This is a genomic window from Mesorhizobium australicum, assembly GCF_900177325.1.
Lineage (GTDB): Bacteria > Pseudomonadota > Alphaproteobacteria > Rhizobiales > Rhizobiaceae > Mesorhizobium_A > Mesorhizobium_A australicum_A.
In genome coordinates, this window is the sequence record NZ_FXBL01000004.1 from 2,176,620 (window position 1) to 2,227,992 (window position 51,373).

Genomic DNA, 51,373 nt, shown 5'->3' on the forward strand with positions numbered 1-51,373 from the left:
TACATGGTGGGGTAGGGGCCGCGCAGATAGGGCGCGGTGCCGGGCACGTTGTCGAGAAAGGGCAGGCCGGCGAGATCCGCCTCGCCGTAATGCCGCTTGACGGCGATGCCTTCGGGCGTGTCCCAGACTGAGGCTGCGGCGGCCGGCGCCCGCGTCTTCGGGGCGCTCCAGGCGATGGTCGAGAAATCCGGGATCATCGGGCGGGCTCCGCGAACTGGTCGAGGCGATGCGGCGGCAGGGGCTCGCAGCTCAAGGGGCCGTCCTTGGCGACGATCCGCCGTTCGGCCGCGAGCACCGTCACCGGCCGCTCCTTCGCCATCGGATAGAGGGTGGTGCCGACGATCGGGCGCTTGCCCTCGCCCACCGCCGCGCGGCGCTTCGCTGCCTCCGCGCCGATGCGCGCCTGGAGCTTGCCGGCGGCGAGGCTTTCCATGATGCCGCCGTCGGCCTCGATCACCTGGAATTCGCGCCAGGCAGCTTCACAGAGCGCATCCGTGAGCGCCTCGACGCTGCCGGAGCCGGCCATCGGGTCGGCGACGAAGCCGACATGGCTCTCGTCGGCGAGGATGAGCTGCGTGTTGCGCGCGATGCGGCGGGCGAACGCATCGGGCAGGCCGTGCGCGATGGTATAGGGCAGGATCGAGACGGAATCGGCCCCGCCCGCGACCGCTGCGAAACAGGCGATGGTGGTGCGCAGGATGTTGGTCTCGGGGTCCTTGTGCGTCATCATCCGGTAGGAGGTCTCGGCGTGGATGACGGCCGGCGACGGGTCGATGCGGCAGACCTCCTGCAGGCGCAACCAAAGCTTGCGCAGGGCGCGGAATTTTGCGGTGACGAGAAGCTGGTCCTGGTCGGCAGAGAGCACGAAGCCGACATGCGGGGCGGCATAGACGAGCGGCTGGCGCGCATCCTCGAACATGCGCAGATGCGCGGCCGCCGTGGCGAGCGCAGCGCCCAGCTCCTGCGCCTCGGTGGCGCCGGCATTGTGGTAGACGCGGCCGTCGGCCTCGACGAGCACGCCCGGCACGCCGAGCGCGAAGAAATGCGCCAGCGACTGCGGCAGCGACGCGCGCATCGCCTCGATCGACATGCGCAGCCGCCCCGTGCCGGCGAACAGCGCGGCGGGATCGATGCCGAAGGCGAGCTTGAGCCGCGACATGTCCCGGCGCTTGGAAACGATGGCGTGGACAAGCCAGTCGACCGCGGCGCGGCTGGCCGGGTGGACGTCGATGCGGACATGCGTGTCGGCGAAGGAGATGCCGTCGAGCGCCTGCGACAAGGCCTCGCCGGTGGCAGGAAGACCGTAGCCGAACGCGTTCGGCGCGCCTTCGAAGACGAGGGAGAGCCCGGTCGCGCCGCCGGCAAGATCCTCGCGCACCTGCGCATTGGCGCGGGCGGGGTCGGGATCGTCGACGCGCTGGATCACCTGCCAGGGACGCTCGACCTGGGCGCGCACGACATGCGCTGCCCCGGCGCGGCGTTCCGACAGCGGCTCGATGCGGATCCCGTCGTCGGTGGACGAGACCAGCGCATCGTCGAAGTCGGCCTCGCCGATCGCCTTGCGGGCGAGCTTCAGCCACTCCTCGCGGCCGGCCTTCGGGAACGTCGTGGTCGTCAGAAGCGATTCGTCCATGAACTCTCCGGCGATCTTCCTGCATCCCCTCCCCGGCGAAGGGTAGGGGCAGGGGAAAGCCGCCGCAATGTAAAAGTCACGATCGCGCTCCCCCGCTGATGCGCCAGCAGATATGCGGAACAGCCGGCCTTATGCAACCATCCTTTCGGCAAATTCGCCGCACAGCCATTGTGGGGCGGACAGGCGGTAATTATACCGGGCGGTTGTGGCGATGCCGCCGCGCCGAGACCAGAATTCGCACTGCGGAGAAAAGACCCGATGTGGGAAAAGCAGGATCAGACGATCTTCCTGGGCGCGAGCCGCACGCCTGCCAACGACTACCAGAAGGCGGAAGACCTGCTGCTGAAATATGGCAACCGGCACGGCATCGTCACCGGCGCGACGGGCACGGGCAAGACGGTGACGCTGCAGATCCTCGCCGAGGGCTTCTCCAATGCCGGCGTTCCGGTATTCGCCGCCGACGTCAAGGGCGACCTCTCCGGCGTCGCGGCGATGGGCGAGGCGAAGGACTTCCTCGTCAAGCGCGCCGCCGACGTGAAGCTCGATCCGTATGATTTCCAGGAGTTCCCGGTGATCTTCTGGGACCTGTTCGGCGAACAGGGCCACCCGATCCGCGCCACCGTGTCGGAGATGGGACCGCTGCTTCTGTCGCGGCTGATGAACCTGACGGATGCGCAGGAAGGCGTCGTCAACATCGCCTTCAAGCTTGCCGACGAGGAAGGCATGCTTTTGCTCGACCTCAAGGACCTGCAGGCGATGCTGGCCAACATGGCGGAGCGGGCGGCCGAGATCGGCGCGCGCTACGGCAATGTCACCCGCCAGTCGGTCGGCGCCATCCAGCGCAACCTTCTGGTGCTGGAACAGCAGGGCGCGGCGAACTTCTTCGGCGAGCCGGCGCTGAAGATCGCGGACCTGATGCGCAAGACACCCGATGGACGCGGCGCGATCAATGTGCTGGCGGCCGACAAGCTGATGAACAATCCGCGCCTCTACGCCACCTTCCTGCTGTGGCTGATGTCGGAGCTGTTCGAGGAGTTGCCCGAGGTGGGCGACCCGGACAAGCCCAAGCTCGTCTTCTTCTTCGACGAGGCGCATCTTCTGTTCAACGACGCGCCTAGGGCACTGGTCGAGCGCGTCGAGCAGGTGGTGCGCCTGATCCGCTCGAAAGGCGTCGGCGTCTATTTCGTGACGCAGAACCCGCTCGACGTGCCGGAGACGGTGCTGGCGCAGCTGGGCAACCGCATTCAGCACGCTCTGCGCGCCTATACGCCGCGCGAGCAGAAGGCGGTGAAGACGGCCGCCGACACGTTCCGGCCGAACCCGGACTTCGACTGCGCCCAGGCGATTACCCAGCTCGGCACCGGCGAGGCGCTGGTCTCGACGCTGGAGGAGAAGGGCATTCCGTCCATGGTGCAGCGGACGCTGATCCGCCCGCCGGCTTCGCGGCTTGGGCCCATCTCGCCCGAGGAACGCAAGAAGGTGATCGCCGACAGCCCGGTCGCCGGGCAGTACGACGAGACGATCGACCGCGAGTCCGCCTTCGAGATCCTGCAGAAGCGCGCCAGCCAAGCACAGGAGGCCGAGGCGAAGGCGCGCGAGCAGGAGGAATTGGCCGAGCCGCAGGGAAGGTCGCGCTGGACACTGCCGGATTTCGGCGGCGGCGACAGCGGCGGTTCTCCTCAGCCACGCGGCCGCACCCCCTCCGCCCCGCGCCCGCGCACGTCGAACCGCCAGTCGGTAACGGAAGCCGCGATCAAATCGGTCGTCCGCTCGGTAGGGTCGTCGGTCGGGCGGGCGATCGTCCGTGGGGTGCTGGGGAGTTTGAAGAAGGGATTCTGAGGAGGCGAGGGGCGGAGAGCCGCGTCTGGGGACCGTCTCGCGGGCTGCCTCGACGTGACGAAGCGCACACAACGCTGTCTGACGGAGTCCACTCATTTTTTCAACGCGGCTCACCTAGAGAAGCCACGGCACTTCCAGATCGTCCTTTGCTATCTTTGCAAACTACGGAGTGGTTATTCTCGAACCACCCCGCAGTTGTTCCGGCGCCGCCAAGATCCTCACATCGTCTGATCTCATGCGCGCAACAGGCCTATTGCAACAGGAACAGCACCGCGCTTGTCACCAGACTGCTGACCAGGAAATAGGGCGCGTTTACCATCGTGTAGGTGAACGGTCTGGGGAAGTTGGGATTGATCGCGATGGTCATGCACATCGCCAGGAGATAACCGACACCAATCACCAGCCCGAGCGCGAGGGCATCGGTGAGCGAGACAATGCCGATCATGCGCATGATCGCGGCCGTCGTGACGATCATAACGACATTGCACACGAAGGGGCCAAGGATGGTCAGCATGTCCAGCTTGGCGGCCGGCATGGCCTCTCGTCCCAGCGCTATCGCATAATATTTGGGTACCAGAGCGCCGAAATAGACGCCTCCGAACACGAAGCCGAACGCGGCCGCCGCAAGAACGCCCCAGAGACTGATCTGGGCAAATGCACTGAAAACCATGGTTCACTCTCTCGCTAAAGTCTCATCGGGGGACGCTCAGTGGGCGTTGGCGCTTTGCACGTCGACGATCCAGGTGATGCCGAACCTGTTCTTGAGCATGCCGTAGAGCGGGAACCAGCCGGCGGGCGCAAGCTCTCGCAGAATCTCGCCGTCAACCTTGAGCTTGTCCCCTCTTCGCCCTCTGGCTTGGTAAAATCGATGAAACGGGTATAGATGCGTCCAACTGACACTTCACGGCAGTTGGACGATGAGCGGACCCGATCGATTGCTGCGCCTGCTGCAGCTGATGCGCGTCATGGCGCCACCGATCACGGCGAACCGCCTGGCGGTCGAGCGCGGCGTGTCCGTCCGATCGATCTACCGCGATATCGAGCTGTTGCGGCTGTCGGGTGCCCAGATTGAGGGAGAACGCGGCTATGGCTATCGTCTGATCGAGGACTATGCCCTGCCGCCGCAAACCTTCGATCGTCTGGAAATAGAGGCGATTGCGGTGGGGCTGGGGGAAGTGCGCCAGATGGGCGACCCGGACCTGGCACGTGCCGCCGAGGCTGTACTCGCCAAGGTTGCCGCGACCTTGCCGGACGATCGCGAGCAGCAATTGCTGCATTCAATATCCCATGTTTATCGGCCAAGTGGTCGCTACGGCTCGCTTCCGCATCTGAACGCGATACGGCAGGCGTGCTGGGGAGAACAGGAGATCGAGATCGGCTATCGCGATCAAGCGGGCACCGCCAGCCGGCGCATCATTCGCCCCCTTGCCATCGTGTATAACGACCACGTCTTGACTGTTCTGGCCTGGTGCCGCCTGCGTGATGATTTCCGGATGTTCAGGATCGACCGGGTCGACGGCGTTTCAAGCAAAGGAACCAGTTTTCGTCCACGGCGGGCGAGTTTGTTGCGCGAATATCTGGCAAAACTCAGCGCAAAGGCGAACGAAAAGTAGGCAGCTTTCGGGACAGTCTCCGCCACTGCTCTTTGACCGCAATGGCGTCGGAAGTTGCCGTCGATCGCGATCGTGCGGGGATATTGGGGAGTTTGAAGAAGGGGTTTTGAGGGGGGGAGACTATATTTCTAGACCACCTCGCCACCTCAGGAACAGGAGCCAATATGGCTCGACGCGCGATAGCCAAATGGCTATCGCGCATTTGCCAGCCCCTCGCTTATTTCATCAAAGGGCACGCGCTCTGGCTTGCCGGCCGCCAGAGGTCTTCAGCTGGAATCACGCTGCCAACCGTGTAGTAATCGTAGGGCTCCTTAACATCGTTGGGCGCCTTGACGGTTACTGAGTACATCGGGCGCATCACCTGCCCATCCGCACGAATCTTGACATTGCTCATCTCGAAGTCGTTGACCGGCATCTCGTGCATCTTGGCCACCACGGCTTCGCCTTCGTCCGTGCCCGCTTCCTTGACTGCCTTCAGGTAGTGGGTAATTGCGCTGTAAAAGCCGGCCATCGTTTCATTGGGGACGCGATCACGGAAGCGCTTCTTGAACCGCTCCGCGAAGGCGCGTGTCTGATCGTTCATTCCCCAGTAGAACGGTGTAACCAAGCTCATCCCTTGAGCAGCCTCGATTCCGATGCCGTGGGTCTGGTTGATCTGAAGGCCGAGCGCGACGACTTTCTGCCCACCGGCCTGTATCCCGAATTCCTGAGACTGCTTCATGGCATTCGCGAAGTCCGAGCCGGCATTTGCGAGAACGATGACTTTCGCGCCGCTCGCCTGCGCCTGCAGCAGGTATGATGAGAGATCGTTGGTGTTCAGCGGATGCAAAACCGATCCGACGACCTTTCCGCCAGCCTCTTCGATGAACTTCGTGGCATCGGCCTGGGACTGTTTGCCGAAAGTATAATCGACGGTGACGAAGTAGTAGGTATCGTTCCCGTCGGCCACCATGGACCTAATGATGCCCCTGGCCAGCGCATAGGTGTCCAGCACCCATTGGGTCGACATCGCCGTGCAGTTTTCATTCGTGAGGCCAGAGGATGCGGGACCGGCGATCAGATATGGCTTCTTGTTATCCGTCGTGATCTTCTGGATCGCGATTGCGATCGACGACAACGATCCGCCCGCGATCACATCCACGCCGTCCTTGTCGATCCATCGCTGAACAATGGAAGCACCGATGTCGGGTTTGCTTTGATCGTCGGCCACCACCAACTCGATTTTCTTGCCGTCTATCTCGCCTCCGAAATCCTCGATCGCCATCCGCGCCGCTTCCACGGAACCCGGCCCTCCGGTGTCGGAATAGATGCCCGACTGGTCGTTTATGAGGCCGATCCTGATGACGTTGTCGGAGAACGGGTCAGCGGCCCGCGTCGGTATCGTGACGGTGAGCGACGCCGCCAGGATAGGCAGGCCGTAGAGTAGTGATTGGGTCTTGCGTGACATAAATTCCTCCCGACGGGGCATGCCCCCTATAGTATTCCGCCGACATACCCATGCATCGGCACGAGATCATTCGGCCGAACAAGGCTACGACCGGGAGTCTTGACGAAGAAGGGGTGGGGACCGTTTCACGGATATGAAACACGCGGTAGCCAGCGGGTTTCCGGATTTACGGCGATAGCGAAATTCCGGCCTCGCCGCGCTGGAGCCAGCGTTCCACATATACATGAATATGGTATGCCCTCAGAGCGGCTCGCCGCTTGACGTTGCAGTCTCGGCCAGCCGAACGGATTCGAACAGAGCCTCGAGATACGCATCGTAATTGGCGCGCATGCGCTCAAGGGCGCCCCCGAGCGAAAGCGCGACCGGCTGGTTATGGACAGAAATCTTGAGGAGCGCTGCCAAGGTGGCACCGCCGAGAAACGGAACGTTCTCGACGTAGCAGAATCCGTTGCGCCGGATTTCGCTCACGCGTTTCAGGATGAAGTCGACATCCACGCGCATGCTTTTCTCCGCGACCAAGTTTGCTCGCCGAACATAATTGTCCACCTGCTTGTCGGGCATGGTGGAGAGGAGCGTCCAGCCGATGCCCGAGTGGGTGAGGAGGCGCTGGCTTCCGGTGTCTATCACGAAGCGCAGTGCATGGACTGAGTGCAAATTCATGATGTACTGAACGTACAAATCGTTCTTCATGTTGATGCCGACGCCTTCGCCGGTGCGTGAATGAAGAAACTTCATCGCCTCGACAGCCGAATTGGATGGGAAGAACGCGTCGGGTATCCATTCCGTGATCGAGAAGAACCGGGGGGTCGGGAAATAGGTCCGTGAATGCCTGTCGAAGTTGAGATACCCCATGTTGACCAGCGTCTTCAGCAGGACCGTGGTGCTTGAATGAGGGTAGCCCAGTTCAAGAGCTATCTCCGTCATCGCCAGGTTTTTCCGATGCCGATCGAACAGTTCGAAAATCTGAATGACACGAGTAGCCGATTTGACCTGGATCTGGGACAGTCGTGCCTCCTGCATGTGCGGCGCGTGTCGGAGATCGCCCGACGGCGCGGTCATACCTGCCACCACACAGAGCAACTGGTCAACGCATAGGCGGATTGGGGAGCTGATTTGAGGGCGCGGAGACTTCGCCCCTTCAGTCAGGGGCGCACCAAACTGGTTCGACATGGTTGCCGAAGGTCGCACGCTGCGATGGCAGTCCGAAGGCAGGCGGCGCGGCCGCCTATCGAAAGACGCTGCCAGCCGCGATGCAGATTTGGGCAGCCTGGCCGAAAAGCGCGGCCAGACTGTAGAAGCCCATCGTCTCACGCCACCCGCGGCATCTCGGTCGTCACCAGCACCGGCGCCTTTTCCGGAACACGGTCGTAGAGGTCGATGACGTCCTGATTGATCAGGCGCACGCAGCCGGACGAGACCGACTTGCCGATCGAGTCCCACTCGGGCGAACCGTGCAGGCGGAAGAGCGTGTCCTTGCCGTCCTGGAACAGATACATGGCACGTGCGCCCAGCGGGTTGTCGATGCCGCCGGGCTGGCCGCCTTCCCATTCATTCTTTCCGGGAATCTGAATGGCCTTGTATTTTGCCAGTTCGGGCCGGCGCGCGATCATCTCCTCAGGCGGGAACCAACGCGGCCAGTGCTGTTTCCACTCGACAATGGCTCGGCCAGACCATGCAAAGCCTTCCTTACCGAGACCGACGCCGTAGCGAACGGCCTGACGATCGGGCCTGACGAAATACAAGAAGTGGTTGGCGATATCGACCACAACGGTGTCGGCCGGTTCGCCGGTCGGGTCGGGGACGATCTGGCGGCGGAAGCGCGGGTCCAGGCGTTCGTAGGGAATTGCGGGCAGGACAAAGCCATCGTCGACGCGCGATGCATACATTTCAGCATCCGTGCCAAGTGGCGGCTCGGGTGGAAACTCTCTCAGCCGAGGGTCCTCCCGCATCGTGGTATCTTCCCTCGTCGCGCACCCGGCGAGCGCCAGCGCCGCGAAGGCGCCGGTGCCCAACAGGCGGCGGCGGGTAAGGGGGCGTTGAAGCTTGATCATGAAGTCAGTACGCCGGCTGATCGGGTTCGATTCCCGAATATGGTCTAACTTCGCGTGTGCGCCGTTTCAATCAGACGCTCGCCAGCCCGCTCGTCACCAGAATTGGGGACTTGTTCGGGACGCGGTCGAAGAGGTCGATGATGTCCTGGTTGAGCAGGCGCACGCAGCCGGAGGAAACCGACTTGCCGATCGACCACCATTCGGGCGAGCCGTGCAGGCGGTAGAGCGTGTCCTCGCCGTTCTGGAAGATGTAGAGCGCGCGCGCGCCGAGCGGGTTGTCGAGGCCGGGCGGCATGCCGCCATTGGCGGCGCTCCACTTGGCGAGTTCCGGCTGGCGGCCGATCATCTCGTCCGGCGGGGTCCATTTCGGCCATGCCTTCTTCCACTGGATGACAGCGCGCCCCGACCATTCGAAGCCGGCGCGGCCAAGGCCGACGCCGTAGCGGATCGCCTCGCCACCACCGCGCACCAGATAGAGGAAGTGGGCGGACGTATCGACGACGATCGTCCCCGCCGGCTCGCCGGTCGGGTCGGCAACCACCTGGCGCAGGAACTGCCGGTCCATCTTCTCGATCGGGATGGCGGGTAGGGCGAACCCGCCGTCCTCGCGCGCCGCATACATGGTCGCATAGCTGCCGAAGGACGGGTCGACGCCGAACTGCGGCCGCTGCGCGATTTCAGGCGGCGTCGTGCCGACGGTCGTGCAGCCCGACACCGCAAGTGCGGCGCCGCCGGCGATGAAGGCCCGGCGGCTGAGATTGGGGGAGGAGGCGAATGTCATGATATCCCGAAGCCCTTGTTTGTCTTGGCGCAACGCCGGCCCTCCCCTCCGGTTGCAGCGCGAAAGCTTTAGGCTTGGTAAATCCGGCGTGAAGGTGAGCAAACCTTGACGAAGATGTGACCGGGCAGACGCTGTTGCGTGAACGTCACAGCGAGCGGGCGGCGAGGCCTTCGAGCGAGGTCAGGATCAGGTCGGGCGCGAAGTCGGGATATTCGTCCGGCTGGCCGGTGCGGTTGACCCAGACGGTGCGGAAACCGAATTTCTTCGCACCCGCCGCGTCCCACCGGTTTGACGACTGGAACGAGATCTTGTCCGGATAGAGCCGCCAGGCGGTGGTGACGAGATCGTAGACCGAGGGATCCGTCTTGAAGCGCCGCACCTGGTCGACAGAGAAGATGTCGTCGATGACGAGATCCAGACCCGCCGATCTGACGGCCGCCTCCAGCATGGACGGCGAGCCGTTGGACAGGATGGCGACACGGCCGCCATGCGCCTTCAGCTCCTTCAGCACGGCAGGAATCTCGGGATAGCAGTCGAGGTTCCAGTAGGCATCGAGCAGCGAGGCACGGAACGCGGGATCGACGCTCGGCACCTTGAGGAGCGCGAAGTCGAGCGCCTGCTCGGTGAGCTGCCAGAAATCGAGATAGGCCCCCATCAGCGTGCGGGTCCAGGAGTATTCGAGCTGCTTGGCGCGCCAGATCTCGGAGAGGAGCTGGCCGTCGGGACCGATCTTCGCCGCATGTCGCCTGACCGCGGCATGGACGTCGAACAAGGTGCCATAGGCGTCGAAGACGAAGGCGGAATAGGAGGAGGGGCGCGGCTGCATCGACGCAGAGTCTGAATCCATGCAGCCCGGCGGGTCAAGCCTTGGATGATCCGAAGACCCGCGGTTTGGACCAAGAATGCCTGCCGACAGGCATTTGACGTTGGCATTTCGCGGGAATTGACTAGAAAGACCGCAGTCGATGATGATCCGCAGGCTTTCCCGATGACCCTCGCCACTCCCGCCCCGTCGCTCACCTGGACCTATGTCGATGGCGACTGGCACGAAGGCAATGTCGCGCTGCTCGGTCCGCGCAGCCATGCGATGTGGCTTGCCTCTTCCGTATTCGACGGCGCGCGCTGGTTTGAGAATGTGTCGCCGGACCTCGATCTGCATTGCCAGCGCGTGAACAGGTCGGCGACGGCGCTCGGGCTCGCCCCGCTCATGTCGGCCGAGGAGATCGAAGGCCTGACCTACGATGGATTGAAGAAGTTCGACGGCAAGACGGCCGTCTACATCCGCCCGATGTATTGGGCCGAAGACGGCGGCTACATGGGTGTGTCGGCCGATCCCGCGACGACAAGGTTCTGCCTGTGCCTCTACGAATCGCCGATGATTCCGTCGTCGGGCTTCTCGGTGACCGTCTCTCCGTTCCGCCGCCCGAGCCTCGAAACGATGCCGACCAATGCCAAGGCGGGCTGCCTCTATCCGAACAACGGCCGGGCGATCCTGGAAGCGAAGTCGCGCGGCTTCGACAATGCGCTGGTGCTGGACATGCTGGGCAACGTTGCCGAGACGGCGTCGTCGAACGTGTTCATGGTGAAGGACGGCGTGGCGTTCACGCCCGTTGCCAACGGATCCTTCCTGTCGGGCATCACCCGCTTCCGCACCATTTCGCTTCTGGCCGAGGCCGGCATCCAGACCGTGGAGAAGGTGCTGACCGTGCGCGATTTCATGGATGCGGACGAGGTCTTCTCGACTGGCAACCACTCGAAGGTCGTGCCCGTGACGCGTATCGAAGATCGCCACCTGCAGGCCGGGCCGGTCGCCAAGAAGGCCCGCGAGCTCTACTGGGACTTCGCGCATTCCGCCTGAACCGGGGGAAGCTATTCCACCCACAAACGTGAATCTGGTGACGGCCGCCGTTCCCTTCCGCCACCTGACGTCCTAGATAGGGAACGAAGCCGCCGGAGCGGGATTGCCATAGGGATCCCGCGTCGCGCGCAGTTTCATTTCAAACAGGAGATTGAGCCATGGCTTTCGAATTGCCCCCGCTGCCCTACGACTACGAGGCGCTGCAGCCCTTCATGTCGAAGGAGACGCTCGAATATCATCACGACAAGCACCACAAGGCCTATGTCGACAACGGCAACAAGCTGGCCGCCGAGGCCGGCATGGAAGGCAAGTCGGTCGAGGAAGTGGTGAAGGCGTCGTTCGGCAAGAATGCCGGCCTCTTCAACAATGCCGCCCAGCACTACAACCACATCCACTTCTGGAAGTGGATGAAGAAAGGCGGCGGCGGCAACAAGCTGCCGGCCAAGCTGCAGAAGGCGGTCGACAGCGACCTCGGTGGCTACGACAAGTTCAAGGCCGACTTCATCGCCGCCGGCACGACGCAGTTCGGCTCCGGCTGGGCCTGGGTATCGGTGAAGGACGGCAAGCTCGAGATCTCCAAGACCCCGAACGGCGAGAACCCGCTGGTCCATGGCGCTTCGCCGATCCTCGGCGTCGATGTGTGGGAGCATTCGTACTACATCGACTACCGCAACGCCCGTCCGAAATATCTCGAGGCGTTCGTCGATAGCCTGATCAACTGGGACTACGTCCTGGAGATGTACGAGAAGGCCTGATCCGGGCCGGTTCCGGAAGGGACACCGATTGGAAAGCCCCCGGCCTCGCCGGGGGCTTTTTTGTTCGCATGTGCAGCATCACGCAAGCGTGAAGCGGACCGCTCCGCCGGCTGGAAATATGCGGACTGTTGCAGCGTTGAAGGTTCGGGGACACAATCTCCGATCATAGCCAGCCTGGAGCCAGCCATATGAGATCTCTTGCACTGTCGTTTGCCATCGTCGCCGCCGCACTGACGGCGGCCCATGCCGACCCGATCGCGGACCGCAAGGCGCTGATGAAGGAGCGCGGCGGCCTCGTCGGCCAGATCGCGCCGATCGCCAAGGGCGAGCAGCCCTTCGACGCAGCCAACGTGGCGGAGGTGTTCAACGCGCTGCAGGCCAATGCCGAGAAATACGATGTCGATGCATTGTTCCCGGCCGACAGCAAGACCGGCGACACGAAGGCCTCGCCGAAGATCTGGGAGGACATGGCCGGCTTCAAGGCGCAGGCCGAGAAATACAAGGCCGACATTACGGCGGCCGCCGCCGCCAAGCCGCAGGATCTCGACGCCTTCCGCGCCGAGTTCGGCAAGGTGACGGCGAATTGCGGCGGGTGCCACCAGGCTTGGCGCCTGTAAGCCAAGGTTCTAGAAGGCACGTTCGGTCGATCGCCGCGTCGTCGCGCGGCGATCACAAAAGCTTGACTCGACGTGACGCGACAGCAGGAAAAATCCGGGCGATTTGAGGATGTTAGAGGGATTCTCCTCGATCTTCATCCAGCCCGGAGCCAGACTTAATGAAGTTCATCGTCCTGTCCGCGTCCATCCTTGCCCTCAGCGCCTCTGTCGCGCTGGCGGATCCAATCGCCGACCGCAAGGCCCAGATGAAGGCGCGCGGCGCGCTGGTGGGCGAACTGGCTCCGATCGCGCGCGGGCAGCAGCCCTACGACGCAGCCAAGGTGCTGGCGACACTGGAGGAGATGTCGAAGAATGCCGAGACGGACGTCTCCGTGTTGTGGCCGGCCGGCAGCGAAGCAGGCGACCACACCTCGTCGCTGAAGGTGTGGGAGGACCCCTCCGCCTTCGAGGCAGCGGTGGACAAATACAAGTCGGATGTCGACGCCGCGGTGGCTGCCAATCCGCAGGACATCGATGCTTTCCGGCCGCTGTTCGGTGCGATAACCTCGAACTGCGGCGCATGCCATGAGGATTTCCGGGTCAAGCGCGGCTGATCGAAGGGGAGAAGTCGATGGCGGGAACGGTTCGCAAGTTTGCCATCGGCGCAGCACTCCTCGCCGTGGCCGGCGGCGCTGCATTCTGGTTCCTGACGGTGCCAGAACGGATTCCCGAGGCGGAGATCGCAGCGCTTGCGCCCGGCGACGCCGCGCGCGGCGAACGCATCTTCTATGCAGGCGGCTGTGCGTCGTGCCATGCGGCGGCGCAGTCTGACCCCGTCCAGCCGCCCCGGCTTTCTGGCGGCTTGAGGCTCGTGACCGATTTTGGCACCTTCGTCGCGCCCAACATTTCGCAGCATCCGACCGACGGCATCGGCAACTGGTCGCTCGCGGACCTGGCGAACGCGATGCAGAAGGGTGTGTCGCCGGACGGCCGGCACTACTATCCGGCCTTCCCCTACGCCTCCTATGCCCGCATGAAGCTGGCGGACATCGCTGACCTTCATGCCTTCATGAAGACGCTGCCGGCGGTCGAGGGCAAGGCGCCGGGCAACGAACTCGGCTTCCCGTTCAACATCTCGCGCGGCATCGGCCTGTGGAAGCTGGTGAACCTGTCGCCGGCGCCGGTGCTCTCGCTGCCCGGCGCGTCGGAACAGGTGCTGGCAGGACAGTATCTGGTCGAGGGGCCGGGGCATTGCGGCGAATGCCACACGCCGCGCGACGTCACCGGCGGGATCGACAAGACGCAGTGGCTGGCGGGCGCCGCGGCGGCCGAGGGCGACGGCGTCGTGCCCAACATCACGCCGCAGAGCGCGGCCATCGGCGAGTGGTCGCCGAGCGACATCGCCGAATATCTGAAGAGCGGCTTCACGCCGGATTTCGATTCGGCGGGCGGTGCGATGGCGGCGGTGGTGAAGAACATCGGCCATCTCTCCGACGACGACCGGGCCGCGATCGCCGCCTATCTCAAGGCCGTGCCAGGCCGGGCGAACGGCTATCCGGCGCCGCGTTGATCCTCAGGCCTCGACCGGCACCGGCTGCGCGGCCTGCGGGCCGGCGGCAAGACGCACCGGCCGCTTGAGGAAGAGCACCAGCAGCGCGACAGCGAGGAAGCTGCAGAGGCTGTAGACCAACGCGGCCGAGAGCGCCCCGATGAAGGCCGGGTGCGGCCCGGCACCGGAGGCAAAGCCGCCGGTCAGGCTGGAGAAGAAGATCTGCCCGGCGATGGCGATGCCGAAGGCGCTGCCGAGCTGCTGGAACGACTGGAGCGACCCCGCGCCGGAGCCCGCATCGCGTGGCTCGACGCTCGCCAGCGCGGTCTGCATCAGCGGCGCGATAGCGGTGCCCATGCCGAGACCCGAGAGAAGCAGCGGCGCGAGGAACTGCCAGTGGTCCACCGCATCGCCCACGCTCTGCACGACGGAGCGCAGCCAGGCCATGCCGCAGAGCAGGATGAGCGCGCCGGTCGCGATGCGCTGACGGTGCCAGCGCGAGCCGATGCGGCCGTTGAGGATCGAGGCGACCAGCACGCCGACAGGGAAGGGCATGGTGGTGAGGCCGGCCATCAGCGGGGTGAAGCCAAAACCCTGCTGCAGGAAGATCGCCAGGAACAGGAATACAGCCATCGAGCCGGAGAAGAAGATCAGTACCATGCCGCCGCCGAGGACGAAATTGCCGTTGGCGAGCAGCGACGCCGGCAACAACTGGCTGAGCCCGCGGTCCGCCCGCGAACGTTCATAGAGCACGAACAGCGCCGCTCCGATAATGCCGGCCGCCAGCATGGCGAAGGTCCAGAGCGGCCAGCCGAGCGTGTGGCCCTCGATGAGCGGGAAGATGACAAGCAGGATGGAGACGACGGCGATGGCGATGCCGCCCCAGTCGTTGGTGAGGTTCGGATGCCTTTCAGTCGCTGGCACGATCGCACGGGCGGCGAGCAGCACGGCAATGCCGATCGGGATGTTGACCAGGAAGATCGGTCGCCAGTCGAGGCCGAAAAAGTCGCCGCCGATCAGCAGGCCGCCGAGCAGAGGCCCGGTGACCGAGCCGAGGCCGGCGGTGAGGCCGAAGAAGGAGAACGCGTGTGCCCTTTCCTCCGGCGGAAACATGGATTGGGCGATGGCAAGCACCTGCGGCATCATCATCGCGCCGGTGAGACCCTGCAGGATGCGCGCGCCGATCAGCACCTCGGTGGTGGGCGCGAGGCCGCAGAGCGCGGAGAAGAAGGTGAAACCGGCCACGCCGGTCATGAACATGCGCTTGCGGCCGATCTGGTCGCCGAGCCGGCCAAAGGGCAGCAGTGCGAGGGCGAAGGCCAGCACATAGGCGGCAACCACCCATTCGATCTCGGAGGAGGAAGCGCCGAGGCTCGCCTGGAGCCGGGGCAGGGCGACGTTGACGATCGAGACGTCGACCATGTTCATGAAGGCTGCGGCCAGCAAGGTGAAAAGGGCGGCCCAGCGGCGGGGATAGGCGGGAACACTCATGGGAGAACCTGTCAGAGTTCGGAGGACGGACGGCGGAAGCAGCGCTCGAGCTCGGAAAAGACCCTGTCGAGCGCTTCCGCGGATGGATTGGGCTGCTTGGTGGTCGCGATCATGCCGCCGATGATGATGGAGGCGGCGGCGGACGGGTCGAGGTCGGCGCGAAAGGAGCCGTTGGCGCGCCCGGCTTCCAGGATGGCGCGCCACTGCTGATGCCAGTAGCCGCGCATCGGCAACATGGCCGCAGCCACCGCAGGATCTCGCCGCGAGCGTTCCTGCATCTCGCCCATGACCAGATAGCGATCGGGCGTGTTGAGGAAGGTGTCGCGGAAGTCGGCGAATTCCAGCCGCATGCATTCGAGAGGCGTGAGGCCGTCGCGCGGGCGGGCCCTGTGCTGGGCGATGAAGTCGTCGCGCAGCGACTGCGCGACGAGCGTGATCAGCGCCTCCTTGGAGGGGATGTGGTAGTGCAGCGTCGCGATGTTGATACCGACCCGCTCGGCGATGTCGCGCATCCGGAGCCCCTCGAAGCCGCGCTCGGCGATCAGCCCACGCACGGCCAACGCGATTTCGGCGCGGCGGGAATCGGTGTCTCGGCGAGGAGAATCGACGTGTGCTGACATGACCATCAATCAGTTGATTGAGACGGCAATCAATCAGTTGATGGAGTAGATGTCAAGCCGGATACTTTGCGTTGCGGTTTTGTTCCCGCGATTCAGGCGATCACGATCCTGCCGCGAGTGGCCAGGACCACGCGGGACGCCCGCCAGATTCTTGAGCCGACCGGCAGGCCTGGGGGACGCGCGAACAGACAGAAAGGGAGGAAGTTTCGTGCCCCCTCCCGCCATGTTACGGACAGTTCCGGACGATCTGCGAATGTCAGATCAGCCGCACCGACATGCCGCCATCGGCGATCATCGGGCTGCCGGTGACGAAGCTCGAGCGGTCGGAGAGGAGGAAGAGAGCTACCTGCGCGATCTCCCTGGCGTCCGCCATCCGCTTTATCGGATGGAGATTCGCGATGAAATCAAGCGCATCGGGATTGCCTTCTCCGGCGATTGGCGTGATCGTACCTCCCGGCAACAGGGCGTTGATGCGGATGCCTTCCGCGGCGTGTTCCGATGCCAGTGATTGCACCAGTCCAATCAGCCCCGCCTTGGACGCCGCATAGGCCCCCATCCCCGGCAGGCCGCCGTTGCTGTAGCCGACAAAGGACGACGTGAAGACGATCGAGCCTCGTCCGCTGATCCTCATGGCGGGTATCTGCGCTTTGGCCGCGAGGAAAGCGGCCGTCAGATTGACCGACATGACGTGGTTCCAGTTGGCCAATCCCATGTCCGGGACGGGACCCATCTCCCCCATGATGCCGGCATTGTTGAATGCACCGTCCAGGTTCCCGAACTCCTTCACGGCGAGATCGACCAAGGCCTCGGCGTAGCCTTCATCCTTGACGTCGCCGGCGAGGAAGACCGCCCTGCCATTGCCCGGGTTGATTGTGCCGGCAAGGGCTTCGAGTTCGGCCGACCGGCGCGCTCCGAGGATTACATTCGCGCCTTCGTCGGCAAACAGCAGTGCCGCCGCCGCGCCAATGCCGCTGCTCGCCCCTGTGATGATGATCGATTTGTCTTTCAGTTCCATGTCGTGTCTCTCCTGAGGTTCACGTCATGGGAATACCGGCGTCACAGATACCCTCGCCACCCGTTTCCCGCCCGCGCCCTCAAGACGCGGCGATCGCTCGGAATGGCGTACGGCCATGGGGCTTCTATTGGACCCGCCGCGCAATCGGGGCGAAGGCGCTGAGGCCGAGCCACTGCGGCATCGAACGCGCCAGATGCGGGTCGCCTTCGATCTTGATCTGGCCGCTCTCGGTCTCGTTCTTGATGGTCGTCAGCCCCATCCAGACCGCGGTCATCGCGCGCAGGGAGCTCTTGACGAGAAGGTCGAGCTCATGGCCCGGGTCGAAATTGCACAGATCGACTGTGCCGCTCTCGACGACCAGCCACCATCTCTTCTGTGCCTGCGGAAGTTCCGAATACAGAAACTGTATCGTGCAACGCCTTTCCGGCAGGAGGCCGGCGTTGAGGCTGCGGCGCATGTCCCACATCAGGAGCGAAGGGTCGAGGTTCTTCAGGGTGAGGCGCGATTCCATCCAGCGCTGGGCCCAGTTGCCCAGGCCCATGATCACGGGACGCAACTCCTCGCCGGCTTCGGAAAGCCGATATTCGACCGTGCCATTGGGCTTGCGGGAGGCGACGATCACGCCCGCCTGCTGCAGCTCCTTCAGCCTTTTCGACAGCAGCGCCGGCGACATTTTCGGCACGCCGCGGCGCAGATCGGTGAAGCGGGTGCTGCCGCAGAGGAGCTCCCGGACCACCAGTGTGGTCCAGCGGCTACACAGGATCTCGGACGCCATCGAGACCGGGCAGAACTGACCGTAACTACCGCGTTCCTGCATCGACGGGCCTCCGTTGAGCCGAGACAGAATACTCCAGAAGCAAGGCGCCGGAAACAGCGAGGTTCACTTTCTGAACTGGATCGGCTGCCGGGCCGCGAGAGATCATGGAGCATCAGATCAATGGAGGTTTCCATGTCAGCTACACTCAACTTGAAGGAATACTCGGCGACGGCGATCGACGATCCCCGCGACGTGGTCGCGGTCGCCCACCGGATCGCGCCGATGCTCGCGGCGCGCGCCGACGAGGTCGATGAAACCGGCCGGTTCGTGGCCGAAAACTACGACCTCCTGAAGCAGGAAGGCCTCGTCGAGGCAGGCGTGCCGATCGAGTTGGGAGGCGGCGGCGCAGAGGTGGCTGACCTCGCAGAGATGCTCAGGGTCATGGCGCGCTCCTGCGGATCAACCGCGCTTGCCTTTGCCATGCACACCCATCAGGTCGCGATCCCCGCCTGGCGCTGGCGGCACCAGAAGGTGGCTGCGGTTGAACCGCTGCTGCGCCGGGTGGCGGCCGAGCGGCTGGTGCTTCTGTCGTCGGGCGGTTCCGACTGGATCGGCGGCTCCGGCAAGGCCGAGAAGGTGGAAGGCGGCTATCGCGTCAACGCGCGCAAGGCGTTCACCTCCGGCGCCGAGGCGGGCAGCATCCTGATGACGGGAGCCATCGTTGAGGATGAGGGCGGCAATTGCTCGGTCATCCATTTCGGCGCGCCGATGACGTCGAGCAGTGTGCGGATAGAGCAGACGTGGCGCACGCTCGGCATGCGAGGAACCGCCTCGAACGACGTTGTCATCGAGGACCTTTTCGTGCCGGACGCCAGCGTTTCGTTTTCCCGCAAGGCGGGGGAATGGCATCCGGTGTTCCAGACCATCGTCACGATCGCTTTTCCGCTGATCTATGCCGTCTATCTCGGCATTGCCGAGAGTGCGCGGGATATCGCAGTCGAGATCGCCAAGACGAAGACCGGTGCCGATGCGGCGATCGCCGGGCGTATGGATACGGAGCTTCGCGCCGCCCAGCTCGCACATCGCTGGATGCTTGACGCGGTGGCGCGCGATGCCCCGTCCGCTGATACCGTCAACGAGGTGATGATCGGCCGTACGCTCGTGGCGCGCCATGGGATCGAAGCTGTCGAACTCGCGATGGAGCTGGCAGGCGGCACCTCGTTCTACCGCAAGGCAGGCCTGGAGAGGCGGTTCCGCGACATCCAGGGCGCCCGCTTCCATCCGCTCCAGAGCGGGCCGCAGGCGCGCTATGCTGGGGCCGTGGCGCTCGGTCGCCCGACGGCGTCGATCTTCTGACGAGCAGCGGCAGGCCGCCGTTCGTCAGGCGGCGGCCTGCCTTGGCTCGCTCGGCGCGAGGCCGGCTGCGCGTTCGCAGTGCTCGACGTGTTTTTCGAGCGCGTCTTTGGACAGAACCGCGCTGATGGTGCAGATGTCGCGGTTCTGGAACTTCGGCATGCGCTGAAGCTCCTGGAGCCGCACGAGCAGGGCGCCACGGGTCATGTTCGTCTCCTTCGTTAGAGCAATGTCCGGCCGGACTGGTCTGATCCGGTCGGGCCTCCAGGCGTCGTCCCCCGCCAGTTCGAAGATCAGGCGGCTTTCTTCTCCACCTTCTTCTCGGCATGGAGAGGAATCTCGATGTCGACTTCGAGGGTAGAGACGTTGTCGCCGCGCTCCATCGTGACGCTCACCTTCTCGGGATCGATCGTCACGTGCTTGGCGACGACGGCGAGGATCTCCTCGCGCAGGATCGTCACGAGGTCGGACTGGCCGCCGATATGGACCCGCTCATGCGCCAGCAGGATCTGCAGGCGCTCGCGCGCTGCCGGCGCAGAGCCCTTGCGGTTGAAGAACGTGAACAGGCTCATGCCGCCCTCCTTCCGAACATCTTTGCGAGGATGCTGCGCTTCTCGCCCGGGATGGTGACCGGGATCGTCTCGCCGGCGAGGCGGCGGGCCGCCTGCGCATAGGCCATGGCAGGGGCGCTGCGGGCATCGGCCAACGTGACCGGCGTGCCGAGGTTGGAGGCGCGCAGCACGTCCATGCTCTCCGGGATGATGCCGATTAGCGGGATCGAGAGGATCTCGAGCACGTCGTCGACCTTCAGCATGTCGCCGCGGGCGGCCCGGGCGGGGTCGTAGCGGGTGAGAAGAAGGTGCTTCTCCATCCGCTCGCCATTCTCGGCCTTGAGCGTCTTGGAATCGAGCAAGCCGATGATGCGGTCGGAATCGCGCACCGACGAGACTTCCGGATTGGTGACGATGACGGCGGCATCCGCGTGGCGCATGGCGAGCGTCGCGCCGCGCTCGATGCCGGCCGGACTGTCGCAGATGATCCAGTCGAAGTGCTTCTTCAGCGTCTCCATGACGGTGGCGACGCCCTCGGCGGTGAGCGCGTCCTTGTCGCGGGTCTGGGAGGCGGGCAGCAGGAACAGCGTCTCGACCCGCTTGTCGCGGATCAGCGCCTGGGGAAGTTTGGCGTCACCCTGGACGACGTTGACGAGGTCGTAGACCACGCGGCGCTCGGCGCCCATCACCAAGTCGAGATTGCGCAGGCCGACGTCGAAGTCGATGACGACCGTCTTGTCGCCGCGCTGCGCGAGCGCGGCTCCCAGCGCCGCCGTCGACGTCGTCTTGCCGACGCCGCCTTTACCCGATGTGACCACGATAACCTTTGCCATACGTCTCTCCTGTCCCCCTGGTCCTGCCGTCTCAGTTCAGTGTTTCCGCCATGATGGCGTCGCCTTCGAGCCAGAACTGCACGGCCTGGCCGCGCAGCTTCCTGTCCATGTCCTCGGCCGTCTTGTAGAGGCCGTCGATCGCCAGAAGCTCGGCCTCGAGCTTGCGGCAGAAGATGCGCGCCGAGACGTTGCCGACCGTGCCGGCGAGCGCGCGTCCGCGCAGCGTGCCGTAGACGTGGATCGAACCGCCGGCGACGACCTCGGCGCCCGAGGCGACCGAGCCGATGATGGTGACGTCGCCCTCAGGGAAGACGACCGATTGGCCGGAGCGCACCGGCTCGCGGATGATGATGGAAGGCACGGAGCGGGCGGGCCGTATGTCGATCTGGGGCGAGGGCGCTGCGGCCGGCTCTTCGGCCTGCGCCTCACTGGCGGCTTCCTCGGAGGGGGCCTCGAAGTCGGGGCCCGGGCGGCCGCCCTTCATGGCGGGTGGCATGCCGGGGCCGATGAGCGACGGGCGCGCGCCCTCGATGCCCATGATCCAGACATTGCGCTTGCCGAGCTCGGCGATCAGCTCGGCGAGGCCGGCCTTGGTGATGTCGACGTTCTCCAGGTCGAGTACGACGGGCCGGTTGAGGAAGAAGCCGGCGGAGCGCGATGCAAGATCGTCGAGCCGCGCAAGCCAGTCTTCTATCGGGAGTTCCGGGGAGAGCGTGAGAGCCAGGAAGGACCGGCCCTTGAGGCGGATTGGACGGTTGTCTGTTAGCGATTCGGTCATCTTGGTTAACGCTCTGTTGCGTCGACCAAGTATGGGGCTGATGGTTAATCAAAAGTTAACGGCGGATGCCAGCGCGCGGCCTCTCGCCGAGCGGTGGAATCCCATAAACGATTGAAGTGAAAGGAAAATCTTGACGCACCGCCGTTTTGCGGCGCGTCGGCCAATCGTTAAAATTTCCTGGTCGGCCAGACGAGCGCCGGAATGACGCGGAAGCGTCTCCGGGCGCCCAACGGAAGGGTCAAGATGAGGGCGGCACGTGGTCTTTGCCGGTCACCTTCAGCGCGAAGGCATAGGTGTAGGCGATCTCCTCCAGGCGACTGAAACGGCCCGACGCGCCGGCATGCCCGGCGTCCATGTTGATGCGGAAGAGGGCGGGATTCTTCGACGTCGAGCGCTCGCGCAGCCGGGCCACCCACTTCGCCGGCTCCCAATAGGTGACGCGCGGGTCGGTGAGGCCGGCGACCGCCAGGATCGGCGGATAGGGCAGGGCGGCGACATTGTCATACGGGCTGTAGGCGGCGATGGTGCGGTAGTTCGCCTCCGAGACGATCGGATTGCCCCATTCGGGCCATTCAGGCGGCGTCAGCGGCAGCGTGTCGTCGAGCATCGTCGTCAGCACGTCGACGAAGGGCACTTCGGCGACGATGGCACCGAAGGCGTCGGGCGCCATGTTGGAGACCGCGCCCATCAGCATGCCGCCGGCCGAGCCGCCCTGCGCGACGATGCGGTCGTGCGAGGTGAATTTCTCTGCCACGAGATGGCGAGCGGCGGCGATGAAGTCGGTGAAGGTGTTGAGCTTCTTCTCGCGCTTGCCGTCCTCGTACCAGCCATAGCCCTTGTCCTTGCCGCCGCGGATATGGGCGATGGCGTAGACGAAGCCGCGGTCGACCAGAGACAGGCAGTTGGTGTTGAAGCCGGCCGGGATGGTGATGCCGTAGGAGCCGTAGCCGTAGAGCAAGAGCGGCGCGGTGCCGTCGAGCTTGGTGTCGCGGTGGTAGAGCAGCGAAACAGGCACCGTCTCGCCGTCGGCCGCAGGCGCCATGACGCGGCGGGTGACGTAGTGGTCCGGATCGTGGCCGGAGGGCACTTCCTGTGTCTTGAGCAGGACACGCTCGCGCGAGCGCATGTCATAGTCGAACACCTGCGTCGGCGTGGTCATCGAGGAATAGGAGAAGCGGATCACGGTCGTGTCGTATTCGGCGGAGCCGCCGAGGCCAAGCGAATAGGCCTCCTCGTCGAAGGCGATCATGTGCTCCGCGCCGGAGGCGCGCTCGCGCACGACGATGCGGGGCAGCCCGTCCTTGCGCTCCAGCCGCACCAGGAAGTGTTGGAAGCCCATGACGGAGAGGATCAGGCGGCCGGGCTCGTGCGGGACGACCTCGCGCCAGTTCGTGCGCGACGGGTCGGTGGCGGGCGCCGACATGATCTTGAAGTCCTTGGCGCCGTCGGCATTGGTGAGGATGAAGAACTCCTCGCCGCCTTCCTCGACCTCGTATTGCAGGCCGGGTTCGCGCGGGGCGACGATCTTCGGCCCGGCGGACGGGTCGTTCGCCGGCAGGATGCGGTATTCGGTCGTCTCGTGATCGTTGATGACGACGAAGATCCAGTCGTTGTTGCGCGCGCCGCCGACATTCATGAACATGCCGGAATCGGTTTCCTCATAGACCAGCCGGTCGGCTGCCGCATCGGTGCCGAGGCGGTGGTAGAACAGCTTCGAGGGGCGGTGGCTGGCGTCGAGCCGGGCGTAGAAGAAGCCGTCGCCCGACGCATCCCACACGCCGCCGCCGCCGGTGTCGGCGACCGTGTCGGCAAGGTCGGCGCGCGTATCGAGGTCGCGGACGCGCAGCGTGTAGAACTCGGAGCCCTTGTCGTCGACGCCCCACAGAAGCTTGCGGTGGTCGAAGGAATGGTCGACGCCGCCGATGCGGAAGTAGGCCTTGGACCCGGCTTCGAGGTCGCCATCGAGATAGATGTCCTCCGGCCCGCCGTCGCGAGGCGTGCGGAAGAAGCGCGGCTGCTCGCCGCCCTTCTTGTAGGACGAGCCGTAGGCATAGGGACCGTCCTTCATCGGCACGGAGGAATCGTCCTCCTTGATGCGGCCCTTCATCTCGGCAAACAGGACCTTCCGCAGTTCCGCCGTGTCGGCCATCAGCGCGGTCTGGTAGGCGTTCTCATCCTCCAGGTGCCTGCGGATCGCGGGATCGAGCACGGCCGGGTCCTTGAACACCTCCTGCCAGTTGTCGGCGCGCAGCCAGGCGAATTCGTCGACCCGGGTGATGCCGTGGCGGGTGTCCTCGACGGGGCGGCGCTCGGTGGCCGGGGCGGGCAGGTCCGGAAAGGGGCTCTTCGTCATCAGGCGGTCTTTCGCTGTTGAATGCGGAATGAACGGAGGGATCAGGAGGGGTTCAAGTAACAGAAATTAGTTCTGACGGCATGGGCGCGAAACAACCGGCACCGATACAGCCCGAAACATGGAGGACAACATCATGAAGCGCACTCTGCTCGCCGCATCTCTCTTCTTTGCCGTCGCCGCAGCCGCAGGCGATGGCCGCGCCGCCGCCTTCTCGGCCTGGCAGGTGACCGACGTCTCCTGGGGCGATACCCTCAACGTCCGCAAGTATCCAGCCAGCTATTCGCAGAAGCAGTCGGCCTATCCCAACGGAACCGTGCTGCAGATGACCGGCCGCTGCACCGACGGACTGAACCTGTTCGACATTTCCGGCAAGTCGGAATGGGCGCAGAAGCAGGCCGTGCGCTACCGCTGGTGCGAGGTCTGGCACGACCCGAAAAACGATGGCGACTTCACCACCGGCTGGGTCTACGGCAAATACATCCGCCCGTACTGACGGCCGAAACGCGCTCTCGCGCTGAAACGCAAAGCGCCCGGAAGGCCAGCACCTTCCGGGCGTTTTTCGCATACATAACCCAAGAATCTGGTGTAGATTCGGGGCAGTTTCACCAACTACCCGCCATGATTCCGAATGAAACCACAGGTTTGCATTTTGTTAACGAATGTTTCCAGCTGACTTGCACGACTTGTTCATTCTGGCGGTCTCAACGCGTGGAAGTTGTGAAAGCGACTTCACAGATCAATCTGATCTGGACTGACCTGGAAGACTCTCGTGAGAAATTCGATTTCGTAATTGACTTATACTGTCGCTCACTCCATTTGTTGCGCGGGGATTGCGAATCGAAGGGCAATCTGTTCCGCGTCGCTGCAATCCCGGCGGATACAGACCAAGCCCAAAATCATCCTGACGTACTAGCCAAGGGGCACTGCAATGGACATCAACGAAAGCAGCCTAAGGAGCGGCGATACGCTGATCGAACTCACGGCGGACGTTGTCGCCGCCTATGTGAGCAACAATCCTGTTCCCGTTTCCGAGCTTGCGAATCTGATTGCGGACGTTCACGCCGCGCTCGGGCGCGTCGGCGGGACCGTCGAAGCGCCGCCGGCCGAGAAGCAGAAGCCGGCCGTCAACCCGAAGAAGTCGATCCACGACGAGTATCTGGTCTGCCTGGAAGACGGCAAGAAGTTCAAGTCGCTGAAGCGTCACCTGATGACCCACTACGGCCTGACGCCGGACGCCTATCGCGAGAAGTGGGGTCTCGATCCGAGCTACCCGATGGTTGCGCCGAACTACGCCGCCGCGCGCTCGCAGCTGGCGAAGAAGATGGGGCTCGGCCGCAAGCGTAAATAAGAGACTGCTTGGAGATTTTACTCTGGCGGCCATCTGATGGGGTTTTCTGTGCTTCCGGTGCCCACGGACCCAAATGTCCGCCGCGCTCCGGTTATCGAAACCACCGCCAGTTGACTCGCCAGAGCGAATTTCGAAACAGTATCTAAATTCGCGAATTCGGGCATCGGGCTGCCCGAGGACGTTCAACCCGCTCGCAGCCAATGCTGCGGGCGGGTTTGTTTTTGGCGAGTGGTCTCCCGCTGTGAACCCGCCTCGTCCGGCAGCGGTTCGTGCGCGGCCAGCCGGTCGAGCGCCTGCTTGAGCGCGATGTGGCGGTTGAGATCGTAGCTCCAATGCCGGCGCATCCCCTTGAGTCGCTCGCGCTCGATGAGCCGGGTGATGCGCGCCGCGATGCGGCGACGCTCGATACCCGTCGAGGCGAGCGCGTCTGCCAGATCGATCCCCGAGATGAGGAAGAAGGCGGCCGTCTGCCGCGCCTGTCGTTCGAACTCGTCCTTCTGCTGCCGGAACTGTAACGCGCAAGATCACATGGCTTTTGCCGGGAACATCCGGGAATAGGCGGGAAGGACCGAAAAAAGGCGGAAACGCAAGGGGTTGCGAGGTCTCGGCCGGCAAATGGCCGGATCACAGGCGCGCAAGTTCAAATGGCACTGGAAGGCGCTTTGAACGAGAGGCGCGCAAGATCAAATGGCGCCGCCCGCCCACCTCACGCGACCTTCGATGATCAGTTCGGGCTGCTCGGCGAGCGGAACCTCTTCGGTGTCGTAGGCCGGGTTGTCGCTCTTCAGCAGCAGGATGCCGTCGCGCCGCATCTGGACGCGCTTGACCTTCAGCAGGCCGGCGAAGACCAGGACATAGATGCCGTCCTGCCGGACGTCGCGGATCGCGGTGTCGACGAGCATCATGTCGCCGTGCGCGATCGTCGGATACATCGAATCGCCGTCGCAGATCAGAATGCGGGCAAAGCGGGCAGAAACGCCAAGCTGCCGCAGCCATTCCTCCCGGAAAGCCACGATGTCGGCGGGACCGAGATAATCTTCGGCAAATCCCGGGGACAGCGCTCCGGCGCCGGCCGCGGCACGGACGTCGAGCCGCGGGATCGGCACGAAGCCGTCACTGTATCCAACCACCAGTTGCGCCGGACCCGGTCGCATCGGCCCTTCGCCGGTCGCGAGCCAATCAAGGGTGACGTGCGTCAGCCGCGCAATCTCGACGAGCTTCTCAAGGCCGGGCATCGACCCGTCGAGGTATTTGCGAACCATATTGTCCGAAATTGCACTCCGCCTCGAAAACGCATGAGGCGATTCGCCATCTAGGGCGATTCGAAAGCGGTCAGCGAACCCGATCGGTCCCATGCTGCTAACTCTGACCGCGCGTCAGAGTTCCGCTCACACATTTGGCGAACCGAATTTGCAAGCAATAACAATCGCCTGAAGAGATTTGCACAGGAGCGCGCCTCTTTTCGAACTCTGACGCGATTTCGGGCCGCGCTGCGGTTGAAGAATTTGCATAAAAGTGCAACATTAGTGGCCACTCTTGTTGACAGTCAGCCCGAACCGTCGGCCTCCGCGAAAGGCCGGCCGATCCAGGAGCCACAATGGACACGCCTTCGAAATGGGACCGGCCCGCGATCGTCGCGGAAGTCCATCGCCGCAAGATGACACTGACGGGGATCGCGATCGACGCCGGGCTCTACCCCAGCGCCTGCCGCCAGGGTCTGCTCGGCAAGAGCCGCCCGGGCGCCGAAGCAATCGCTGCCGCGCTGGACGTGCCCTTCCGCACCCTGTTCCCCGACAGCTACTCGCGTGGCCGTCATGGCGAGAGCCAGACTAGCAGCAACGTTCGTTGCAACGGAAGTGCAAAAGCCGCGCCCAAATTAGACACCGCCGCCGCTGAACCCTGAGAGCCTCGTCAACGCCGCCCGCCGCCGTCGACTTGCCCGAGTTCAGCGCCATGACCGCCACGCCCGTTCCAGTTTCTGCCATCGACATTCCTGCCGGCCGCCGGCGTCTTGACCCAGTTTGGGTCAAGACTCTCGCCGAGCTGATGCTGACACCCGCGGATTGCGCGCCGATCGAGCTGATCAGTCGCGGCGATCGTTTCCAGCTCGTCTTCGGCAGACATCGTCTCGCGGCTGCAGAGCGCAACGGCTGGACCGAGATCCCCGCGATCGTGAAGACGTCAGCCGACTTTGCCAACGATGCGGCGATCATCCGTCGTGAGATCGTCGAGAACTTTGCCCGCCGCGATCTTTCGGCCCTCGATCGTGCCGTGGACATCGCTCGGTGGCGCGAGGCGTTCGAGGCAGTCCAAGGGGTGATCCGCAAAGGGCGTCCGGCGAAATTGTCGCAACTTGCGACAATTTCCGACGACGACATCGACCGGTTCGCCGGCAGTTTCTCGGAAGCCGCGCGCCGCGCCCTTGGCATCAACCGAGACGCAATCTCACGCGCCATGCGCATCGCAGCGATCGCGGCGGATCTGCGAGACGCGATCGCACTACACCCGATCGCCGAAAACCAATCCGAACTCCTATTGCTCGCCGCCCAAGCCCCGGAAAGGCAGCGACAGATCGTCGAACTGCTGAACCGAACGGCGCTCCCGGCCGCGAACGTGACCGATGCGATCGCCGTTCTGGACCGACTGCCGCCGCGCCTTCGCGAAGCAGCCTGGCAGGCTATCTCATCCAAGTTTTCCCGGCTCAAGGAAGCCGAGCAGGCCCGGTTCTTCGAGCTTCACGAAGCGGCCATCCGTCGCTGGCTTGCAGGGAGGAGCGGATCATGAAGCGCCCGCGACGCGACACGTTCACGCAGGATCTCTTCCGCGACTATCAACCCGAGCCCGTCGTCGAGCGCTTCGACGCGCAGGCCGTGCAGGCCTGGTCGATCTCCGGCCGGCTGTCGAAGGCGGTGGCTCTGACGATGGACGAGTCCGGCATGTCGCGGAGCGAGATCGCGGCCGAGATGACGGAGATGACGAAGGCCTCCGTCTCAAAGGCGATGCTCGACGGCTACGCCAGCCAGGCGCGCGAGCAGCACTCGATCTCGGCCGTGCGGCTGGCGGCGCTGGTTGCGATCACCGGCGATGCGCGGGCGCTGAACGTGCTGCTCGCCGATGCCGGCCTGGTGGCGGTTCCGCAGAAATACGAGGCGCTGCTGCGCCGCGAGATGGCGCGCGAAGCCCGCGAGCGGGCCGCGCGCGACGAACAGGCTTTCGACGCCGAATGGAGAGCCCGGCGATGAACAGGACAATCGCAGACCGCATAGAAGCCAGGCGCAAGGCCCATTCATTCCTTAACGCCTGCGTCCTGGTCGGTTCCATCCTCGCGGCGTTCGTGATGGGCGCGGCGTCCATGCTGGGGGCGTTCTGATGTCGCTCCTGTCCTCCCTGTTTTCCGCACCGGCCCTGACCGCGGGCTGGCTGCGGACGGCGCCTGCCATCCCTGCCCCCCGGATGGCAGGCGCACCGGATTGCGAGCGCTGCCACGGCGCCGGCATCGTCTTCGACTGCGCCCACTGGCCGCGCTGCGGATGCCCCGGCGGAGCGGTGGCGGACTATTGCCCGGGTGTGACGAAGCTGTGCGAATGCCGGGAGGACGCGTCGTGACGAATCCGATGCCTTGTCCCTGCTGCGGGCGCCCGCTGCCGATCGACGAGACGCTGCAGATCGATGCGGCCTCCGGCGTCATCAGGCGAGGTGGCCGCTTCGTGATCCTGCCGCGCGCAGAAGTCACGGTGTTGGAAATCCTCGTCGCCGCGCAAGGCCGGTTCGTCACTAAGGAGCGGGTTTTCGCGAAACTCCACGGCCAGGAGTCCGAGTGCAACGTGAGCGTCGTCGAAAGCCACGTCAGCAAGCTTAACCGCAAGCTCCAGACCCTCGGCCTGGCGGTCAAGACTGCCCGGTATTCTGGCTATCGCTTCATACCACCGGAGGGCGCCAGCATATGACCGCGCCGATGCCCTGTCCCTGTTGCGGCCAGTCGCTGCCGATCGACGAGACGCTCCGGATCGACGAGGCGGGCTTTGTGGTTCGCAACGGTCGGTTCGCGCGTTTGAATCCTGCCGAGGCCGCAATCTTCGGAAAGCTACGCGAACGGGCCGGTCGGATCGTCTCGAAGGAGACGCTTCATTCGGCGCTCTACCTGCTGGAGCCCGAGAGCGAGATCAAGATCGTCGACGTCCACATCTGCAAGCTGCGGAAGAAGCTGACCCCCATCGGCCTTCCGATCGAGACGGTGTGGGGCACCGGCTACCGCTTTCTCCCGATCACGAAGGAAATCACATGAGCGAGATCAACCGCGCGATCGGCGCCAGGCCGACGCTCGAATGGGTGGCCGTCGAGGCGATCGACGTCGACCAGAATTACCAGCGGCCGCTCAAGAATGCTCTGGTTGAAAAGATCCTGCGGCGTTTCAGCTGGTCCAAGTTCGGCGCGGTCGTTCTTTCCCGCAAGGGAGACGGCCGGTTCATGGTGGTGGAGGGTCAGCATCGGTGGAAGGCCGCGCAACTGCACCCTGACGTCACCGAGGTGCCGGCGATCGTGGTCGACCATGTCGACCTGAAGGAGGAAGCCGAGAGCTTCCTGGCGATCAACCGCGACCGCATGGCCGTGACCTCGGTCGAGCAGTATTGGGCGGGCCTTACGGCCGGCGACGACGACGCGATCGCCGTGTCGAAGGTGCTGCAGTCCGCCGGCTGCGACGTCGTTCCGGAGAACGGTCACTACCGGCCGAACCTTACAAACTCGATCACCGCGATCCGTCGCTGTCTGCAGAACTACGGACACGGTGCCACCAGGCGCGCCCTGCTGATCATTCGCGCGGCCTGGCCTGACGAGCCAAAGGCCCTGCGCGGCACTCTTATAACGGCGCTGGCGCGCATCATTCGGGCAAACGACAAAACCATCGCCGAACCTGACATGACGGCCGCGCTGCGGCCCCAGAGCATCGCCAAACTGACCGCACACGCGGAGGCCTTTCGCAAGCTTTCCGGCGGGTCGGCGGAGACCGCGCTGGCGAAGGCCCTGGTCGAGATCTACAACAAGGGCAAGCGCACCAACACGATCATGATCGGCGAGGCGCGCTGAGATGAAGGAATGGCTGACAGCTCGCGAGATTGCGGCCGAGGCGTTGCCGGACTTGCCGGCGACTGAGAGCGCGATGCTGCGGCTGATCTCCCGCGAATGCTGGAGCGAGAACCCGGCCTTTGCTCGGTCGCGTGCGGGTCGCGGCGGCGGCATGGAATACAACGTCGCGCTGCTGCCGACGCTGGCTCAGGTGGCCTACCGGCAGAAGCATATCCAGTTCGAGCCGCAGCCGGCCGCGCCTGCCGAGGCGGCAACCGATGACGGATTGACCGACCGGGCCAAGCTGGAGCGCGATGCGCGGCTGGCGATCGTGGCGGCGTATCAGCGTTTCACGAAGACGCTGCGCCTCGGCCACGCCACCCACCTGCAGGTCTTCACCGACAAATACAACCAAGGCTCGATCGAGGTGCCCGAGTGGGTGCGCACGTCCGTCCCGGCGCTCTCGAAGCGGTCGCTGGTGCGCTGGATCGCCGCGAAGCGCGACGGCCGCAGTGCGAAGCTCGGCGTCGACCGCTCACTGGCGCGCAAGGGCACCGGCGTGCTGGATCGCGCCAACGACGGCAAGGTCCGCGCGTTCATGCTGGCGCTGATCGCGCACCAGCCGCACCTCTCGGGCGAAGCCGTCCGGACGCAATGCCGGGCCGAGTTCGGCGACACGATCAAAGTCATTTCAAAGGGCGTTGAAACGGTCGTTGCGATGCCGCCGGTGCGGACCTTCCAGCACGCGCTGAAGGCACTGAAGGCCGACAACAAGGTCGTGCTGACGAAGCTCACCAATCCCGATCTCTACCGCTCGACCATGGCGCCTTCGGGCATCGGCATGCTGCGGCATATCACCGAGCCGAACCAGCTCTGGCAGATCGACGCGTCGCCCGTTGATGCGCTCTGTACGGATGGCCGGCACTCAATCTATGCCTGCATCGACATCGCGACGCGCCGCACGATCCTCAGCATGTCGAAGACGCCCCGCGCCTCGGCCGTCGCCCTGCTCATCCGCAAGGCGATCCTCGCCTGGGGTGCGCCGGAGGTCATCCAGACAGACAACGGTTCGGACTTCGTGGCGAAGGATACCCAGCGGCTGTTCGCCTCGCTCGGCATCGATCCTGATGTCTGCGACGCCTACACGCCCGAGCAGAAGGGCCATGTCGAGCGTGTCATCAAGACGTTCCAGCACATGGTCGGGCCGCTCTTGCCCGGCTATGTCGGCCATTCGGTCGCGGACCGAAAGGTAATCGAAGGGCGCAAGAGCTTCGCCAAGCGGCTGGGCGAGACCGAGAACGAGACTTTCAGCGTCGGCCTCAACGGCGTCGAGCTGCAGGGCAAGGTCGATGAGTGGATCGACCTCGTTTACCAGCACCGGCCGCACGCGGGCCTGAAGGAACGCACCCCCTTCAACGTCGCGCTGGAATCTACCCGTCCGCTCAGAACTGTCGATGTCCGCGCTCTCGATCTGCTGCTGATGCCCGTCGCCGGCGGTGGCGGCGAGCGCATCGTCACCAAGTTCGGCATTCGCATCGACGGCTATCACTACATGACGCCGACGATCCTTCCGGGGACACCGGTTCTGGTGCGGCAGGATCCGCTCGATCTCGGTCGCGCCCTGGCATTTGCCCAGGATGGCGGAGCCTTCCTTGGCGAGGCGATCTGCCCCGAGCTGCGCGGCATCCATCCCGAGACCTACGTGCGCGCGGCCAAGGAAATCCACCGTGAACTGGTCGATGATGCGACGCGGCAGGTGAAGGCTGACATGAAGCGGATCGCCAAGGGTCCGGCGCTGATCGACCGCGCTCTGGACGTCGCGCGCCGCGATGCGCCCAACGTGATCCCGCTGCCGAAGCGCGAGGAGGCGCACACGACGCCGCAAATCTCGGCCGCGATCGCCGCGATGGGCGAGGCGGCGCGGCCGACGCGGGAACCGACACCGGCAGAGGCGGCCGCACAGCGCCGGCTGATCGCCGAAATGGAGGCCGAGGACGAGCGCCGTGTGAGCGAGAGCTTCGCGGCCAAATACGAAGGCCGGATGGCCGAGATCGAGGCGGCGCGGACCGCGCATCTGCCGAGGGACGAGAAGGTCGTCGCGCTGCCGGAGACGCCGAAGGAACGCTACCGGCGCTACGTCGAAATCCGCCGCGCAGTCGATGCGGGCCTTCCGGTCGTCGGCGCCGGTGCCTTCGATGCGGTGTGGGCCGGACGCTACGAGGCGAGCACGGAGTTCCGCGTCCAGTCGGCGATCCATGCCGAATACGGTGAAGCGTATCTGAGTTGAACAAGGCCCGGCGTTGCAGCGCCGGGCCTCGGGAGAATGCGGCCGCGAAGCGGCCTGGAACACGAGGAATCATGATGTCAGCAGTCCCTAAAGTCAATCCGGCCCCCTGGCGGCCCGCGCCCATGAAGAACGTGGCGAACTTCGCCATGCTGCTGCAGCGCATGGTCGATCGTGAGCCCTATTTGCCCGGGCTCGCCGTCTTCTTCGGCCATTCCGGCTGGGGCAAGACCGAGAGCGCCATCTATGGCGCCAATCGTCATCGCGCGCGCTACGTCGAATGCGGCCAGTACACGACCGCGCGCACGCTTCTCATGTCGCTGCTGACGGAACTCGGAGAGCAGAAGCGTCGCGGCACGATCGAGGAGTTGCTGCATCGCGCGATCGAGATCCTTGCCGCCGACCCGCGCCGGCCGGTGATCGTGGACGAGGCGCATTTCATCGCCGCGAAGCGGTTCATCGACCTGTTGCGCGAGCTTTCGGACAAGTCCGGCGCGGCGGTCATCATGATCGGCGAGGAGAACCTGCCGGTCAGCCTCGAACAGTTCGAGCGCGTCCACAACCGCGTCCTTGAATGGTTGCCCGCGGTCAGCTGCGATGCCGAGGATTTCGCCCTCCTGGCCAGGTCGAGGCTCGACGGCGTCACGATCGCCGCCGACCTGGCGGAGGCGCTGCTGAAGCAGACGAGGGGCAACACCCGCCGCATCGTCATCAACTTCGCGCGCGTCCAGGAACTGAGCCAGGTTCTCGGCAAGGACGTCATCACTCTCGCCGACTTCGGCGGTCCGACCAAGATCTCGGACGGCCGCACGCCGAGGAGGTCCTGATGGCCGCGAGAAGCGATGTGGACATCGTCGACCTCAAGCTTCGCGTGCCGCGCGGAGGCGACGGCTTGTGGAAACTCCTCCTGGAGATAGACCGCGTGGGACCCTGGACGAAAGGGCAGGTTGCCGCCCGCACGGCCGTGTCAACCGCCCGGATCAACCAGTTCGTCGATCGCCTGCTGGCCGCCGGCATCGCCACGATCTCCGACGAGGGGGCCTGCCGGCTGACCCGCCGGCCCACCGATGCTCCGCGTCTGCGCCTGGACGGGTCGGAGCTGCCGGAAGACGAGCGGCAGATCCTTTGGCGCACCATGAAAATGCTCAAGACGTTCTCGCCCCGCGAGCTGGCGGCGCAAGCAAGTTCAGACGAACGCGCGATCGGTCTCGAAACCACCCGCTCGTTCATCAATCGCATGGCGCAGGTGGGCATCGTCGGCATCGTCCAGGTTCCCTCCCGTCGGGGCGAAGGCAAATATCGCCTGGCCCGGAACCTCGGGGCGCTGGCTCCCCGCATTCTCAGCGTCAGCGTCGTGTTCGACCCGAACGCGGTCCAGGTCATCGGCGACGCCGAGGCCAGCGAGGTGTCGCGATGAACCGCGGGCCACAGAAGAACAGCCGGCCGGGCGGCCTCAGCTTCGTCGAAAAGGCCGAGGCCGCCTGGGGCGTGCCGTTGCCGGACTGGGTGGCGGCTCTTGCCACGCTGGCGGACGCCGGCGGGCTGAAAGGCGTCACCAAACGCATTCCCTACAGCGTCTCGGCCGTCTCGACCGTGATCGCCAACAAGTATGCCGGCGACACGGACCGTGTTGCCGACATGGTGCGCGGCGCGCTGCTGTCGGCGACCGTCGACTGCCCGGTGCTGGGCGAGATCGGCCGCGACCGCTGCCTTACCGAACAGAAGGAGCCGTTCCGCGCCACGTCGCGGTTCCGCGCCCACCTCTTCCACGCCTGCAAGACCTGCGCGAACGCGCGGCCGAACAATGAAGGGGTCGAGTGATGTCCAAGAGTTACGACCTTTCCGACGGTCTGTTGAACCTGCGCCGCTGGCTGCTGGAGTACGAGGGCACCGGCCTGACGCTGTCCGGCGAGGACGTGCGGGAGCTGCGCAAGCTGCTGCAGCCGCTCGCGACCAAGGCCCGCCAGATGGAGCATGAGCTGTCGCGCCATCTGTGGAACGAGCAGGCGCGCGCCGACCTGCGCCGGCTCGCCGAGCAGGAGGATGCCGTCGTCGCCGAGGCCGCGCGGCCCGGCACGAACCTGCGGCTGCTGTCGCGGACCGGCGTCCCGTTCACGGACGGGAGGCCGCGGGCATGATCGGCCAAGAGATCTCGGCACGCATCGAGCCGATCGTCCAGCAGCTCGTCGACAAGGAAGTCGCGCGGCTGATGGAGCCGGTGGTCCAGCGCCGGACGGCGGCGGCGGTCGCCGACGACGAGATCATGCAGGCCGCGCGCGCCGTGGGCGCGCTGACCGATCGGCTGCTGCAGGCGCGCTACGCCGGGCACGGCGAGATCGCGGCGCGCAAGAAGCTGTTCCTCGCCAATCTGAAGCTCGCCACCGTCATGCGCCGCCACGGGAGGCTGAAGTGACGAAGCTGTTCGAGCAGGCCGCCCAGGTCGACATCCTCGACGCTGCCGGCCGCCTGATCGCGGACCCGGAGCGGGCCGTCGTCAGCCGCGCCGCGATCGTGGCGATGGCGCAGCTCGTCGAGCACGCCTGGGAGATCTGCATCGAAGCTGACCTCCTCGCGCGGGCCGTCGCCCTGCCGGCCGACGCCGCAAGAGACCACGCGATCGCCGTCCAGGCGGACCGCGTCCGAACCCTCATGGCCGCGTTGAGCGGCGAAACCCAGGAGAAAAACGATGGAAGCAGTGATTCTTGAAGACCGCCCGACCGGCGAGACGATCGTCAACGGTCGCGCCTACATGCCCGACGCCAAGGGCAATCTCGTCCCCGTCGAGATGATCAAGGCCGAGCACAAGCTTGAAGACGAGACGGTGCGCAAGATCTTCGGCTACGCCGACGAGCTGTCGGCGCAAGTCACCCGCTTCAAGCTGCACACGTTCGACGACCTCGAAGCCTTCGAGGCGCTGCTCGCCCAGGAGTACGGCTCTGCGAAGGGCGGGGCGAAGGGCAACAAGACCTTCATGACCTTCGACGGGCTGAAGAAGGTACAGGTCCAGGTGGCCGACACGATCGATTTCGGGGCGCAGCTGCAGATCGCCAAGGGCCTGGTCGACGAATGCCTGACCGAGTGGGCCTCCGACGCCAGGCCGGAGATCCGGGCGATCGTGACGCGCGCTTTCAACACCGACAAGGAAGGCCAGATCAACCGCGCCGAGATCTTCATGCTGCTGCGCCTCGACATCGAGGACGCTCGCTGGAAGCGCGCCATGGATGCCGTCCGTGACGCCATGCGGGTCGTCGGATCGAAGATCTATGTGCGCTTCTACAAGCGCGCCGACCACAAGGCCCGCTGGGAGAGCGTCACGATCGACATGGCCAAGGCGTGAGGAGGCGGGGATGACCCTTTTCCCGACTGGCGATCGCGGGCAGCGCTACGAGGTCTCATCGACCGGCTATCCGTTAGAGGGACAGGTTTGCATCGCAGGCTGGACCGACATCCTTCCAGATGCGGAGAGGATGGCCGCAGCACTTCGGCTAGCCCCTGGTTGCACGGCCGCCTCCATTCGCGACCGGTGGGCACGTGAGCCCTCTGACCCTATCAATCTCGCCGGCTCCGGTCCGACGCCGATCGAGCCGAGGGAGGGCTGAGCGATGAAGTGCGAATGCATCAAGGCCGTTAACGAGAAGCTCGCCGCGCGCAATACCCGGCTCGCGCTGACTATCACGCTGACCCAGCAGCTTGACGATTTTCCGACCATCGCGACGGAGCAGATCGACAAGGGGCGCGGCAAGCTGAAGGCCGTCTCCATGATCCCCACGTTCTGTCCGTTTTGCGGCGTGAAGTGCCGTGAGGAGGGCTAAGAGATGCAGCTCTTCTACGACGGCGACGAGGACTATCCGGTTGAGGAATACGACGAGGTCGTCGTTATCGCGGCCGAGTTCCGCTTTCCGGCGACCATTAAGAAGGTCCTGCCCAAGATCAAGCAGGTGATCGTCGGCTTCGAGAACATTGACCCGGTGCTGGATCTGATCGTGCTGCGCAAGCAGGCCCGCGTCCCGCTCTCGGCGATCGAATTTGTCGGGAGGTCGATGTGAGCGAGCGCCGCTGCCGAGAGTGCGGCATCGACCATATCGAGCCGGGCTGGGAGATCGACGGCGAGCCGCTGTGCTGGGCTGACGACGACCTCTGCTCGCGCTGCCAGGATTTCCTGCAGGCTGCGCTCGTCCGCGATGCGCACCGATACCGGCACCTCCGCAACCGTGCCACCACCCGCGCCGCGATCGGCGATGGTGGTGTCTTCGGCGGCAAGGTGCCGGACAATCTCATTCTCGGCGGATTCGCGAGCCCGTTGGAGATCCGTCTCGGCTTCTTCCGACCCGACCTGTCCGAACGCGCGGCCGGCCTATGTGAGGAGGCGGGTGTCTGATGGCCGGGATCTGGTTCCAGGATGGCTCTGTGAGAGTTCGCTCCTACTCCTCGGCGACGAAAGGCCGGCAACGGCTGATTAGGATCGAGCTGGAGGTGGATGACCCCTACGACCTTGCCGATGTGCTTCGCCAGCTCGACGCCATGCAGGAGCCGAAGGCGAAGAAGCCCGCGAAGCCGCTGCAGATCGAAGATCAGCGGGGCCGGTCATGAACCCGACCGCTGCCATCCACGTTGCCAAGAAGCAGCTCGGGCTCGACGAGGACACCTATCGCGACCTGCTCGGCCGCGTGACTGGCAAGCGTTCAGCGAAAGACATGTCCCACGCCGAGCGCCAGGCCGTGCTGGACGAGATGCGCCGGCACGGTTTCAAGGCCGGTTCAAACGGGTCTCGAAAGCGCCTTGAGGGCCGCTTTGCAAAGAAGCTGCAGGCGTTGTGGATCGCGGGCTGGAACCTCGGCGTCGTGCGCGATCGCGACGACGCGGCGCTGATCGCGTTCGTGCGGCGCCAGACGCATATCGACCATGTGCGCTTCCTCGTTGACGCGGCCGAGGCGCGCAAGGCGGTCGAGGCGATCAAGGCCTGGCTCGCCCGCGAGGCCGGCGTCGACTGGGGCGAAGGCACCGACAAGCCGGCCTGGCTGCGCGAGCCGGGCGCGCAGATCGCCATGGCACAGTGGACGATCCTGGCGAATGCCGGCGTGGTCGACCGCTCGTTTTACGCCTTTCGCGCCTTCGTCGAGGAGCGCGCCTTTCGGCCGCTCGGCCAGATGAAGGCCGGCGAGTGGCGCGGCATCATGAACACGCTCGGCGAGCGGGTCAGGAAGGTGCGGTGATGGTCGCGTATTCCTTCAATCCGATCTTCGGCGACCAGGTGTCCGAACTGCGCAAGCTCCAGACGGTGCGCGCCGACCGGCGGCGCCACGCCGCGCCCGGCGAGCGGATCCAGCTCTACACCGGCATGCGGACGCGACATTGCCGCAAGCTTGTCGACCCGGACCCCGTCTGCAAGTCCGTTGTGCCGATCACCATTCTCCTCGTCGGGTCGCCGCACCTCGACTTCATCGGCTCCATCGTGGTGGACGGTGAGCGCCTCCATCTTGAGGAGATGGAGGCCTTCGCCAAGGCGGACGGCTTCGCGATCGAGCACGTCGGAGACTGGAAGCACCGCGCGCTCGGGATCCCCGGGTCGGCGCGCTTCAACATGGGCATGTTCTGGAAGGAACATCACGGCGACGGCGTGTTTCATGGCTGGCTCATCAGGTGGGAGCCCGCTCCGTGACGAAGCCTCCTGTCACCGTCACCGACCACGCCATCCTGCGCTGGCTGGAGCGCGAGCACGACATCGATGTCGAGGCCATCCGTGAGCACCTGGCCGGCCTGGCCGCGAACGGGGCGCGGCTGGGTGCCGCCGGCGTGAAGATCGGCAAGGTCAAGCTCGTCTTGCGCGGCTCTGTCGTCATCACGGCCTACAAAGGTATATGGCCGAGTCGGGGGGGCGGCGAGTGAATGCGCCCTCGGCCCTCTCGTTGAGCGAGCCCGGCACGTTGCCGGCCTTCGTGCGACGGGCGGCCGAGATGCTGGCGGCCGCGTCCTCGGCGGCGGAGGTGCTCGACGCGCGCGACCATGCGGCAATGGCCTATGACGCGGCCAAGCGGGCCGCCAGGCTGGCAACCGCCAAAGGAGCGCATGACGAAGTCGTCGCGGCCGTCTACCGCGCGCAGGCCGACGCGCTGGAGATCGAGAGTCTTGCGAAGCGCCGTCTTGCCGACGAATACGACGCGGCACTGGAGCGCGGCGACGTAGCCGGGCACGGCGGGCGGCGAGGCAACCAGTTTGCCAAGGTTCGCGACGGCAACCTTGCCACGGCGAGCGATGTCGGGCTCAGTCGGCCGGAGATCTTCGAGGCGCGCCGGATCCGCAATGCGGTCGAGCGCGAGCCCGGCATTATACGACGCGTGCTGGAGGACATCCTCGACGCCGGCGACGAGCCGACCAAGGCGCGGCTTCGTAAGGAACTCGGTGGACCGATCAGGAAGATCCGCGCCGCACAGCAGGCGCTGAAGAAACAGCGCCGCGCAGTCCGCGAGATCGAACTGGCAGGCAAGATCGTGGCACTGCCCGACCGGCGCTACGGGACGATCTACGCGGATCCGGAATGGCGCTTCGAGCCCTACAGCCGAGAGACCGGCATGGACCGGGCCGCCGACAACCACTACCCGACGAGCCCGACAGACGAGATCGCAGCGCGCGACGTCGCGTCGATCGCGGCCGACGATTGCGCGTTGTTCCTCTGGGCGACAGCGCCGATGCTGCCCGATGCCCTCTACGTCATGGATATGTGGGGCTTTGCCTATGTGACGCATTGCGTCTGGATCAAGGTGCGTGCCGGAGAGGCACGCGGCCCCGGCTACTGGTTCACCGGGGAACATGAATTGCTCCTCGTCGGCACGAGGGGCAACGTGCCCGCTCCGGCTCCCGGGACGCAGTTTCCGTCATTCCTGATCGCGCCGGTGACGGAGCACTCGGCGAAGCCAGAGGAATTCCTGGAACGGATCGAGGCGTATTTCCCGAACCTGCCGAAGATCGAGCTCAACCGCCGCGGCCCAGCGCGGCGCGGCTGGGATGCCTGGGGCGCCGAGGCCGCGCCGCCGGAGCCGGAGGCGTGATGCAGATGGCCCGCATCCGCCCGATCGACCCGCCGCCGCTCCTCGTCTGGAGCGAGCTGGCGGCGATCGACCGGCTGCAGGGTCAGCGTGAGGAGCTGATACGGCGGATCAAATTGCTGCCGCCGCGCTCCTTCCGCCGCGTCGAGCTGGAGGCGCGGCTACGCCTGGTGACGGCACAGCAGCTGGAACTGCAGGCGTCGATCAGGGACCGGCGATGACGCACGATCCCGACCGCTCCTGGTTCTCGCCTCTGCTCAACCGCATCGCCGACGTTGCCGGCGTGCGTGCCGCGCTGATGCTCGGCCGCGAGAAGGGGTGCCAGACGGTCTACATTCCGCGTCGTTTCGGGCCGCAGCACTGGCTGCCGAAGCTTGTGGGCGATGATGCCGCGGCCGCGCTGGCGAAGGAGTTCGGCGGCAGCAAGATCGACATTCCGCCCGCACTCGTCGGCCAGAAGCGCAAGCGCCGGGCCGCCATTGCCGAAATGACCGAGAACGGATACTCGATAGCGAGGATCACGCGCGCGCTCGGCGTCGCGAAGTCGACCGTCAAGGACCATCGCCGCAGGTTGCGCGGCGACGAGGACGACGGTCCCCAGGGCAAGCTCTTCTGACCAGTAAGGGGGCCGAAACCGGCCCCATGATCCGACGCGCCGACAAGCCCACAACATCCCCGATCCGGCCGCGTCCCGCCTCTGCGGGCCGGCCATTTCCACACCGGGGAGTTCCCAATGTTCGACGCAGAGACCCGCGCCGCCGCGGCGGCCGCCGCCGCCCGCAACGGCTGGGAGACGGCGGCTCTGCTGGCCGTGATCGAGATCGAGAGCGGCGGCAAGGTGTTCGCGATCGTCGACGGCCGCCAGGAGCCGTTGATCCGCTTCGAGGGCCACTACTTCGACAAGCGGGTGCCAGCCGCCAAGCGTCCGGCAGCGCGCGCGGCCGGCCTCGCCGACCCGAAGGCCGGCGCGGTGAAGAACCCGGCCTCGCAGGCGGCGCGGTGGACGATGCTGAACCGGGCAATCGAGATCGACGCGAACGCGGCCCTCGAATCCGTGTCGTGGGGCGTCGGCCAAGTGATGGGCTCGCATTGGGACTGGCTCGGCTATGCCAGCGTCACAGCGATGGTGAATACGGCGCGCTCCGGTGCCGCCGGCCAGATCGAGCTCATGGAGCGCTACATCGACAAGGCCGGACTTTCGAAAGCCGTGAGCCGGCGGGACTGGCCCGCCTTCGCCCGCGGCTACAACGGGCCGGACTACAAGCGCCACGGCTACGACACCAAGCTCGCATCCGCCTATCGGCGGCATGCGGGGCAGGTGTCGGGGGTGCTGCGCCTCGGCGCAAGGGGCGACGCGGTCAAGGAGCTTCAGACGCTGCTGGCCGGCGCCGGCCACGCCCTCACGGCGGACGGGGATTTCGGCCCGAAGACGGCGGCGGCGGTCCGCGCCTTCCAGAGGGCGGCCGGCCTGACGGTCGACGGCATCGCCGGCCCCGCCACCCTTTCCGCCCTTCGCAACCAGGCGTGAGGGTCCGCCGATGCTGTCTATCGTCATCCTCGTCGCCGTCGTCGGCCTCTTCGTCTCCGCCGCGCTCGCCTGGTGGTGCAGCGATCCGCGGGGCGAGTGGCCGGAGTTCATCGACTGGATGCTCGTGGGCTTCCTCGCGCTGCTATTCGTCGCGATGGGCGCACGGGAGGCCTCTGCCCACGACGCGCCCGCCGGCTGGACCTATCCGTTGTCCTGCTGCTCGAGCTTCGACTGCCGGGAGGCGCAGACGGGCGAGGTCGAGGAGCGGCCGGAGGGCTTTGTCATCGCCGGAACCGGGGAGATTGTGCCGATGACCGACCGGCGGATCCGCAATTCGCCGGACGGCAAGTTCCACTGGTGCGCGCGCCAGTCCGGCGTCGACGCCGGCTGCACCATCTGCCTGTTCGTTCCGCCCCGGGGGTTCTGATGATCGTCGCGACCTTGCTCTCCTGGCTCGTGGCGATCCTCGCGATCGTCGCGGGCATCTTCGTCGTCATTGCTGGCGGGATCTGGCACGAGTTCGCGCCGGTGGAGGATTCCCGGCCGACCATCGCCCTATGGGGTGGGGTCGGCCTGTTCGGCCTCGGCGTCCTGCTCTTCGGCGCCAATGTTTGGGAGCTCTTCCAGTGACCGGCCTCGAAACCATCCTGATCGGCGTCGCGACCAAGATCGGCGCGCCCCTGGTGAAGAAGGTCCTGCAGGACCGCGTCGGCGGCAAGGCCGGCGAAGTCGGCGGGGCGATCATCGACGCGATCGCCGGCAAGGCCGAGGTGTCGGCGCCGGAGCTGCCCGACGTACCGCAGAAGAAGCTGGAGGAGGCCGTGCGCGCCGTCGAGGCGGAAGCGCCGGAGATCATCGCCGCCTATGTCGAGCAGCAGCGCGAGCAGAACCGGTTGCAGCTCGCCGAGATGGAGACGGGCGAGACCTGGACGTGGGCGTGGCGGCCGGCCGGCATGTGGACGTTCAACGTGCTGATCGTCTGGTATGTCGCGCTGGTGCCGGTGGTGAACCTCGTCCTGCAGCTCTGCGGGGCGACGGCGAGCCTGGTTCTGATCGTCGACGTCGGCACGTTCTTCTCGCTCTACCTGACCTTCACCAGCTTCTACATGGGCGGCCACACCGCGAAGGACTTCTTCGGCAAGGCGGCCGACGTCATCAAGACCTGGAAGGCCGGCAAGTGAGGGCGACCGACGCCATGATCGAGCAGGCTGAGGCCCGCGTCGCCGACGAGGTAAATGCGGGCGTCGCGCGGATCCAGGAAAAGCTCGCCGTGCGCTCGTTGCGGCTTGTCTGCGATTGCGGCGAGGAGATCTCGCCGGCACGGCGCGCGGCCTATCCCAATGCCTGCGACTGCATCGAATGCGCGCGGCGCATTGAACGCATGAGGAGACGCGCTTGATCGACGAACTGAAATCGTGGGCGGGCTTCATCGCCATCCTCGTCTCGCTCGGCACGATCGTTTGGGCCTGGCTGACGTCGGGCGCGAAGCACACCCAGGCTGACCTCGACAAGTTCAAGCAGGCAGAGGCCGAGCGCTGGGAGAAGATCGACGAGGTCTTCACCGAACACGAGCGCCGGGTCCAGACGATCGAGAGCGAGCTGAAGCACTTGCCCAGCCAGAAGTCGGTGCATGAGCTGCAGCTGACGCTGAAAGACATGCAGGTCGAAATGGCGAAGATCGGCGCTTCGGCCGATCAGTCGGCCCGCACCGCCGCCCGCGTCGAAACCTACCTCTTGGAGCATGGCAAGTGAGCTACGCTGAACATCTCGAAGCCGACGCGCGTCTGGTCATCCTGCGCGAACTCGCCAGGCAAACCGGCGGCAGCCTGAACGAGAACATCATCGTCAAGGTTCTTGACGCGTTCGGCTACCATCGCTCGCGCGAATGGGTGCGAACCCAACTGCGCAAGCTCGACGATGTCAGCGCGGTCAGGTTGACCGAACAGGGCACAGTCATGATCGCCTCGATCACCCGCGCCGGCCTGGACCACGTCGAGCGCCGCTCCGTCCTCGAAGGCGTGGCGCGCCCATCTCCGGAGGCGTGATATGGCGAAGCGTTCCGGCCGCGGCCGCCTGTCCGGCATGGAACAGCTGCCGGAGGAGGCATCCCCGATCATCGCCGCGGCGGCCGAGGCGTTACGCGATCGCGACCGGACTCAGCTCGACATCTACGAGGAGTTCTTCAACGCGCTCAACGCGCTGAAGCGCGAGCACCGGGGCGAGCTGGAGTTCGCCATCCCGTCGTTCTCCGCTTTCAACCGCTATTCGATCAAGCTTGCGACGCTGACGCGCCGGCTGGAGGAGACGCGCGAGATCGCCGCTGCGATCTCCAAGCGCTTCGACGCGGAGGCGTCCGACGACCTCACGCTGATCGCGGCCGAGTCGATCAAGAACCTAATTTTCGAGATGATCATCGCCAAAGGCGAGGCCGGCATCGACCCAAAAGGCGCGATGAACCTCGCCAACGCGCTGCGCGCCGCAGCACAGGCGCAGGGCGTGTCCACCGCGCGGCGGATAAAGGTCGAGAAGGAATTCGAGGAGGGCGTGGAGGCGGCCGTCGAGACTGTCGTGCGCGAGAAGGGCATGACGGCCGAGACCGCCGAGGCGATCAAGGCGAAGATCCTGGGCGTGAGGAAGACGTGATGCCCCGGCTTGAGCCGATCAGGGACTGGTTCGACCCGTGGAGTTCGCGGCGCTTCCTGCCGACCGCGGAAGAGGTTTGCGCGCAGGAGGAAGAGCGGGAGCGCCGACGGGTCGAGCGTCACAACCGAAAAATCGCGAAGAAGCTGGCAGCCGAGGCAGCGGAGCAGTCTTTGGCGCGTGAGGCAAAGGAATGACCGCCCCGATCAGCCAGGCCGACTGGGAGAAGTTCCGGCGCGAATCGATCGAGATCATGCCGGAGCTGGCCGAGAAGCTCGGCCTGCCCGAAGTCCTCTTGCCATATCAGTCGAAGGCGGTCGGCCTCATCGACTCGACCGCCATGCGCGTGCTCTTCATCGAGAAGAGCCGCCGCATCGGACTGACATGGGGGCTCGCTTCCTATGCGGTATTGCGCGCCGGGCGGAAGAAGAGCGCCCGAGGCATGGACGTGCTCTACATCTCCTACAAGCAGGAGATCGCCAAGGAATTCGTCGACGTTTGCGGCATGTGGGCGCGCGCTTTCGCGGTCGCGGCCGCCGAAGTCGACGAGGTGCTGTTCGACGACGTCGATCTTGATCACCCCGAGGACACCCGCCAGATCCAGGCGTTCAGGATCCGTTTCGCGTCGGGCTTCCAGATCCTTGCCCTCTCGTCGGCGCCGCGCTCCCTGCGCGGCCAGCAGGGTGACGTCATCATCGACGAAGCCGCCTTCGTCGACAGCCTCAAGGAGCTGATGAAGGCCGCGATCGCCATGCGCATGTGGGGAGGCAAGGTCATCGTCTGCTCGACGCATGACGGCGTCGACAACCCGTTCAACGAATACATCAAGGACATTCTTGGCGGGAAGTCGAAGTATCAGCACATGAAGGTCGACCTCGACCAGGCGATCCTCGACGGGCTGTTCAAGCGCATGTGCCTGGTCAACGGCGAGGAATGGACGCCCGCCGGCGAAGCGCAATGGCGGCAGGAGATCATCGAAGACTATGGCGACGGCGCCGACGAGGAGCTGTTCTGCATCCCGGCGATGGGGTCCGGCGCCTGGCTCACCGCGCCGCTGATCGAAGCGCGCATGACGCTCGACCCGGAAGAGGCGCCGATCGTCCGCATCGAGTTGCCGGGCGACTTCCTGCACCGGCCGAAGCTGGAGCGCGACCATCTGATGGCGCCTCACCTGGATGCGGTGAAGCGCGCCTTGGAGAAGCTCGATCCGGGCCAGATGCACGCCTTCGGCTACGATCCGGCGCGTAAGGTCGACCCTGCCATCATCCACCTTTTCGCGATCGACAAGATGTTGCGCCGGCGATCCGCGCTCACGGTCGAGATGCGCAACGTCCCCTTCGCCGAGCAAAAGGAGATCGCCAGCCTCATCCTGAAGGGTGCACCTCGGCTGCTTGGAGCGGCGGTCGACGCGACCGGCATGGGCATGAACCTGGCCGAAGATCTCGGCCGCGAGTTCGGCTTGCGCGAGGATCTGGAAGGCTCCGGCCTGGTCTGGGCGATCAAGCTCTCGGTGAACTGGTACAACGAGAACATGCCGCCGGTGAAAACGGCGTTCGAAGACGGTACGATCCTGCTGGCCAAGGATCCGGAGCACCTGTCCGATCTGCGCCTGGTCAAGATCATCCGCGGCGTTCCCCAGGTGCCGGCGGAGCGCGATGGCGTGGCAGGCAAGAAGCGTCACGGCGACTTCGCCGTGGCGGCGGCGCTCGCACACTTCGCCAGCCGGATGCAGTGGTACGAATACGGCTACACGCCCGCTTTAGCCACCGATCAACGGCGGTCCGAGGGCGGGTTCTGGACGCCGGACCATGGCGACGACTTCGTGCACCGCGATCCGTTCCGCGGCCCGCTGGGGACGCGTATTCGGGGAGAGATCTGATGGCCAGCCGCAAATCCCCGATCCTCGACCAGTTCGGCCGGCCGATCGAGCACGAGCTTTTGACGCAGGAGATCGCGGCGCCGACGATCGGTGGCGTGCGGACGCCTCTGACCGGCTACCCGGCCGACGGGCTGAACCCTGTCCGACTCGCCACCATCCTGCGCGAGGCTGACGCCGGCGACCCGGTCCGCTACATGGAGCTGGCGCAGACGGTCGAGGAGCGCGACCTGCACTATGTCGGCGTGCTCGGCACCCGCAAGCGCTCGGTCAGCCAGCTCGATATCACGGTGGAACCAGCTTCGGATTCGGCTGCGCACCAGAAGCATGCCGACGCCGTCTCCGAATGGCTGAAGCGCGACGAGCTGCAGGACGAGATGTTCGATCTCGGCGACGCGGTCGGCAAGGGCTATGCGTTCTCGGAGATCGTCTGGGATACGTCAGAGGGGCAGTGGCAGCCGGCGCGGCTGGAATGGCGCGACCAGCGCTGGTTTCGCTTCGACCGGCACGACCTGACGACACCACTGCTCGTGGGCGAGCACGGCCAGGAGCAGCCACTGCCGGCATTCAAGTTCATCCGCCCGGTGATCAAGGCGAAGTCCGGCCTGCCTCTACGCTCGGGCCTGGCGCGCATCGTCGCGTGGGCATGGATGTTCAAGGCCTTCACCAACCGCGACTGGGCGATCTTCACCCAGACCTATGGCCAGCCGGTTCGCATCGGCAAATATGGGCCAGGAGCCACCCAGGCGGACCGCGACACGCTGTTCCGCGCCGTGGCCAACATCGCCGGCGACTGCGCCGCGATCATCCCTGATGGAATGACGATCGACTTCATCGAGTCGAAATCGGTGGGCGCGTCGTCCGCACTCTACCTTGAGCGCACCGACCATCTCGATCAGCAGGTATCGAAGGCCGTGCTCGGCCAGACCGCCACGACCGATTCGGTCACCGGCGGACTGGGCTCCGGTAAGGAACACCGACAGGTCCAGGAGGACATCGAACGGGCCGACGCCAAGTCGCAATCGGCCGCGATCAACCGCGACCTGATCCGGGCATGGATCCAACTCGAGTATGACGATCATGGCGGCAAGTTCCCGCGCCTGAAGATCGGTCGTTCCGAAGAGGCGGATGTCGGCGTGACCGTCGACTCCGTCTCGAAGCTGGTGCCGCTGGGCCTGAAGGTCGGCCAACGGCAGATGCGCGAGGTGATCGGGCTCGGTGCGCCGGCCGAGGACGACGAATTGCTGGCGTCCGCGCAGGCGAAGAGCGACTTGGGCGAGGACGCGCCCGTCCGCGGGACGAAGGGCGAGCCGGCGAAGGCGAAGGACACGCCCTCTGGTAAGGCGGACGAGACTGAGGAAGCGCTGCACCAGGAGGGGCATCATGCGGGGCCGCTGCCCGACGAAATCATCGGCGATGCGGCGATCGTTCTGGGCGGCCCGTCCGTCGGCGACCTGGTGGCGAAGATGCGCGGCATCGTCGCCTCGGCCGGCAGCCTGGAGGAAGCGCAAGCGGCATTGGAGCGGGCGGCGGCGGCGCAGCAGACACCGGCCAACCTGACGGCCGCGATGCGGCAGGCGATGCTGCTCGCCTGGCTCTCCGGCGAGGCGGCGGAGGCGGACCGGGCTGGCGATGACGACTGAGGTTCGCTTCGAGGAGGCGATCGCCTTCCTGCGCCGGCGGCTCGAACTGCCGGCCGATCGCTGGCTCGAGGTGGTGCGCCAGATCGATGCCGCTGCCAGCGACCGCTCCGCCGGCATGACAGACTCGCTGGTGACGGACATTCTCGCCGAAGTTCTGAAGGCGATCGAGGACGGCTCGACCTTCGACGGCTTCCTGGACGGCTGGATCGAGGCGACGCGTCGGCACGGCTGGACGGCGGGCGACGACTTCGAGAGTGCCTACCGGGCGCGGCTCGCCTTCCGCCTCATGACGAGCCAGGCCTATGCTGCCGGTCGCTGGCAGCAGATCCAGCGGCTGAAACGGGTGCGGCCCTATCTCCGCTACGTCCATGTCGACCCGGAGCTGACTCAACCCGGTAGCCGGCACGAGCACGCCGCCTGGCACGGCATCATCCTGCCGGTCGACCACGAATGGTGGCTGACGCACTATCCGCCCAACGGCTGGAACTGCCGCTGCTACGTCCAGTCGCTGTCCGAGCGCGATCTCGGCCGCTATGGCTGGCGCGTGTCGGAGGAGGCTCCGCCCGACATCACCGTCATCCAGTTCGTCCGCGGCGTCCCGGTGGAAACGCCGGCTGGGATCGATCCCGGTTTCGCCTTCAATGTCGGTGTGGCAGGGCTGCGCCTGGCAGCCTGATCAGAGGTGGTAGTAGTAGATGCCAAAGGCGATCGGCCCGATCAGCAGGGCAGCGATCGCGGCGACCCGGATGGCGATCGCCAGGCGGATGCGAAAACGCCGCCAGGGCGTCTGGTCGGCCATAAACCGAATCCATTCGTCCCGCTCGGCATTTTCGTAGGCGATGTCCGTCTTCCATCCCATATTGCGATCTAGCAGGATCGATTGTGGCGCGGATTGGGCGTCGGAGGCTCCGGTAAGCCACCGTGAGGTGCGGAGGCCATTCACCGCCGTTCAAAACCGGTTTAACGTGCCCGATGCCGCCTACTCGTCGTCTCCCGGGTCATCATCCAGGGAGAACAGCCTATCATACACCGACACGATGGCTTCGTCGGTAAGATCGGCATCATACTCCTCAATCGCAAAGCTGATTAATTTGCGAACCGGCTCGCGCAAATTGGTTGCGTGAACGTCGAACGCTATTGTTCCCTGTGAGAGGCCGAGCGTGGGGAGCAGGAACATCGAGCCCTCAAAATCCGAGCCCGACCTGAAATCCTGGCATTTCAATGTAGCTTCATCCGTTGGCGGATGCGGCCGGTCCAGCCAGTAAAAGGCGGTGGGATCACGTTCTTCCTCGTGCCAATCGGCCATATCCAATCGGCGGGTCAGATGGCTGAGATCAATCTGGGACCAGCCTCCGCGGGGCGCCTTTGGCGGCTTTGGCAGCGTGCTCAGGAGCGACTGAATGACCTGCTCGGGCTCATCGACCAGCATCGCGCCGACCGAGCTGATCCTTACGATGAGGTTCGAAGCCGGCTGTCCGCTTTCGTTGCGAAGTACGTAGTCGATGGAAACGAACCGCGCTGCCTTATTCAGCAGTTCGGGAATGTGGTCGACAAAGGAAGTCACACGCTTCACGAAGGCATCGTACCTAGAACGATAATCGTCGATGGCCGATTGATCAGGGCGGTTCCAGGCTAGAGCACTGGTCAAAGACCCCATTGGTGCAAAACTCGTTCGCGGATGTAGGCCCAGGAATCGCCTCACAAACGCATCGGAGTCCCCGGCATCAAGCGGCTGGACGCGCGGTACGCGGAACACGATGGGCTCGTCCGGCAGCGCCAGGGTCACAGTTGGATGGCGCTCCGCGAGTGCCTTTCGAAGTCTATCGATCTCGATCTGTTGTGCCGTCTTGTCCTCCGGCAAGAGCCAGTCCTCCGCCGGCTCCAAGACCACACCGCCATAGTATCTCGCATTTATGCGGGGCGTGCGGTCATGCGTGAAGACGATTGAACCGGAATCGCTCAGCGCGGTGGCGACGAGCAGATCGTCCGTCTTGTGAGGGGTCAGATCGGGAAAGGCAGACCAGTCGACCTGTCGCGAGCGTTCGACAACCAGGACGATCTCTGGATTACTCTGACGCAAAACAAGGCTCATGGGATTGTTGCGCGTGGCTTCGTCGATCAGCTTCAGAGCTGTTCTGGATCGATTCCGAAGACGGTCCTGTTGTCCGATCTTCATGGTCTCAAGCTCTTTTACGATCGCAGGTATGACTATGAGCCTGACCGAAGACACCCCCGGAAAGGCGCTTCGCCATGGTATGTCTTTGAGGTCACGAAGCTGCACGAATGCGTTTGCGTCCAGGTAGAGTCTGGCTATCTGGATTGGCGGCTCAATCGCGCCTAGATCTGCTTGTGTCGTGTCCATGGTCGAGCGTCCCTTTGGAAGGGATATCGCGAGTTCGCGTCGCAGACCAGCCCGCCTTGACCCTGTGCACCGTCTCGTGACAGCCTGATGCTGGCGCAGGTTGCGCCGGCCTGCGCCGGCGTCCGATAGCCAAGGCGACCGACGCTGGATGGCCGAATTCGGCCACCCGACTGACATGCCCGCCGCTGGCTAGATGCGGCAATGCTTCGCCCCGCCACTTTCACCTCGCTTCACTCGGCCGCCGACACGGGCGACCTGGCGCTGTGCGCCGCGTTCCCGCTGCCCGCCTTCGAGGACGACAAGGTCCCGGAGTGGATCAACCTGCTTCCCGCCGGTGCGATCATCACGACCGTGGACGGGCGCGGCCCCTACAAGGTTCCCAGCGCCGCCGAGGTGGTTCGGGCCAGTCTGCAGCAGGCGGCCGGACCGATGGTCCTCGACGAGAACCACGCGACGGATATCGCCGCAGCCAGGGGGGAGTCGGCGCCGGCGCGGGGCTGGATCGTCGCGCTCGACGCTCGCCCGGACGGCATCTGGGGCAAAGTCGACTGGACCAAGAGCGGCCTCGAACTGATGGCTGACAAGGCCTACCGCTACATCTCCCCGGTCATCACCCACCTGAAGGACGGAACCGTCCTCGAGATCCGGCGCGCCTCGCTGGTCAACAAGCCCAATCTGCGCGGCCTCGCCGCGCTTCACCAGGAGAACACCATGGACCTTCTCGCCAAGCTGCTCGCCGCGCTGGGCCTTCCCGCGACCACGACGGAAGAGGCGGTCATCGCCGCCGTCACCACGATGCATGCCCAGCAGACCGCGGCGTCGACCGCGCTGCAGGCTGCGCTCGATCCGATCGCCACTGCGGTCGGGCTTCAGGCCGGTGCCGACGCCACCGCCGTACTCGCCGGCGTCCAGCAGGTGACGGCGAAGGGCAACGACAATGTCGTGGTCGCCCTGCAGGCGGAGATCGCGACGCTTGCCAGCCAGGTGAAGACGCTGACCGAGACCGGGTCGAAGGAGCGGGCGACCGTCTATGTCGACGGCGAGATCAAGCGCGGGCGCGCCGGGCTGAAGCCGCTGCGCGACCATTACATCGCCATGCACATGGCGGACCCGGCCCGTGTCGAGAAGGAGATCGGCGCGATGATCGTGCTCGGCCCGTCCGGCGCTCGTGTCGATCCGCCGGCCCCCGTCAACGGCGAGATCTCGCTCAATGCGGAGCAACGCGCCACGGCGAAGATGCTGGGCATCGACGAGAAGGCCTATGCCGAAACCCTGAAGGCCGAGCGCGAGGCCGCGCTCTAACCCGCAACTCGAGAGGAACCGACTATGGCTCTTTCCGCCGACCGCAACACCGCCCGCGCCGCCGGGGACGTCCTCGTCCAGGGCATGGCCGCATCCGTGCTCGTCTATGCCGGCGCGCTCGTCATGCGCAACGCCGCCGGCTACCTGACCAAGGGCGCGACCGCGACGGGATCGGTCGGCGTCGGCCGGGCCGAGGAGCGCAAGACCGGCGGGGCAAACGCCGGCGACGAGAAGCTCAAGGTCCGTCCCGGGAGCTACTGGTTCAAGAACTCCACCTCGACCGACGCGATCACCGTCGCGGAGATCGGCGACGTCTGCTTCATCGTCGACGACGAGCAGGTCGCCAAGACCAACGGCACCAACACACGCTCTCCGGCCGGCTTCGTCGAGGACGTCGACGCCACGAAGGG

General features: G+C 65.2%; 70 protein-coding genes (2 of these 70 only partly in view). 49 read left to right on the plus strand and 21 right to left on the minus strand.

What is annotated here, in order from left to right; translation table 11 throughout:
- Both scpA and B9Z03_RS13035 read right to left on the minus strand, forming a co-directional pair.
- Nucleotides 1-197, minus strand: partial view of a methylmalonyl-CoA mutase gene (gene scpA, locus B9Z03_RS13030; protein ID WP_085464591.1) — the 5' end (the start) only. Its footprint begins 1,927 nt before the window's first position; 197 of the gene's 2,124 nt are visible here — the first part of the coding sequence; the start codon lies at nucleotides 195-197; its stop codon lies beyond the left edge, outside the window.
- Nucleotides 194-1,633: a methylmalonyl-CoA mutase family protein gene (locus tag B9Z03_RS13035; RefSeq protein WP_085464592.1), complete on the minus strand. Its 1,440-nt coding sequence runs from the start codon at nucleotides 1,631-1,633 to the stop codon at nucleotides 194-196. Before B9Z03_RS13035 ends, scpA begins: the two co-directional genes overlap by 4 nt.
- A gap of 258 nt (nucleotides 1,634-1,891) precedes the next feature.
- On the opposite strand from B9Z03_RS13035, the gene B9Z03_RS13040 reads away from it, so the two are divergent.
- The gene (locus B9Z03_RS13040) at nucleotides 1,892-3,472 is read left to right on the plus strand and encodes a helicase HerA-like C-terminal domain-containing protein (protein ID WP_085464593.1); all 1,581 of its coding nucleotides are present in this window, start codon (nucleotides 1,892-1,894) and stop codon (nucleotides 3,470-3,472) included.
- A gap of 250 nt (nucleotides 3,473-3,722) precedes the next feature.
- Here the strand turns inward: B9Z03_RS13040 and B9Z03_RS13045 are convergent, their stop codons facing one another.
- A complete protein-coding gene (locus B9Z03_RS13045) occupies nucleotides 3,723-4,142 on the minus strand; it encodes a DUF1761 domain-containing protein (RefSeq protein ID WP_085464594.1) in 420 nt (139 codons plus the stop codon).
- A 247-nt stretch (nucleotides 4,143-4,389) separates the two neighbouring features.
- Here B9Z03_RS13045 and B9Z03_RS13050 point away from each other — a divergent pair, with 247 nt between their 5' ends.
- Complete coding sequence (locus B9Z03_RS13050; protein WP_085464595.1) at nucleotides 4,390-5,085, plus strand: helix-turn-helix transcriptional regulator; 696 nt, start codon at nucleotides 4,390-4,392, stop codon at nucleotides 5,083-5,085.
- Between the two features lie 217 nt (nucleotides 5,086-5,302).
- Here B9Z03_RS13050 and B9Z03_RS13055 read toward each other — a convergent pair whose 3' ends face one another.
- The 5 genes from B9Z03_RS13055 to B9Z03_RS13075 all read right to left on the minus strand — a co-directional run bounded on the left by B9Z03_RS13055 (nucleotide 5,303) and on the right by B9Z03_RS13075 (nucleotide 10,190).
- Nucleotides 5,303-6,532: an ABC transporter substrate-binding protein gene (locus B9Z03_RS13055; protein ID WP_085464596.1), complete on the minus strand. Its 1,230-nt coding sequence runs from the start codon at nucleotides 6,530-6,532 to the stop codon at nucleotides 5,303-5,305.
- Nucleotides 6,533-6,772: 240 nt separating this feature from the next.
- On the minus strand, nucleotides 6,773-7,591 hold the full coding sequence (locus B9Z03_RS13060; protein WP_176247511.1) for an IclR family transcriptional regulator: 819 nt from the start codon (nucleotides 7,589-7,591) through the stop codon (nucleotides 6,773-6,775).
- 248 nt (nucleotides 7,592-7,839) lie between these two features.
- Nucleotides 7,840-8,418 carry a L,D-transpeptidase gene (locus B9Z03_RS13065; RefSeq protein ID WP_432416996.1) on the minus strand — a complete coding sequence of 193 codons (579 nt, stop codon included), beginning with the start codon at nucleotides 8,416-8,418 and terminating at the stop codon, nucleotides 7,840-7,842.
- A gap of 235 nt (nucleotides 8,419-8,653) precedes the next feature.
- Nucleotides 8,654-9,364 (minus strand): L,D-transpeptidase, encoded by a 711-nt coding sequence (locus tag B9Z03_RS13070; RefSeq protein ID WP_085464598.1) that lies wholly within the window; start codon nucleotides 9,362-9,364, stop codon nucleotides 8,654-8,656.
- 145 nt (nucleotides 9,365-9,509) lie between these two features.
- Complete coding sequence (locus B9Z03_RS13075; RefSeq protein WP_085467644.1) at nucleotides 9,510-10,190, minus strand: haloacid dehalogenase type II; 681 nt, start codon at nucleotides 10,188-10,190, stop codon at nucleotides 9,510-9,512.
- A 162-nt stretch (nucleotides 10,191-10,352) separates the two neighbouring features.
- Between B9Z03_RS13075 and B9Z03_RS13080 the strand changes: the two genes are divergently transcribed.
- The 5 genes from B9Z03_RS13080 to B9Z03_RS13100 all read left to right on the plus strand — a co-directional run bounded on the left by B9Z03_RS13080 (nucleotide 10,353) and on the right by B9Z03_RS13100 (nucleotide 14,143).
- Nucleotides 10,353-11,222, plus strand: a complete 870-nt coding sequence (locus tag B9Z03_RS13080) for a branched-chain amino acid aminotransferase (protein ID WP_085464599.1) — start codon at nucleotides 10,353-10,355, stop codon at nucleotides 11,220-11,222.
- 158 nt (nucleotides 11,223-11,380) lie between these two features.
- Nucleotides 11,381-11,977 (plus strand): superoxide dismutase, encoded by a 597-nt coding sequence (locus B9Z03_RS13085; RefSeq protein ID WP_085464600.1) that lies wholly within the window; start codon nucleotides 11,381-11,383, stop codon nucleotides 11,975-11,977.
- A gap of 188 nt (nucleotides 11,978-12,165) precedes the next feature.
- Nucleotides 12,166-12,594 (plus strand): c-type cytochrome, encoded by a 429-nt coding sequence (locus B9Z03_RS13090; RefSeq protein WP_085464601.1) that lies wholly within the window; start codon nucleotides 12,166-12,168, stop codon nucleotides 12,592-12,594.
- 158 nt (nucleotides 12,595-12,752) lie between these two features.
- Nucleotides 12,753-13,187 carry a c-type cytochrome gene (locus B9Z03_RS13095; protein ID WP_085464602.1) on the plus strand — a complete coding sequence of 145 codons (435 nt, stop codon included), beginning with the start codon at nucleotides 12,753-12,755 and terminating at the stop codon, nucleotides 13,185-13,187.
- Between the two features lie 17 nt (nucleotides 13,188-13,204).
- Nucleotides 13,205-14,143, plus strand: coding sequence for a cytochrome c (locus tag B9Z03_RS13100; RefSeq protein ID WP_085464603.1), 939 nt, complete (start codon nucleotides 13,205-13,207; stop codon nucleotides 14,141-14,143).
- Between the two features lie 3 nt (nucleotides 14,144-14,146).
- Here B9Z03_RS13100 and B9Z03_RS13105 read toward each other — a convergent pair whose 3' ends face one another.
- The 4 genes from B9Z03_RS13105 to B9Z03_RS13120 all read right to left on the minus strand — a co-directional run bounded on the left by B9Z03_RS13105 (nucleotide 14,147) and on the right by B9Z03_RS13120 (nucleotide 18,065).
- On the minus strand, nucleotides 14,147-15,613 hold the full coding sequence (locus B9Z03_RS13105; protein ID WP_085464604.1) for an MFS transporter: 1,467 nt from the start codon (nucleotides 15,611-15,613) through the stop codon (nucleotides 14,147-14,149).
- A gap of 11 nt (nucleotides 15,614-15,624) precedes the next feature.
- Nucleotides 15,625-16,233 (minus strand): TetR/AcrR family transcriptional regulator, encoded by a 609-nt coding sequence (locus B9Z03_RS13110; RefSeq protein ID WP_176247512.1) that lies wholly within the window; start codon nucleotides 16,231-16,233, stop codon nucleotides 15,625-15,627.
- Nucleotides 16,234-16,489: 256 nt separating this feature from the next.
- Nucleotides 16,490-17,248, minus strand: a complete 759-nt coding sequence (locus tag B9Z03_RS13115) for an SDR family oxidoreductase (RefSeq protein ID WP_085464606.1) — start codon at nucleotides 17,246-17,248, stop codon at nucleotides 16,490-16,492.
- Nucleotides 17,249-17,372: 124 nt separating this feature from the next.
- Complete coding sequence (locus tag B9Z03_RS13120) at nucleotides 17,373-18,065, minus strand: winged helix-turn-helix transcriptional regulator (protein WP_085464607.1); 693 nt, start codon at nucleotides 18,063-18,065, stop codon at nucleotides 17,373-17,375.
- Nucleotides 18,066-18,197: 132 nt separating this feature from the next.
- On the opposite strand from B9Z03_RS13120, the gene B9Z03_RS13125 reads away from it, so the two are divergent.
- The gene (locus tag B9Z03_RS13125) at nucleotides 18,198-19,361 is read left to right on the plus strand and encodes an acyl-CoA dehydrogenase family protein (RefSeq protein WP_085467645.1); all 1,164 of its coding nucleotides are present in this window, start codon (nucleotides 18,198-18,200) and stop codon (nucleotides 19,359-19,361) included.
- 24 nt (nucleotides 19,362-19,385) lie between these two features.
- Here the strand turns inward: B9Z03_RS13125 and B9Z03_RS13130 are convergent, their stop codons facing one another.
- The 5 genes from B9Z03_RS13130 to B9Z03_RS13150 all read right to left on the minus strand — a co-directional run bounded on the left by B9Z03_RS13130 (nucleotide 19,386) and on the right by B9Z03_RS13150 (nucleotide 23,873).
- Nucleotides 19,386-19,565 carry a hypothetical protein gene (locus B9Z03_RS13130; protein ID WP_085464608.1) on the minus strand — a complete coding sequence of 60 codons (180 nt, stop codon included), beginning with the start codon at nucleotides 19,563-19,565 and terminating at the stop codon, nucleotides 19,386-19,388.
- Between the two features lie 86 nt (nucleotides 19,566-19,651).
- Nucleotides 19,652-19,930, minus strand: coding sequence for a cell division topological specificity factor MinE (minE, locus tag B9Z03_RS13135; protein ID WP_085464609.1), 279 nt, complete (start codon nucleotides 19,928-19,930; stop codon nucleotides 19,652-19,654).
- A complete protein-coding gene (gene minD, locus B9Z03_RS13140; protein WP_085464610.1) occupies nucleotides 19,927-20,742 on the minus strand; it encodes a septum site-determining protein MinD in 816 nt (271 codons plus the stop codon). Before minD ends, minE begins: the two co-directional genes overlap by 4 nt.
- Before the next feature lie 31 nt (nucleotides 20,743-20,773).
- Nucleotides 20,774-21,520, minus strand: coding sequence for a septum site-determining protein MinC (gene minC / locus B9Z03_RS13145; RefSeq protein WP_085464611.1), 747 nt, complete (start codon nucleotides 21,518-21,520; stop codon nucleotides 20,774-20,776).
- Between the two features lie 238 nt (nucleotides 21,521-21,758).
- Entirely contained in the window at nucleotides 21,759-23,873 is a 2,115-nt protein-coding gene (locus B9Z03_RS13150) for a S9 family peptidase (RefSeq protein ID WP_085464612.1), read from the minus strand.
- Nucleotides 23,874-24,006: 133 nt separating this feature from the next.
- Between B9Z03_RS13150 and B9Z03_RS13155 the strand changes: the two genes are divergently transcribed.
- Together B9Z03_RS13155 and B9Z03_RS13160 are read left to right on the plus strand one after the other, a co-directional pair.
- Nucleotides 24,007-24,366 (plus strand): SH3 domain-containing protein, encoded by a 360-nt coding sequence (locus B9Z03_RS13155; protein ID WP_139832262.1) that lies wholly within the window; start codon nucleotides 24,007-24,009, stop codon nucleotides 24,364-24,366.
- Nucleotides 24,367-24,801: 435 nt separating this feature from the next.
- On the plus strand, nucleotides 24,802-25,221 hold the full coding sequence (locus B9Z03_RS13160) for a Ros/MucR family transcriptional regulator (RefSeq protein WP_085464613.1): 420 nt from the start codon (nucleotides 24,802-24,804) through the stop codon (nucleotides 25,219-25,221).
- Between the two features lie 182 nt (nucleotides 25,222-25,403).
- On the opposite strand, the gene B9Z03_RS30640 is transcribed toward B9Z03_RS13160, so the two are convergent.
- Nucleotides 25,404-25,670, minus strand: coding sequence for a hypothetical protein (locus B9Z03_RS30640; RefSeq protein ID WP_432417034.1), 267 nt, complete (start codon nucleotides 25,668-25,670; stop codon nucleotides 25,404-25,406).
- A 234-nt stretch (nucleotides 25,671-25,904) separates the two neighbouring features.
- Complete coding sequence (locus B9Z03_RS13170; protein ID WP_244561736.1) at nucleotides 25,905-26,483, minus strand: LexA family transcriptional regulator; 579 nt, start codon at nucleotides 26,481-26,483, stop codon at nucleotides 25,905-25,907.
- A gap of 335 nt (nucleotides 26,484-26,818) precedes the next feature.
- Here B9Z03_RS13170 and B9Z03_RS13175 point away from each other — a divergent pair, with 335 nt between their 5' ends.
- From B9Z03_RS13175 to B9Z03_RS13355, 37 genes are all read left to right on the plus strand, one after another.
- Nucleotides 26,819-27,124, plus strand: a complete 306-nt coding sequence (locus B9Z03_RS13175; RefSeq protein WP_085464614.1) for a helix-turn-helix domain-containing protein — start codon at nucleotides 26,819-26,821, stop codon at nucleotides 27,122-27,124.
- A gap of 50 nt (nucleotides 27,125-27,174) precedes the next feature.
- Nucleotides 27,175-28,005: a ParB/RepB/Spo0J family partition protein gene (locus B9Z03_RS13180; RefSeq protein ID WP_139832263.1), complete on the plus strand. Its 831-nt coding sequence runs from the start codon at nucleotides 27,175-27,177 to the stop codon at nucleotides 28,003-28,005.
- A complete protein-coding gene (locus B9Z03_RS13185; RefSeq protein ID WP_085464616.1) occupies nucleotides 28,002-28,463 on the plus strand; it encodes a hypothetical protein in 462 nt (153 codons plus the stop codon). The genes B9Z03_RS13180 and B9Z03_RS13185 overlap by 4 nt, the downstream gene beginning before the upstream one ends.
- Nucleotides 28,460-28,591, plus strand: a complete 132-nt coding sequence (locus tag B9Z03_RS30415; protein ID WP_280174844.1) for a hypothetical protein — start codon at nucleotides 28,460-28,462, stop codon at nucleotides 28,589-28,591. The genes B9Z03_RS13185 and B9Z03_RS30415 overlap by 4 nt, the downstream gene beginning before the upstream one ends.
- A gap of 232 nt (nucleotides 28,592-28,823) precedes the next feature.
- Entirely contained in the window at nucleotides 28,824-29,168 is a 345-nt protein-coding gene (locus B9Z03_RS13190) for a winged helix-turn-helix domain-containing protein (protein WP_176247514.1), read from the plus strand.
- Entirely contained in the window at nucleotides 29,165-29,506 is a 342-nt protein-coding gene (locus B9Z03_RS13195) for a winged helix-turn-helix domain-containing protein (RefSeq protein ID WP_085464618.1), read from the plus strand. Before B9Z03_RS13190 ends, B9Z03_RS13195 begins: the two co-directional genes overlap by 4 nt.
- On the plus strand, nucleotides 29,503-30,306 hold the full coding sequence (locus B9Z03_RS13200) for a DUF6551 family protein (protein ID WP_085464619.1): 804 nt from the start codon (nucleotides 29,503-29,505) through the stop codon (nucleotides 30,304-30,306). Before B9Z03_RS13195 ends, B9Z03_RS13200 begins: the two co-directional genes overlap by 4 nt.
- Before the next feature lies 1 nt (nucleotide 30,307).
- A complete protein-coding gene (locus B9Z03_RS13205; RefSeq protein ID WP_085464620.1) occupies nucleotides 30,308-32,572 on the plus strand; it encodes a DDE-type integrase/transposase/recombinase in 2,265 nt (754 codons plus the stop codon).
- 71 nt (nucleotides 32,573-32,643) lie between these two features.
- A complete protein-coding gene (locus tag B9Z03_RS13210) occupies nucleotides 32,644-33,396 on the plus strand; it encodes an AAA family ATPase (RefSeq protein WP_085464621.1) in 753 nt (250 codons plus the stop codon).
- Nucleotides 33,396-33,986 carry a hypothetical protein gene (locus tag B9Z03_RS13215; RefSeq protein WP_085464622.1) on the plus strand — a complete coding sequence of 197 codons (591 nt, stop codon included), beginning with the start codon at nucleotides 33,396-33,398 and terminating at the stop codon, nucleotides 33,984-33,986. The genes B9Z03_RS13210 and B9Z03_RS13215 overlap by 1 nt, the downstream gene beginning before the upstream one ends.
- The gene (locus tag B9Z03_RS13220; protein WP_085464623.1) at nucleotides 33,983-34,390 is read left to right on the plus strand and encodes a hypothetical protein; all 408 of its coding nucleotides are present in this window, start codon (nucleotides 33,983-33,985) and stop codon (nucleotides 34,388-34,390) included. The genes B9Z03_RS13215 and B9Z03_RS13220 overlap by 4 nt, the downstream gene beginning before the upstream one ends.
- Nucleotides 34,390-34,707, plus strand: a complete 318-nt coding sequence (locus B9Z03_RS13225) for a hypothetical protein (RefSeq protein ID WP_085464624.1) — start codon at nucleotides 34,390-34,392, stop codon at nucleotides 34,705-34,707. The genes B9Z03_RS13220 and B9Z03_RS13225 overlap by 1 nt, the downstream gene beginning before the upstream one ends.
- Entirely contained in the window at nucleotides 34,704-34,982 is a 279-nt protein-coding gene (locus tag B9Z03_RS13230) for a hypothetical protein (protein ID WP_085464625.1), read from the plus strand. The genes B9Z03_RS13225 and B9Z03_RS13230 overlap by 4 nt, the downstream gene beginning before the upstream one ends.
- The gene (locus B9Z03_RS13235) at nucleotides 34,979-35,275 is read left to right on the plus strand and encodes a hypothetical protein (protein WP_085464626.1); all 297 of its coding nucleotides are present in this window, start codon (nucleotides 34,979-34,981) and stop codon (nucleotides 35,273-35,275) included. The genes B9Z03_RS13230 and B9Z03_RS13235 overlap by 4 nt, the downstream gene beginning before the upstream one ends.
- Nucleotides 35,256-35,906, plus strand: coding sequence for a DUF3164 family protein (locus tag B9Z03_RS13240; RefSeq protein ID WP_085464627.1), 651 nt, complete (start codon nucleotides 35,256-35,258; stop codon nucleotides 35,904-35,906). Before B9Z03_RS13235 ends, B9Z03_RS13240 begins: the two co-directional genes overlap by 20 nt.
- Nucleotides 35,907-36,171: 265 nt before the next feature.
- Nucleotides 36,172-36,381, plus strand: a complete 210-nt coding sequence (locus B9Z03_RS13250) for a hypothetical protein (protein ID WP_085464629.1) — start codon at nucleotides 36,172-36,174, stop codon at nucleotides 36,379-36,381.
- A gap of 3 nt (nucleotides 36,382-36,384) precedes the next feature.
- Entirely contained in the window at nucleotides 36,385-36,615 is a 231-nt protein-coding gene (locus tag B9Z03_RS13255) for a hypothetical protein (protein ID WP_085464630.1), read from the plus strand.
- Nucleotides 36,612-36,947 (plus strand): hypothetical protein, encoded by a 336-nt coding sequence (locus tag B9Z03_RS13260; protein ID WP_085464631.1) that lies wholly within the window; start codon nucleotides 36,612-36,614, stop codon nucleotides 36,945-36,947. The genes B9Z03_RS13255 and B9Z03_RS13260 overlap by 4 nt, the downstream gene beginning before the upstream one ends.
- The gene (locus B9Z03_RS13265; RefSeq protein WP_085464632.1) at nucleotides 36,947-37,159 is read left to right on the plus strand and encodes a hypothetical protein; all 213 of its coding nucleotides are present in this window, start codon (nucleotides 36,947-36,949) and stop codon (nucleotides 37,157-37,159) included. Before B9Z03_RS13260 ends, B9Z03_RS13265 begins: the two co-directional genes overlap by 1 nt.
- The gene (locus B9Z03_RS13270; protein ID WP_085464633.1) at nucleotides 37,156-37,782 is read left to right on the plus strand and encodes a gp16 family protein; all 627 of its coding nucleotides are present in this window, start codon (nucleotides 37,156-37,158) and stop codon (nucleotides 37,780-37,782) included. Before B9Z03_RS13265 ends, B9Z03_RS13270 begins: the two co-directional genes overlap by 4 nt.
- Complete coding sequence (locus tag B9Z03_RS13275; protein ID WP_085464634.1) at nucleotides 37,782-38,228, plus strand: hypothetical protein; 447 nt, start codon at nucleotides 37,782-37,784, stop codon at nucleotides 38,226-38,228. The genes B9Z03_RS13270 and B9Z03_RS13275 overlap by 1 nt, the downstream gene beginning before the upstream one ends.
- Nucleotides 38,225-38,455: a hypothetical protein gene (locus B9Z03_RS13280; protein WP_085464635.1), complete on the plus strand. Its 231-nt coding sequence runs from the start codon at nucleotides 38,225-38,227 to the stop codon at nucleotides 38,453-38,455. The genes B9Z03_RS13275 and B9Z03_RS13280 overlap by 4 nt, the downstream gene beginning before the upstream one ends.
- Entirely contained in the window at nucleotides 38,452-39,615 is a 1,164-nt protein-coding gene (locus B9Z03_RS13285; RefSeq protein ID WP_244561737.1) for an MT-A70 family methyltransferase, read from the plus strand. The genes B9Z03_RS13280 and B9Z03_RS13285 overlap by 4 nt, the downstream gene beginning before the upstream one ends.
- The gene (locus tag B9Z03_RS13290) at nucleotides 39,615-39,833 is read left to right on the plus strand and encodes a hypothetical protein (RefSeq protein ID WP_085464636.1); all 219 of its coding nucleotides are present in this window, start codon (nucleotides 39,615-39,617) and stop codon (nucleotides 39,831-39,833) included. Before B9Z03_RS13285 ends, B9Z03_RS13290 begins: the two co-directional genes overlap by 1 nt.
- The gene (locus B9Z03_RS13295) at nucleotides 39,830-40,228 is read left to right on the plus strand and encodes a helix-turn-helix domain-containing protein (RefSeq protein WP_085464637.1); all 399 of its coding nucleotides are present in this window, start codon (nucleotides 39,830-39,832) and stop codon (nucleotides 40,226-40,228) included. Before B9Z03_RS13290 ends, B9Z03_RS13295 begins: the two co-directional genes overlap by 4 nt.
- Nucleotides 40,229-40,345: 117 nt before the next feature.
- Nucleotides 40,346-41,140: an N-acetylmuramidase domain-containing protein gene (locus tag B9Z03_RS13300; RefSeq protein ID WP_085464638.1), complete on the plus strand. Its 795-nt coding sequence runs from the start codon at nucleotides 40,346-40,348 to the stop codon at nucleotides 41,138-41,140.
- Between the two features lie 118 nt (nucleotides 41,141-41,258).
- On the plus strand, nucleotides 41,259-41,567 hold the full coding sequence (locus tag B9Z03_RS13305; protein WP_085467649.1) for a hypothetical protein: 309 nt from the start codon (nucleotides 41,259-41,261) through the stop codon (nucleotides 41,565-41,567).
- Nucleotides 41,567-41,770: a hypothetical protein gene (locus B9Z03_RS13310; protein ID WP_085464639.1), complete on the plus strand. Its 204-nt coding sequence runs from the start codon at nucleotides 41,567-41,569 to the stop codon at nucleotides 41,768-41,770. Before B9Z03_RS13305 ends, B9Z03_RS13310 begins: the two co-directional genes overlap by 1 nt.
- Nucleotides 41,767-42,321 (plus strand): 3TM-type holin, encoded by a 555-nt coding sequence (locus B9Z03_RS13315; RefSeq protein ID WP_176247515.1) that lies wholly within the window; start codon nucleotides 41,767-41,769, stop codon nucleotides 42,319-42,321. Before B9Z03_RS13310 ends, B9Z03_RS13315 begins: the two co-directional genes overlap by 4 nt.
- Nucleotides 42,318-42,539 (plus strand): TraR/DksA C4-type zinc finger protein, encoded by a 222-nt coding sequence (locus B9Z03_RS13320; RefSeq protein WP_085464641.1) that lies wholly within the window; start codon nucleotides 42,318-42,320, stop codon nucleotides 42,537-42,539. Before B9Z03_RS13315 ends, B9Z03_RS13320 begins: the two co-directional genes overlap by 4 nt.
- On the plus strand, nucleotides 42,536-42,892 hold the full coding sequence (locus B9Z03_RS13325; protein ID WP_085464642.1) for a DUF2730 family protein: 357 nt from the start codon (nucleotides 42,536-42,538) through the stop codon (nucleotides 42,890-42,892). The genes B9Z03_RS13320 and B9Z03_RS13325 overlap by 4 nt, the downstream gene beginning before the upstream one ends.
- Nucleotides 42,889-43,185, plus strand: coding sequence for a VpaChn25_0724 family phage protein (locus tag B9Z03_RS13330; RefSeq protein ID WP_085464643.1), 297 nt, complete (start codon nucleotides 42,889-42,891; stop codon nucleotides 43,183-43,185). The genes B9Z03_RS13325 and B9Z03_RS13330 overlap by 4 nt, the downstream gene beginning before the upstream one ends.
- A gap of 1 nt (nucleotide 43,186) precedes the next feature.
- Nucleotides 43,187-43,783 carry a DUF3486 family protein gene (locus tag B9Z03_RS13335; RefSeq protein WP_085464644.1) on the plus strand — a complete coding sequence of 199 codons (597 nt, stop codon included), beginning with the start codon at nucleotides 43,187-43,189 and terminating at the stop codon, nucleotides 43,781-43,783.
- Complete coding sequence (locus B9Z03_RS13340) at nucleotides 43,783-43,977, plus strand: hypothetical protein (protein ID WP_085464645.1); 195 nt, start codon at nucleotides 43,783-43,785, stop codon at nucleotides 43,975-43,977. The genes B9Z03_RS13335 and B9Z03_RS13340 overlap by 1 nt, the downstream gene beginning before the upstream one ends.
- Entirely contained in the window at nucleotides 43,974-45,659 is a 1,686-nt protein-coding gene (locus B9Z03_RS13345) for a hypothetical protein (RefSeq protein WP_085464646.1), read from the plus strand. Before B9Z03_RS13340 ends, B9Z03_RS13345 begins: the two co-directional genes overlap by 4 nt.
- Nucleotides 45,659-47,299, plus strand: coding sequence for a DUF935 domain-containing protein (locus B9Z03_RS13350; RefSeq protein ID WP_085464647.1), 1,641 nt, complete (start codon nucleotides 45,659-45,661; stop codon nucleotides 47,297-47,299). The genes B9Z03_RS13345 and B9Z03_RS13350 overlap by 1 nt, the downstream gene beginning before the upstream one ends.
- Nucleotides 47,289-47,975, plus strand: coding sequence for a phage head morphogenesis protein (locus B9Z03_RS13355; protein WP_085464648.1), 687 nt, complete (start codon nucleotides 47,289-47,291; stop codon nucleotides 47,973-47,975). Before B9Z03_RS13350 ends, B9Z03_RS13355 begins: the two co-directional genes overlap by 11 nt.
- Here B9Z03_RS13355 and B9Z03_RS13360 read toward each other — a convergent pair whose 3' ends face one another.
- Nucleotides 47,976-48,158 (minus strand): hypothetical protein, encoded by a 183-nt coding sequence (locus tag B9Z03_RS13360; RefSeq protein WP_085464649.1) that lies wholly within the window; start codon nucleotides 48,156-48,158, stop codon nucleotides 47,976-47,978.
- Nucleotides 48,159-48,278: 120 nt separating this feature from the next.
- Nucleotides 48,279-49,661: a hypothetical protein gene (locus B9Z03_RS13365; RefSeq protein ID WP_085464650.1), complete on the minus strand. Its 1,383-nt coding sequence runs from the start codon at nucleotides 49,659-49,661 to the stop codon at nucleotides 48,279-48,281.
- A gap of 201 nt (nucleotides 49,662-49,862) precedes the next feature.
- Here B9Z03_RS13365 and B9Z03_RS13370 point away from each other — a divergent pair, with 201 nt between their 5' ends.
- Entirely contained in the window at nucleotides 49,863-50,963 is a 1,101-nt protein-coding gene (locus B9Z03_RS13370) for a phage protease (protein ID WP_085464651.1), read from the plus strand.
- A gap of 24 nt (nucleotides 50,964-50,987) precedes the next feature.
- Nucleotides 50,988-51,373, plus strand: partial view of a hypothetical protein gene (locus tag B9Z03_RS13375; protein WP_085464652.1) — the 5' portion only. It continues 67 nt past the right edge of the window; 386 of the gene's 453 nt are visible here — the first part of the coding sequence; the start codon lies at nucleotides 50,988-50,990; its stop codon lies beyond the right edge, outside the window.

Bases quoted from the DNA above. Each gene is read 5' to 3' on its own strand.
- B9Z03_RS13160 (WP_085464613.1), top strand. From the start codon at position 24,802: ATGGACATCAACGAAAGCAGCCTAAGGAGCGGCGATACGCTGATCGAA.
- B9Z03_RS13105 (WP_085464604.1), bottom strand. From the start codon at position 15,613: ATGAGTGTTCCCGCCTATCCCCGCCGCTGGGCCGCCCTTTTCACCTTG.
- B9Z03_RS13210 (WP_085464621.1), top strand. From the start codon at position 32,644: ATGATGTCAGCAGTCCCTAAAGTCAATCCGGCCCCCTGGCGGCCCGCG.
- B9Z03_RS13205 (WP_085464620.1), top strand. From the start codon at position 30,308: ATGAAGGAATGGCTGACAGCTCGCGAGATTGCGGCCGAGGCGTTGCCG.
- B9Z03_RS13230 (WP_085464625.1), top strand. From the start codon at position 34,704: ATGATCGGCCAAGAGATCTCGGCACGCATCGAGCCGATCGTCCAGCAG.
- B9Z03_RS13220 (WP_085464623.1), top strand. From the start codon at position 33,983: ATGAACCGCGGGCCACAGAAGAACAGCCGGCCGGGCGGCCTCAGCTTC.
- B9Z03_RS13070 (WP_085464598.1), bottom strand. From the start codon at position 9,364: ATGACATTCGCCTCCTCCCCCAATCTCAGCCGCCGGGCCTTCATCGCC.
- B9Z03_RS13200 (WP_085464619.1), top strand. From the start codon at position 29,503: ATGAGCGAGATCAACCGCGCGATCGGCGCCAGGCCGACGCTCGAATGG.
- B9Z03_RS13175 (WP_085464614.1), top strand. From the start codon at position 26,819: ATGGACACGCCTTCGAAATGGGACCGGCCCGCGATCGTCGCGGAAGTC.
- B9Z03_RS13355 (WP_085464648.1), top strand. From the start codon at position 47,289: ATGACGACTGAGGTTCGCTTCGAGGAGGCGATCGCCTTCCTGCGCCGG.
- B9Z03_RS13275 (WP_085464634.1), top strand. From the start codon at position 37,782: ATGGTCGCGTATTCCTTCAATCCGATCTTCGGCGACCAGGTGTCCGAA.
- B9Z03_RS13120 (WP_085464607.1), bottom strand. From the start codon at position 18,065: ATGCAGGAACGCGGTAGTTACGGTCAGTTCTGCCCGGTCTCGATGGCG.
- B9Z03_RS13170 (WP_244561736.1), bottom strand. From the start codon at position 26,483: ATGGTTCGCAAATACCTCGACGGGTCGATGCCCGGCCTTGAGAAGCTC.
- B9Z03_RS13365 (WP_085464650.1), bottom strand. From the start codon at position 49,661: ATGGACACGACACAAGCAGATCTAGGCGCGATTGAGCCGCCAATCCAG.
- B9Z03_RS13125 (WP_085467645.1), top strand. From the start codon at position 18,198: ATGTCAGCTACACTCAACTTGAAGGAATACTCGGCGACGGCGATCGAC.
- B9Z03_RS13225 (WP_085464624.1), top strand. From the start codon at position 34,390: ATGTCCAAGAGTTACGACCTTTCCGACGGTCTGTTGAACCTGCGCCGC.
- B9Z03_RS13080 (WP_085464599.1), top strand. From the start codon at position 10,353: ATGACCCTCGCCACTCCCGCCCCGTCGCTCACCTGGACCTATGTCGAT.
- minD (WP_085464610.1), bottom strand. From the start codon at position 20,742: ATGGCAAAGGTTATCGTGGTCACATCGGGTAAAGGCGGCGTCGGCAAG.
- B9Z03_RS13110 (WP_176247512.1), bottom strand. From the start codon at position 16,233: ATGTCAGCACACGTCGATTCTCCTCGCCGAGACACCGATTCCCGCCGC.
- B9Z03_RS13090 (WP_085464601.1), top strand. From the start codon at position 12,166: ATGAGATCTCTTGCACTGTCGTTTGCCATCGTCGCCGCCGCACTGACG.
- minE (WP_085464609.1), bottom strand. From the start codon at position 19,930: ATGAGCCTGTTCACGTTCTTCAACCGCAAGGGCTCTGCGCCGGCAGCG.
- B9Z03_RS13085 (WP_085464600.1), top strand. From the start codon at position 11,381: ATGGCTTTCGAATTGCCCCCGCTGCCCTACGACTACGAGGCGCTGCAG.
- B9Z03_RS13185 (WP_085464616.1), top strand. From the start codon at position 28,002: ATGAAGCGCCCGCGACGCGACACGTTCACGCAGGATCTCTTCCGCGAC.
- B9Z03_RS13240 (WP_085464627.1), top strand. From the start codon at position 35,256: ATGGAAGCAGTGATTCTTGAAGACCGCCCGACCGGCGAGACGATCGTC.
- B9Z03_RS13350 (WP_085464647.1), top strand. From the start codon at position 45,659: ATGGCCAGCCGCAAATCCCCGATCCTCGACCAGTTCGGCCGGCCGATC.
- B9Z03_RS13310 (WP_085464639.1), top strand. From the start codon at position 41,567: ATGATCGTCGCGACCTTGCTCTCCTGGCTCGTGGCGATCCTCGCGATC.
- B9Z03_RS13215 (WP_085464622.1), top strand. From the start codon at position 33,396: ATGGCCGCGAGAAGCGATGTGGACATCGTCGACCTCAAGCTTCGCGTG.
- B9Z03_RS13065 (WP_432416996.1), bottom strand. From the start codon at position 8,418: ATGTATGCATCGCGCGTCGACGATGGCTTTGTCCTGCCCGCAATTCCC.
- B9Z03_RS13305 (WP_085467649.1), top strand. From the start codon at position 41,259: ATGCTCGTGGGCTTCCTCGCGCTGCTATTCGTCGCGATGGGCGCACGG.
- B9Z03_RS13045 (WP_085464594.1), bottom strand. From the start codon at position 4,142: ATGGTTTTCAGTGCATTTGCCCAGATCAGTCTCTGGGGCGTTCTTGCG.
- B9Z03_RS13335 (WP_085464644.1), top strand. From the start codon at position 43,187: ATGGCGAAGCGTTCCGGCCGCGGCCGCCTGTCCGGCATGGAACAGCTG.
- B9Z03_RS13345 (WP_085464646.1), top strand. From the start codon at position 43,974: ATGACCGCCCCGATCAGCCAGGCCGACTGGGAGAAGTTCCGGCGCGAA.
- B9Z03_RS13300 (WP_085464638.1), top strand. From the start codon at position 40,346: ATGTTCGACGCAGAGACCCGCGCCGCCGCGGCGGCCGCCGCCGCCCGC.
- B9Z03_RS13075 (WP_085467644.1), bottom strand. From the start codon at position 10,190: ATGCAGCCGCGCCCCTCCTCCTATTCCGCCTTCGTCTTCGACGCCTAT.
- B9Z03_RS13295 (WP_085464637.1), top strand. From the start codon at position 39,830: ATGACGCACGATCCCGACCGCTCCTGGTTCTCGCCTCTGCTCAACCGC.
- B9Z03_RS13060 (WP_176247511.1), bottom strand. From the start codon at position 7,591: ATGACCGCGCCGTCGGGCGATCTCCGACACGCGCCGCACATGCAGGAG.
- B9Z03_RS13290 (WP_085464636.1), top strand. From the start codon at position 39,615: ATGCAGATGGCCCGCATCCGCCCGATCGACCCGCCGCCGCTCCTCGTC.
- B9Z03_RS13360 (WP_085464649.1), bottom strand. From the start codon at position 48,158: ATGGGATGGAAGACGGACATCGCCTACGAAAATGCCGAGCGGGACGAA.
- B9Z03_RS13035 (WP_085464592.1), bottom strand. From the start codon at position 1,633: ATGGACGAATCGCTTCTGACGACCACGACGTTCCCGAAGGCCGGCCGC.
- B9Z03_RS13250 (WP_085464629.1), top strand. From the start codon at position 36,172: ATGAAGTGCGAATGCATCAAGGCCGTTAACGAGAAGCTCGCCGCGCGC.
- B9Z03_RS13255 (WP_085464630.1), top strand. From the start codon at position 36,385: ATGCAGCTCTTCTACGACGGCGACGAGGACTATCCGGTTGAGGAATAC.
- B9Z03_RS13265 (WP_085464632.1), top strand. From the start codon at position 36,947: ATGGCCGGGATCTGGTTCCAGGATGGCTCTGTGAGAGTTCGCTCCTAC.
- minC (WP_085464611.1), bottom strand. From the start codon at position 21,520: ATGACCGAATCGCTAACAGACAACCGTCCAATCCGCCTCAAGGGCCGG.
- B9Z03_RS13195 (WP_085464618.1), top strand. From the start codon at position 29,165: ATGACCGCGCCGATGCCCTGTCCCTGTTGCGGCCAGTCGCTGCCGATC.
- B9Z03_RS13370 (WP_085464651.1), top strand. From the start codon at position 49,863: ATGCTTCGCCCCGCCACTTTCACCTCGCTTCACTCGGCCGCCGACACG.
- B9Z03_RS13340 (WP_085464645.1), top strand. From the start codon at position 43,783: ATGCCCCGGCTTGAGCCGATCAGGGACTGGTTCGACCCGTGGAGTTCG.
- B9Z03_RS13150 (WP_085464612.1), bottom strand. From the start codon at position 23,873: ATGACGAAGAGCCCCTTTCCGGACCTGCCCGCCCCGGCCACCGAGCGC.
- B9Z03_RS13180 (WP_139832263.1), top strand. From the start codon at position 27,175: ATGACCGCCACGCCCGTTCCAGTTTCTGCCATCGACATTCCTGCCGGC.
- B9Z03_RS13055 (WP_085464596.1), bottom strand. From the start codon at position 6,532: ATGTCACGCAAGACCCAATCACTACTCTACGGCCTGCCTATCCTGGCG.
- B9Z03_RS13270 (WP_085464633.1), top strand. From the start codon at position 37,156: ATGAACCCGACCGCTGCCATCCACGTTGCCAAGAAGCAGCTCGGGCTC.
- B9Z03_RS13130 (WP_085464608.1), bottom strand. From the start codon at position 19,565: ATGACCCGTGGCGCCCTGCTCGTGCGGCTCCAGGAGCTTCAGCGCATG.
- B9Z03_RS13100 (WP_085464603.1), top strand. From the start codon at position 13,205: ATGGCGGGAACGGTTCGCAAGTTTGCCATCGGCGCAGCACTCCTCGCC.
- B9Z03_RS13040 (WP_085464593.1), top strand. From the start codon at position 1,892: ATGTGGGAAAAGCAGGATCAGACGATCTTCCTGGGCGCGAGCCGCACG.
- B9Z03_RS30415 (WP_280174844.1), top strand. From the start codon at position 28,460: ATGAACAGGACAATCGCAGACCGCATAGAAGCCAGGCGCAAGGCCCAT.
- B9Z03_RS13050 (WP_085464595.1), top strand. From the start codon at position 4,390: ATGAGCGGACCCGATCGATTGCTGCGCCTGCTGCAGCTGATGCGCGTC.
- B9Z03_RS13115 (WP_085464606.1), bottom strand. From the start codon at position 17,248: ATGGAACTGAAAGACAAATCGATCATCATCACAGGGGCGAGCAGCGGC.
- B9Z03_RS13155 (WP_139832262.1), top strand. From the start codon at position 24,007: ATGAAGCGCACTCTGCTCGCCGCATCTCTCTTCTTTGCCGTCGCCGCA.
- B9Z03_RS13095 (WP_085464602.1), top strand. From the start codon at position 12,753: ATGAAGTTCATCGTCCTGTCCGCGTCCATCCTTGCCCTCAGCGCCTCT.